General features: G+C 70.1%; 43 protein-coding genes, 3 tRNA genes and 2 pseudogenes (2 of these 48 running past the window's edge). 26 read left to right on the top strand and 22 right to left on the bottom strand.

Annotation, left to right across the window (positions count from 1 at the left end; all coding sequences use genetic code 11):
- Positions 1–15, bottom strand: partial view of a class F sortase gene (locus tag JAO84_RS11020; protein WP_370412647.1) — the 5' end (the start) only. Its footprint begins 606 nt before the window's first position; only the first 15 of its 621 coding nucleotides appear in the window; the start codon lies at positions 13–15; its stop codon lies off the left edge, out of view.
- 113 nt (positions 16–128) lie between these two features.
- Positions 129–683 (bottom strand): hypothetical protein, encoded by a 555-nt coding sequence (locus JAO84_RS11015; RefSeq protein ID WP_370412645.1) that lies wholly within the window; start codon positions 681–683, stop codon positions 129–131.
- A gap of 290 nt (positions 684–973) precedes the next feature.
- On the opposite strand from JAO84_RS11015, the pseudogene cutA reads away from it, so the two are divergent.
- A pseudogene (gene cutA / locus JAO84_RS11010) lies at positions 974–1,285 on the top strand (divalent-cation tolerance protein CutA); the annotation flags it as partial.
- A gap of 51 nt (positions 1,286–1,336) precedes the next feature.
- Positions 1,337–1,699 carry a gamma-glutamylcyclotransferase family protein gene (locus JAO84_RS11005; protein WP_370416722.1) on the top strand — a complete coding sequence of 121 codons (363 nt, stop codon included), beginning with the start codon at positions 1,337–1,339 and terminating at the stop codon, positions 1,697–1,699.
- Between the two features lie 23 nt (positions 1,700–1,722).
- Here JAO84_RS11005 and JAO84_RS11000 read toward each other — a convergent pair whose 3' ends face one another.
- From JAO84_RS11000 to JAO84_RS10990, 3 genes are all read right to left on the bottom strand, one after another.
- Positions 1,723–3,819: a molybdopterin oxidoreductase family protein gene (locus tag JAO84_RS11000; RefSeq protein ID WP_370412643.1), complete on the bottom strand. Its 2,097-nt coding sequence runs from the start codon at positions 3,817–3,819 to the stop codon at positions 1,723–1,725.
- 110 nt (positions 3,820–3,929) lie between these two features.
- Positions 3,930–4,622, bottom strand: a complete 693-nt coding sequence (locus JAO84_RS10995) for a vancomycin high temperature exclusion protein (protein ID WP_370412641.1) — start codon at positions 4,620–4,622, stop codon at positions 3,930–3,932.
- A gap of 31 nt (positions 4,623–4,653) precedes the next feature.
- Positions 4,654–5,379: an aquaporin gene (locus JAO84_RS10990; protein WP_370412639.1), complete on the bottom strand. Its 726-nt coding sequence runs from the start codon at positions 5,377–5,379 to the stop codon at positions 4,654–4,656.
- Positions 5,380–5,457: 78 nt separating this feature from the next.
- Between JAO84_RS10990 and JAO84_RS10985 the strand changes: the two genes are divergently transcribed.
- Both JAO84_RS10985 and JAO84_RS10980 read left to right on the top strand, forming a co-directional pair.
- Positions 5,458–6,159, top strand: coding sequence for a hypothetical protein (locus tag JAO84_RS10985; protein WP_370416721.1), 702 nt, complete (start codon positions 5,458–5,460; stop codon positions 6,157–6,159).
- Positions 6,160–6,286: 127 nt separating this feature from the next.
- Positions 6,287–7,072, top strand: a complete 786-nt coding sequence (locus JAO84_RS10980; RefSeq protein ID WP_370416720.1) for a sirohydrochlorin chelatase — start codon at positions 6,287–6,289, stop codon at positions 7,070–7,072.
- A gap of 31 nt (positions 7,073–7,103) precedes the next feature.
- Here the strand turns inward: JAO84_RS10980 and JAO84_RS10975 are convergent, their stop codons facing one another.
- Complete coding sequence (locus JAO84_RS10975) at positions 7,104–10,472, bottom strand: FlgD immunoglobulin-like domain containing protein (protein ID WP_370412637.1); 3,369 nt, start codon at positions 10,470–10,472, stop codon at positions 7,104–7,106.
- Positions 10,473–10,789: 317 nt separating this feature from the next.
- On the opposite strand from JAO84_RS10975, the gene JAO84_RS10970 reads away from it, so the two are divergent.
- The 4 genes from JAO84_RS10970 (at position 10,790) to JAO84_RS10955 (ending at position 16,687) form a co-directional block, all read left to right on the top strand.
- Positions 10,790–12,151: a deoxyguanosinetriphosphate triphosphohydrolase gene (locus JAO84_RS10970; protein ID WP_370412635.1), complete on the top strand. Its 1,362-nt coding sequence runs from the start codon at positions 10,790–10,792 to the stop codon at positions 12,149–12,151.
- Between the two features lie 142 nt (positions 12,152–12,293).
- Positions 12,294–13,556 carry an FAD-dependent oxidoreductase gene (locus JAO84_RS10965; RefSeq protein WP_265862189.1) on the top strand — a complete coding sequence of 421 codons (1,263 nt, stop codon included), beginning with the start codon at positions 12,294–12,296 and terminating at the stop codon, positions 13,554–13,556.
- 36 nt (positions 13,557–13,592) lie between these two features.
- Positions 13,593–15,491 carry a DNA primase gene (dnaG, locus tag JAO84_RS10960; protein WP_370412633.1) on the top strand — a complete coding sequence of 633 codons (1,899 nt, stop codon included), beginning with the start codon at positions 13,593–13,595 and terminating at the stop codon, positions 15,489–15,491.
- Positions 15,492–15,577: 86 nt separating this feature from the next.
- A complete protein-coding gene (locus JAO84_RS10955) occupies positions 15,578–16,687 on the top strand; it encodes an RNA polymerase sigma factor (protein WP_370416719.1) in 1,110 nt (369 codons plus the stop codon).
- A gap of 14 nt (positions 16,688–16,701) precedes the next feature.
- Here the strand turns inward: JAO84_RS10955 and JAO84_RS10950 are convergent, their stop codons facing one another.
- The 4 genes from JAO84_RS10950 to JAO84_RS10935 form a co-directional block, all read right to left on the bottom strand.
- Positions 16,702–18,633 (bottom strand): ABC transporter ATP-binding protein, encoded by a 1,932-nt coding sequence (locus JAO84_RS10950; protein WP_370412631.1) that lies wholly within the window; start codon positions 18,631–18,633, stop codon positions 16,702–16,704.
- The gene (locus JAO84_RS10945) at positions 18,633–20,366 is read right to left on the bottom strand and encodes an ABC transporter ATP-binding protein (RefSeq protein WP_370412629.1); all 1,734 of its coding nucleotides are present in this window, start codon (positions 20,364–20,366) and stop codon (positions 18,633–18,635) included. Before JAO84_RS10945 ends, JAO84_RS10950 begins: the two co-directional genes overlap by 1 nt.
- 110 nt (positions 20,367–20,476) lie before the next feature.
- Positions 20,477–21,916, bottom strand: coding sequence for an FGGY family carbohydrate kinase (locus JAO84_RS10940; protein ID WP_370412627.1), 1,440 nt, complete (start codon positions 21,914–21,916; stop codon positions 20,477–20,479).
- 98 nt (positions 21,917–22,014) lie between these two features.
- Entirely contained in the window at positions 22,015–22,323 is a 309-nt protein-coding gene (locus JAO84_RS10935) for a YtxH domain-containing protein (protein ID WP_370412625.1), read from the bottom strand.
- Positions 22,324–22,458: 135 nt separating this feature from the next.
- Here JAO84_RS10935 and JAO84_RS10930 point away from each other — a divergent pair.
- The 4 genes from JAO84_RS10930 (at position 22,459) to JAO84_RS10915 (ending at position 24,163) form a co-directional block, all read left to right on the top strand.
- Positions 22,459–22,531 (top strand) — tRNA-Asn (locus tag JAO84_RS10930).
- Positions 22,532–22,536: 5 nt separating this feature from the next.
- Positions 22,537–22,612 (top strand) — tRNA-Asn (locus JAO84_RS10925).
- 162 nt (positions 22,613–22,774) lie between these two features.
- Positions 22,775–22,851, top strand: a tRNA-Ile gene (locus JAO84_RS10920).
- Between the two features lie 730 nt (positions 22,852–23,581).
- Entirely contained in the window at positions 23,582–24,163 is a 582-nt protein-coding gene (locus JAO84_RS10915) for a L,D-transpeptidase (protein WP_370412623.1), read from the top strand.
- Between the two features lie 178 nt (positions 24,164–24,341).
- On the opposite strand, the gene JAO84_RS10910 is transcribed toward JAO84_RS10915, so the two are convergent.
- The gene (locus tag JAO84_RS10910; protein WP_370412621.1) at positions 24,342–24,794 is read right to left on the bottom strand and encodes a hypothetical protein; all 453 of its coding nucleotides are present in this window, start codon (positions 24,792–24,794) and stop codon (positions 24,342–24,344) included.
- A 318-nt stretch (positions 24,795–25,112) separates the two neighbouring features.
- Here JAO84_RS10910 and JAO84_RS10905 point away from each other — a divergent pair, with 318 nt between their 5' ends.
- From JAO84_RS10905 to JAO84_RS10885, 5 genes and pseudogenes are all read left to right on the top strand, one after another.
- A complete protein-coding gene (locus JAO84_RS10905; protein WP_370412619.1) occupies positions 25,113–33,812 on the top strand; it encodes a DNRLRE domain-containing protein in 8,700 nt (2,899 codons plus the stop codon).
- Between the two features lie 85 nt (positions 33,813–33,897).
- Positions 33,898–34,428: a hypothetical protein gene (locus tag JAO84_RS10900; RefSeq protein ID WP_370412617.1), complete on the top strand. Its 531-nt coding sequence runs from the start codon at positions 33,898–33,900 to the stop codon at positions 34,426–34,428.
- A gap of 637 nt (positions 34,429–35,065) precedes the next feature.
- The gene (locus tag JAO84_RS10895; RefSeq protein ID WP_370412615.1) at positions 35,066–35,527 is read left to right on the top strand and encodes a hypothetical protein; all 462 of its coding nucleotides are present in this window, start codon (positions 35,066–35,068) and stop codon (positions 35,525–35,527) included.
- A gap of 46 nt (positions 35,528–35,573) precedes the next feature.
- Positions 35,574–36,119, top strand: a complete 546-nt coding sequence (locus JAO84_RS10890) for an RNA polymerase sigma factor (protein ID WP_370412613.1) — start codon at positions 35,574–35,576, stop codon at positions 36,117–36,119.
- A gap of 896 nt (positions 36,120–37,015) precedes the next feature.
- Positions 37,016–37,198: pseudogene (locus JAO84_RS10885) on the top strand (IS5/IS1182 family transposase); the annotation flags it as partial.
- 45 nt (positions 37,199–37,243) lie between these two features.
- On the opposite strand, the gene JAO84_RS10880 reads toward JAO84_RS10885, so the two are convergent.
- Positions 37,244–37,678 carry a hypothetical protein gene (locus JAO84_RS10880; RefSeq protein WP_370412611.1) on the bottom strand — a complete coding sequence of 145 codons (435 nt, stop codon included), beginning with the start codon at positions 37,676–37,678 and terminating at the stop codon, positions 37,244–37,246.
- Positions 37,679–37,980: 302 nt separating this feature from the next.
- Here JAO84_RS10880 and JAO84_RS10875 point away from each other — a divergent pair, with 302 nt between their 5' ends.
- Positions 37,981–38,415 carry a hypothetical protein gene (locus JAO84_RS10875; RefSeq protein WP_370416718.1) on the top strand — a complete coding sequence of 145 codons (435 nt, stop codon included), beginning with the start codon at positions 37,981–37,983 and terminating at the stop codon, positions 38,413–38,415.
- An 18-nt stretch (positions 38,416–38,433) separates the two neighbouring features.
- Here the strand turns inward: JAO84_RS10875 and JAO84_RS10870 are convergent, their stop codons facing one another.
- The 6 genes from JAO84_RS10870 to JAO84_RS10845 all read right to left on the bottom strand — a co-directional run bounded on the left by JAO84_RS10870 (position 38,434) and on the right by JAO84_RS10845 (position 46,544).
- The gene (locus tag JAO84_RS10870; RefSeq protein WP_370412609.1) at positions 38,434–38,919 is read right to left on the bottom strand and encodes a DUF1877 family protein; all 486 of its coding nucleotides are present in this window, start codon (positions 38,917–38,919) and stop codon (positions 38,434–38,436) included.
- Positions 38,920–40,531: 1,612 nt separating this feature from the next.
- A complete protein-coding gene (locus JAO84_RS10865; protein ID WP_370416717.1) occupies positions 40,532–40,930 on the bottom strand; it encodes a type II CAAX prenyl endopeptidase Rce1 family protein in 399 nt (132 codons plus the stop codon).
- Positions 40,931–40,948: 18 nt separating this feature from the next.
- Positions 40,949–41,494, bottom strand: a complete 546-nt coding sequence (locus JAO84_RS10860) for a TerD family protein (RefSeq protein ID WP_370412607.1) — start codon at positions 41,492–41,494, stop codon at positions 40,949–40,951.
- A 123-nt stretch (positions 41,495–41,617) separates the two neighbouring features.
- Positions 41,618–42,730, bottom strand: coding sequence for a right-handed parallel beta-helix repeat-containing protein (locus JAO84_RS10855; RefSeq protein WP_370412606.1), 1,113 nt, complete (start codon positions 42,728–42,730; stop codon positions 41,618–41,620).
- A 97-nt stretch (positions 42,731–42,827) separates the two neighbouring features.
- Positions 42,828–45,437 carry a GH32 C-terminal domain-containing protein gene (locus tag JAO84_RS10850; RefSeq protein ID WP_370412604.1) on the bottom strand — a complete coding sequence of 870 codons (2,610 nt, stop codon included), beginning with the start codon at positions 45,435–45,437 and terminating at the stop codon, positions 42,828–42,830.
- A 135-nt stretch (positions 45,438–45,572) separates the two neighbouring features.
- Positions 45,573–46,544, bottom strand: coding sequence for a carbohydrate kinase (locus JAO84_RS10845; RefSeq protein WP_370412602.1), 972 nt, complete (start codon positions 46,542–46,544; stop codon positions 45,573–45,575).
- A gap of 180 nt (positions 46,545–46,724) precedes the next feature.
- Between JAO84_RS10845 and JAO84_RS10840 the strand changes: the two genes are divergently transcribed.
- From JAO84_RS10840 to JAO84_RS10825, 4 genes are all read left to right on the top strand, one after another.
- Positions 46,725–47,735: a sugar ABC transporter substrate-binding protein gene (locus JAO84_RS10840; RefSeq protein WP_370412600.1), complete on the top strand. Its 1,011-nt coding sequence runs from the start codon at positions 46,725–46,727 to the stop codon at positions 47,733–47,735.
- Between the two features lie 113 nt (positions 47,736–47,848).
- Entirely contained in the window at positions 47,849–48,844 is a 996-nt protein-coding gene (locus tag JAO84_RS10835) for an ABC transporter permease (protein WP_370412598.1), read from the top strand.
- Positions 48,841–49,674: an ATP-binding cassette domain-containing protein gene (locus JAO84_RS10830; RefSeq protein ID WP_370412596.1), complete on the top strand. Its 834-nt coding sequence runs from the start codon at positions 48,841–48,843 to the stop codon at positions 49,672–49,674. Before JAO84_RS10835 ends, JAO84_RS10830 begins: the two co-directional genes overlap by 4 nt.
- A gap of 108 nt (positions 49,675–49,782) precedes the next feature.
- Complete coding sequence (locus JAO84_RS10825) at positions 49,783–50,826, top strand: LacI family DNA-binding transcriptional regulator (protein ID WP_370412594.1); 1,044 nt, start codon at positions 49,783–49,785, stop codon at positions 50,824–50,826.
- 49 nt (positions 50,827–50,875) lie between these two features.
- Here the strand turns inward: JAO84_RS10825 and JAO84_RS10820 are convergent, their stop codons facing one another.
- The 4 genes from JAO84_RS10820 to JAO84_RS10805 form a co-directional block, all read right to left on the bottom strand.
- The gene (locus JAO84_RS10820; protein WP_370412592.1) at positions 50,876–51,484 is read right to left on the bottom strand and encodes an HAD family hydrolase; all 609 of its coding nucleotides are present in this window, start codon (positions 51,482–51,484) and stop codon (positions 50,876–50,878) included.
- A gap of 59 nt (positions 51,485–51,543) precedes the next feature.
- Positions 51,544–51,912 (bottom strand): hypothetical protein, encoded by a 369-nt coding sequence (locus JAO84_RS10815; protein WP_370412590.1) that lies wholly within the window; start codon positions 51,910–51,912, stop codon positions 51,544–51,546.
- An 89-nt stretch (positions 51,913–52,001) separates the two neighbouring features.
- Positions 52,002–54,059: a phosphocholine-specific phospholipase C gene (locus JAO84_RS10810; RefSeq protein WP_370412588.1), complete on the bottom strand. Its 2,058-nt coding sequence runs from the start codon at positions 54,057–54,059 to the stop codon at positions 52,002–52,004.
- 283 nt (positions 54,060–54,342) lie between these two features.
- A complete protein-coding gene (locus JAO84_RS10805) occupies positions 54,343–54,759 on the bottom strand; it encodes an organic hydroperoxide resistance protein (RefSeq protein ID WP_370412586.1) in 417 nt (138 codons plus the stop codon).
- Positions 54,760–54,910: 151 nt separating this feature from the next.
- Between JAO84_RS10805 and JAO84_RS10800 the strand changes: the two genes are divergently transcribed.
- The 4 genes from JAO84_RS10800 to JAO84_RS10785 all read left to right on the top strand — a co-directional run.
- Complete coding sequence (locus tag JAO84_RS10800) at positions 54,911–55,384, top strand: MarR family winged helix-turn-helix transcriptional regulator (RefSeq protein WP_370412584.1); 474 nt, start codon at positions 54,911–54,913, stop codon at positions 55,382–55,384.
- 66 nt (positions 55,385–55,450) lie between these two features.
- The gene (locus tag JAO84_RS10795; RefSeq protein ID WP_370412582.1) at positions 55,451–55,951 is read left to right on the top strand and encodes an N-acetyltransferase family protein; all 501 of its coding nucleotides are present in this window, start codon (positions 55,451–55,453) and stop codon (positions 55,949–55,951) included.
- Positions 55,912–57,213: an MFS transporter gene (locus tag JAO84_RS10790; RefSeq protein WP_370416716.1), complete on the top strand. Its 1,302-nt coding sequence runs from the start codon at positions 55,912–55,914 to the stop codon at positions 57,211–57,213. Before JAO84_RS10795 ends, JAO84_RS10790 begins: the two co-directional genes overlap by 40 nt.
- 177 nt (positions 57,214–57,390) lie before the next feature.
- Positions 57,391–57,671 carry the start of a S8 family serine peptidase gene (locus tag JAO84_RS10785; protein ID WP_370412580.1) on the top strand. The gene runs 3,424 nt beyond the window's last position, so only the first 281 of its 3,705 coding nucleotides appear in the window; the start codon lies at positions 57,391–57,393; its stop codon lies beyond the right edge, outside the window.

Raw genomic sequence — 57,671 nt, 5'->3', positions numbered from 1 at the left:
GCTGCGGTTGCTCACCTGGGCTTCTTCCTTTGTACGGGTCTTCCGGTGTACGGGTCTTCCGGATGGTCCTGCCCCCGCCGGGCCGTCAGCGGGCGCGCGGCGGGGGCAGGACGGAGGCGGTACGGCGTTCAGCCGTCCTGCGCGCCGCTCGCCCGGCGGCGCAGGAGCCAGGTACCGCCCACGGCAGCCGCGGCCAGCACCGCCACGCCCGCCGTGACCTGGGCGGTGTCGGGGCCCACGCTGCCGCCGACACCGGTCTGCACATGGCCGCTCGGGGTCTTGTGCTTGACGAAGAGGTCGCCGCGCGCGGTCTTGCCGTTGTCGCAGGCGACGCTGATCGGATAGGTCCCCGACTTGGCGTGGTGCGGCACGGTGAACTGGCCCACCACGACCTCCTTGTGCGTGCTCGGGTTGAGCTGGAACTCGCCCGCGCCGAGCGAGTTCGCGTCGCCCACCCCGTGGCCGTGGGAGCCGCAGGCGAGGGTGTTCACGGTGACGGTGGTGCCGGGGTCGGCGGAGGAGGGGAAGATCTCCAGGGACTGCGAGTTCTGGTGCCCTGAGTTCTCGCGACCGGAGTTCTCGTGACCGTCGTTGTTCGCGTACGCCACGGGCGCGGCGAGCGCGCCGAGCGCGAGGACCGTGAGCGCGGTACCGGTGAGCAGGGGGACAGGGGTGCGGCGCATGGTGGCCTCCGTGGCGCGCGGACGTTCGTACGGAAAGGGGCTTCCGTAGGACCGACATAAATGCGTGGACGCGCCAGCCGCCTGCTGATGGAGGATCAGAATGCGTCCGTTCAGGTGCGGCGTGTCGCTGGAGATCCCGCGTTTGCGCAGGTGAGAGCGGGTTTCACGGCGTCAGCTGACGGTCCGTGCCGAACGGGTGATCACCGCCGCCCCCGGCGGGCCCGAGCCTGTGCCGCCCGGCTGTACCCGGCCCGGCTGCACACGGGCCGGTTCGCCCGTACGGTGAAGGCGTGATCGTCACCGTCGTCACCAGCACCGACGCCCGCGCCAAGGCCACGGCCCTGGCGCGCGGGGCCGTCGAGGCCCGGGTCGCCGCCTGCGCGCAGGTCTCCGGGCCGGTCTCCTCCGTGTACCACTGGCACGGCTCGATCGAGACCGCGGAGGAGTGGCAGGTGGTGTTCAAGACCACCGAGGCGCGCTACCCGGCCCTGGAGGCGCACCTCCTCGCCGCCCACGACTACGAGACCCCGGAGATCGTCGCGACCCGGGTGAACCGGGTGAGCGAGGAGTACGCCCGCTGGGTCGAGCGGGAGACGACGGCGCTCGCCGCCGTCGAGGCCCCGGCGCGGCCGGACGCCGAGCGGCCGTTCTTCGTGTACGGGACGCTGCGCCCGGGCGGGTACAACCACGACCGGTTCCTCGCCGGCCGGATCGGCACCGAGGCGGAGGCCGTGCTGCACGGGGCGGTCCTGCACGACGGGCCCGGCTATCCGTATGCCGTCCCGGCGGAGCGGGGCCGGGTCGTCGGCAGCCTGCTCACGCCCTCGTCCGGCGACTACCTCGATCTGTTCGGCCTGCTCGACCGCCTTGAGCTGCCCGTCGGGTACGAGCGGGTGGCGATGGACGTCGTACGGGTACGGGACGGGGCGCGGGTGTCCGCCTGGGTGTTCCTGGCGGCGCCGGACGCGCCCCTCGGCCCGGTCATCGAGAGCGGCGACTGGTTCGACCGCCCGTAGCCGTAGCCAACAGCGATCGGTCTTCAGGAGGCGGCGCGCTCCAGGCGGACCGCGCACACCTTGAACTCGGGCATCTTCGACACCGGGTCGAGCGCCGGGTTGGTGAGCGTGTTCGCGCGGCCCTCGCCCGGCCAGTGGAAGGGCATGAAGACGGTGTCCGGGCGGATCGCGGCGGTGATCCGGGCCGGCGCGACCGCCCGCCCGCGCCGCGACACCACGGCCACGGCCTCGCCCTCCGCGACCCCGAGCCGCTCGGCGAGCCGCGGGTGCAGCTCCACGAACGGGCCAGGCGCGGCGGCGTTCAGCTCGTCGACCCGCCGGGTCTGCGCGCCGGACTGGTACTGGGCGACGACCCGGCCGGTGGTCAGCACCACCGGGTAGTCGGCGTCCGTCTCCTCGGCCGCCGCCCGGTGCACGACCGGCACGAAACGGGCCCGGCCGTCGGGCGTGGCGAAGCGGTCCAGGAAGAGCCGCTGGGTGCCGGCGTGGCCTTCGTCGGGGCAGGGCCAGAACACGCCCTGCTCCTCCTCGATCCGGCGGTAGCTGATGCCGGAGTAGTCCGCCGGGCCGCCCGCCGAGGCGCGCCGCAGCTCGCCGAAGACCTCCTCCGGGTCGGCCGGGAAGCCCTTCTCCCAGCCGAGCAGGGCGGCGAGCCCGTGCAGCACCTCCAGGTCGCTGCGGACCCCGGGCGGCGGGGTGAGGGCCCGGCGGCGCAGCAGCACCCTGCCCTCCAGGTTGGTGGTGGTGCCGGTCTCCTCGGCCCACTGGGTGACGGGCAGGACGACGTCGGCGAGGGCCGCGGTCTCGGAGAGGACGACGTCGGCGACGGCCAGGAAGTCCAGGGACTTCAGACGCTCCTCGATGTGGGCGGCGCGCGGGGCGGAGACGACGGGGTTGGAGCCCATGAGGAGGAGGGCCTTCACGTCCCGGCCGAGCGCGTCGAGGAGTTCGTACGCGCTGCGGCCCGGCCCCGGCAGGGACTCCGGCGGGACCCCCCACACCCCGGCGACGTGCTCCCGGGCGGCCGGGTCGTCGAGCTTGCGGTAGCCGGGCAGCTGGTCGGCCTTCTGGCCGTGCTCGCGGCCGCCCTGGCCGTTGCCCTGGCCGGTGAGGCAGCCGTAGCCGGACAGCGGGCGGCCGGCCTTGCCGGTGGCCAGGCACAGATTGATCCAGGCGCCGACGGTGTCGGTGCCCTTGGACTGCTGCTCGGGGCCGCGTGCGGTGAGCACCATGCCGGTCCCGGCCTCGCTGAACATCCGTACCGCCTCGCGGAGTTCGGGCACCGGCACACCGGTGATCCGCTCCACCTGCTCGGGCCAGTGGGACATCGCCCCGGCCCGCGCCTCCGCCCAGCCCTCCGTACGCGCGGCCACGAACTCCTCGTCGACCCGCCCCTCGGCGACGACCAGGTGCAGCATGCCGAGGGCGAGCGCCAGGTCGGTGCCGGGGCGCGGCGCGAGGTGCAGATCGGCCTGTTCGGCGGTCCGGGTGCGGCGCGGGTCGACGACGATCAGCTTGCCGCCGTTGGCCTTGAGCTCGGTGAGGTAGCGCAGCGCGGGCGGCATGGTCTCGGCGAGGTTGGAGCCGACGAGGATCACGCAGCCGGTCTTCGGGATGTCCTCAAGGGGGAAGGGCAGGCCCCGGTCGAGCCCGAAGGCCCGCTGGTGGGCGGCGGCCGCGGACGACATGCAGAAGCGGCCGTTGTAGTCGATCTGCGAGGTGCCGAGGACGAGCCGGGCGAACTTGCCGAGCGCGTACGCCTTCTCGTTGGTGAGGCCGCCGCCGCCGAAGACCCCCACGGCATCGGCGCCGTGGCCGGCGCGGGTACGGCTCAGCCCCTCGGCGACGGCGGACAGGGCCTCCTCCCAGGTCGCGGGCTCCAGCGCCCCCGTGTCAGGGCAGCGGACCAGGGGCTCGGTGAGCCGGACCCGGGAGGAGAGCACGGCGGGCGCGGTGCGGCCCTTGCCGCACAGCGCGCCCCGGTTCACGGGGAAGTCCGGCCGGTCGACCACCTCGGCCGGCAGCGCGCCCGCGGCGGTGGGCCGCAGGTTCATGCCGCACTGCAGCGCGCAGTAGGGGCAGTGCGTGGGAACCGTGGGAACGGTGGTGACCTCGGACATGGTCCGAGGATGCGACGGGAGTGTTACGGGCGTGCTCGCCCCGCATTACGGGCGAGGTGCCGTGAGCTCCTGTCCGTAACGCGTACGGGGTGAGGCGGAGAGGCCCCGGATCAGCCGTTCGTACGCGGCGGCGCCGCCAGCGCCTTCGTCACGCCGTCCTCCCGCTCGCCGAGGAAGCGCGGGTCGGGGCGCAGCGCCGCGTCGAGCGCGGCCTTGCCGGCGGCGGCGAGCTCGCGGGTGGTGCCGTAGTACCAGGTGGCGTCCTTCGGTTCGCCGACCCCGACCCCGTACGACTCCACGCCCGCCGCCCCGCACAGCGCGACCGCCCGCTTGATGTGGAAGTCCTGGGTGACCAGGACCGCCCGGTCGACGCCGAAGATCTTCTTGGCGCGGACGCAGGAGTCCCAGGTGTCGAAGCCCGCGTAGTCGCTGACGACCTTGTCGTCCGGCACCCCGCGCTTGGCCAGGTACGTGCGCATGGCGCTGGGCTCGTCGTACTCGGTGCGGCTGTTGTCGCCGGTGACGAGGAGGACCTTGACCTTGCCGTCGCGGTAGAGCTCGGCGGCGGTGTCGAGCCGGTGCGCGAGGTACGGGGTGGGCCGGCCCTTCCACAGTCCGGCGCCGAACACCACGGCCACGTCCTGCGCGGGCACGTCCGCCGTCGTGCGCAGCCGGTCCTCGGTCGTGACCCGCATCCAGGTGGCGGGCGCGAGGGCGAGCACCGCCCCGAGCATGAGGGCCTGGACGGCGCGGCGGCGCCCCCGGGTGGTGCGGGGGAGGCGGGGCAGACGTACGCCGCGCATCGGGTGGACCTCCGTGGTCGGGAAGAAGTGGTCACTCCGTCCGACGCGATTCGGCGGGTTTCGGTTCGCTCGCGACCCGGTCCGATCCGTACAGCAGTACGGAGACGCCCATGCCGAGCAGCATCCCGAGGAGCTGGGCGGCGGCGAAGGCGGGCACGGAGCCGGGGGCGATGCCGGTGAAGGAGTCGGAGAAGGCCCGGCCGACGGTGGCCGCCGGGTTGGCGAAGGAGCCGGAGGAGGTGAACCAGATGGCCGCGCCGATGTAGCCGGCGACGGCGACCGGGGCGAGCGAGGGGCGGCCGATGCGGCGCAGGCCCTGGACGACGAGGACGAGGCCGCCGGTCGCGACGGCCTCGCCGAGGAGGAGGTGGAGCTCGGCGCGCTGGGCGGTGGCGAGGCCGGCACCGGGGGCGCGGCCGAACATCGCCTCGGCGAGCAGCGCGCCCGCGACGGCACCGCCGAGCTGCGCGGCGATGTAGGCGAGGGCCTCGCGGCCGCCGTTCCTGGCGCGGCCGGTCCACCACTCGGAGAGGGTGACGACCGGGTTGAAGTGGGCGCCGGAGAGCGGGCCGATGAGCGCGATGAGCAGGCCGAGGCCGATGGCGGAGGCGGCGGCGTTGGCGATCAGCCGGACCCCGATGTCCTGGCTGAGGGAGTCGGCGCGGAGGCCGGAGCCGACGATGACGGCGACGAGCGCGGCGGTGCCGGTGAACTCGGCGAGGGCGCGTCGGGGGAGCGACGCCGGGGACATTCTCATAGCGGAAAAGATATTCCGTGATTCGGAACGAAAAAAGAGGGGAGGAGAGGGGCGCGGAGTCCGTACGATCCGCCGGTGATGATCACCGAAGCCGAGCTCCTCGCCCACGCCGTCCGCAACAACGCCGACTGGTGCGCCGCCATGTGCCGCGCCCACGGCCTGACCGGCACCTTCGGCCCCCGGGCCTGGACCAGCCCGCGCCGCGCCCCGCTCTACTACCCGGACGCCGTGACCCTGACCGAGGACGCGACCGCCGCGGACCTGCTGCCCGGCATCGACCGCACGGCCCCCGGCGCCTCCGTCAAGGACAGCCACGCCCGGCTCGACCTCACCGCCGAGGGCTTCCGCCTCCTCTTCGAGGCCCAGTGGATCCACCGCCCGGCCCCCGTGTCCCCGCTGCCGGCCGAGGGCTGGCGCCCGGTCCGTACGGCCGACGACCTCGCCGCCTGGGCCCTCGCCTGGAGCGGCGGCGACGCCGACGAGGCCGCCCTCTTCCGGCCCGCACTCCTCGCCGACCCGACGACCACGATCGTCGCGGGTCACGCCGCCGACGGCCGGATCCTCGGCGGCGCCGTCCTCACCGAGTCCGCCGGCGTCACCGGGATCTCCAACCTCTTCACGACGGACGGCGTCCCCGCCTCGTACGCCTGGACGGGCGCCCTCGCCCACGCCGCCCCCGGCCTCCCGGTCGTCGGCTACGAATCGGGCGAGGACCTGGACGCGGCGCTCGCTGCGGGCTTCGGGACGCTCGGGCCGCTGCGGGTGTGGCTGGCGCGGTGAGCGGGGCGCCAACGAGCCGTGACCCGCGCGAAACGGCCAGGCAACGTGCCCCGTGAAACATCGGTCCATGACGACGTACGAGCCGGACGCCGACACCAGCACGGCCTTCGACAGCACCGCCGCCGGGATGCTCGGCCGCATCCTCGCGCGGCGGGGCGCCGCCGACGCCTACGCCCCCACCCTGATAGCCGTCGGCCACGGCAGCCGTGACCCCCGGGCCGCGGCGACGCTCGGCGCGCTGCTCGACCGGGTGCGCGAGCTGCGGCCCGGGCTCGACGTGCGCCTCGCGCACATCGAGCTGAACGCGCCGCTGCTCACGGATGTTCTGGCAGACCTGACCGGTGACGCCGTCCTCGTCCCGCTGCTCTTCGCCCCCGGCTACCACGTCAAGCACGACCTGCCCGCCGCGCTCGCCGCCGCCCCCGCCCTCCGCGCCCGGATCGCCGCGCCCCTCGGCCCGCACCCCCTTCTCGTCGAGGCCCTCGCCGACCGCCTCGCCGAGGCCGGCTGGGCCCCCGAGGACGGAGCCTCGCCCGCCACCGGAGTGGTCCTCGCCTCCGCCGGCTCGCGCGACCCCGACTCCGCCGCCGACATCCGCCGGATCGCCGCGCTGCTCGGCGAGCGCCTCGGCGGCGTCCCCGTCCTCCCCGCCTACACCTCCGCCGCCGCCCCCACCGTCCCCGAGGCCGTCCGCGCCCTCGCCGCCCGCGGCCGCCACCGCGTCGCCGTGGCTTCCTGCTTCACCGCCCCCGGCCGCTTCGCCGCCCGCGCCGCCGCCCAGGCTCCCTGGCTCGCCGCGGCCCCGCTCGGCCCCCACCCGGCCCTGGCCCGCCTGGTCCTGCACCGTTACGACGAGGCGCTGTCCGGTACGCGTACGCGCCGGCGGGCGGCGGCACTTGCCGTCGCCCGCTGACGCGTGCGGCCGAGGGAGCCGATGGACCGGATCAGCCGGTGTAGTAGCCGGCGATGTCGGCGATGAGGTCGATGCTGCCCGCGTGGTTGTAGAACGTGATCTGACCGTCCTTCACCGGGACGACGACCAGGTTGGGCACCGTCCGGCCGGCGGTGAAGTTGACGCTGGACACCGACGGGCGCGCCGTCCCGTACGGGTACACCGAGACATAGCCGGTGGCCGTCGGGCCGGTGACCGTCACGTTCAGGACCACGGCCGTCACATCGGCCGGGACGATGCCCCGGCCGCCGACCCACAGGGTCCGCGTCTGCCCGGCACCGATCCTGGCGGGCGGCACGTCGTAGTAGTAGCGGGTGTCGAGGACCCGCAGCGGCTGCATGGCGGTGAACACGCCGTGCGCGTCCTGCGTGAAGTACCCGGCGACATCCGCGATCAGGTCGACCGTGCCCGCGGCGTTGTAGAACGTCACCTTGCCGTCCACCACCGGCACGACGACATGGTTGGCCACGGTCTGGCCCGCCGTGAAGTTCAGGTTCGAGACCGGGGCGCCCGGCGCACCGTACGGCTGGACCGACACATGGCTCGCCTTGGTGGGGTTGGTCGCCGTCACGTTCAGGACCACGGCCTTGGCCGAGGTCTCCGGTACGGCCAGCGTGACCGTGCCGCGCGCGCCGACCTTGGCCTTCGGCGCGCCGAGGCCGGTGCGCGTGTCCATCAGGCGGCGGGGTGTGACCGGCTGGTAGCCGGCGCCGGCCCGGTCCTCCTGGTAGAAGCCGGACACGTCGGCGAGCAGGTCGGTCGAGCCGCTGTTGTTGTAGAAGGTGACCTTGCCGTCGAAGACCGGGACGACGACGGAGTTGGGGACGGTCTGACCGGCGGTGAAGTTGAGATTCGACGCCGAGGTCCGGTGGGTGCCGGAGGGGTAGACCGAGACGAAGCCCGCTGCGGTCGGGCTGACCGCGGTGACGTTGAGGACGACCGCGCTGACCCCGGTCGCCGGGACTCCGCCGGCGCCCGCGACCTTCAGCGTGACGGTCTTGCCGGGGCCGACCTTCGCCTTCGGCGCGCCGAGGCCGGTGCGGGTGTCCATGAGGCGGGCCGGGGTGAGCGGGCGGAAGGTGCCCGGCAGGGTGGTGAGCCCGATGTCCCAGGCGTCGAGGGTGCCGGTGACGCGCTGCGCCGTGCCGGCACCGTCCGCGGGCTGCAGGGTCAGGACGTAGGTGTAGCGGCCGGCCGCGACACCGCGCCCGTGATCGTCCCTGCCGTCCCAGGCGAACGTCACCCCGGCGGCGGTGCCCCGGGTGCCGCGATAGGTGCGTACGGTGCTGCCGGCCGCGTTCTTGATCTCCGCCGTCCAGGCACCCACGGTGCGCGACATCCGCACACGGGCGGCCATGGGCCCGGAGACGAACGGGTCGTTCCCCTCGACCAGGGAGAACGGCTGGGCGGCCACCGGGACGCGCTTGACGTGGATGTTCTTCCCGGCGTCGAGATAGGCGACATGGGCGCCGAACTTGTCGACGGTCCACCCCGTGCCCCGGTCCGAGGCGGACGAGGCGGGCAGGTCGGCGAGTTCCGAGGTCTGCCCGGTGGCGGCGTTCGTCGTCATCAGCTTGCCGCCCTCGTGCCGGACGACGAACCCGTCGCCGAGCAGGGCCTCGCCGACCGGGACCGGAACGCTCTTCTTCAGCGTCTGGTCGTAGACACCGGCCTTGCCAGCCCCGCAGGCCCAGTACAGCCAGCGGCCCACGGCCCGCAGGTCGGTCGGCCGGCAGCCGGACATGAGGTCGACGGACGGGGAGGTCGTCCCCGTCTTCAGGTCGTAGGCGTTGACCAGTCCCGAGGCCGGGGCGGTCCCGGCGGGCTTCCACGCCTTGCTGCCCCACACGGCGGCGGGGGAGTTCTGCAGGGTCAGCAGGACGGACGACTTGTTTCCGTCGTAGTTCTCGACGTCACCGACGTAGGTGGTGTCGCCGGCCTTCACCACGACATACCGTCCCGCCGCGTCCACGACGGTCTCGCCGGCCGGAAGGCCGAAGCCCTTGTACGTGGTCGGCTCGGTCGGCGCGGCCACGGTCGTGCCCCACAGGGCCACCGAGTCGCCGTCGCCGAGCGAGGCGAGGCCGCTGACCGGGTGGACGGCGAAGGCGAATCGTTTGGTGGGCGTACCGGCCGTGGGAGTGCCGGTCATGGTCGTGTCGACGTCGAACAGCTCGTTCCAGTCGCGCCGGGGGCTGAGGTAGCTCACCCGGCCGCCGCCCAGGGCGAGCCGCTGGATGTCACGCGGCATGGCGGGAACGTCCCGGACCCGGGTCACCTGGGGCACCCCGTCGGCGCCGGTGACGATCCGGCGGACGGCCCAGTCGAGGGCCCCGGTGCCGCCGGCGACCAGGACGCTGCCGTCGGGAGCGGTGGCGAAGCCGCCCTCCTCGGCGTACTTCAGGAGTTCCGTGGCCGTGCCGCCGCCGACAGGGATCGCGCGCAGCGCCCGGCCGGCCAGCGTGCCATTGGTGGGCAACTGGAGTTTGCGCTGGTAGACGACGTTGTCGCCGCTCACCGCGAACGAGACGCCGGAGCTCTCGCCGTCGACGGGGGCCGGGAGCACGGTCTCCACCGGCTGGGCCGTCGGGTTGCCGCGGGGCACGGACAGCAGCGGCTTGCCGGCGCCGGGGTAGCCCACGACGTGGCGGTCACCGAGAGCGAGGGCGATGGGGGTGCCCATGGCGGCCGGGAGCGCCGTGATGGTGGCCGTGGCGTAGTCGAGCAGGAACGGGGTGACCGGTCCGGTGGCCGTCGTGCGGGTCCGCAGGACCGCGCCCCGCAGGTCCTGCTTCCAGGCGCCGAGCCCGCCGTACAGCTCGGGCAGATTTTCGACGGGCCGGGCGCGCGTGGTGCCGTCCTCGGCCGCCTGGTAGAGCGTGAGCGAGGTCAGCCGGCCGGTGTCGTCCATGCCGAAGGCGAGGGTCGTGTCGGCGTTGTACGCGCCGGACCACCGAAGGCCGGCCGGGAGCGTGACGGTCTTCCGCGCCTCGGAGCCGAGTTCCTGGATGGTGACCGTGCGCGGCTGGTCGAGCGGTTCGCTGCTGATCGTCGCCCAGTGGCCGGAGTGCCCTGCGGCGGCCGAGGCGGTGACGGGCGTGTGGGTGCCGGTGCCGTAGTCCGTCCAGACCGTTCCGGTGCCTTCGAGGACATGGGCGTAGCCGGTGGTGCCGGCCTGCTTCAGATAGTCGCTGCGCGGCAGTTCGCGGCCGGGGTTCGGGATCACCACCTCGTCGGTGGCGGTGGTGCCGGACGGACCGGCCGGGGCGGCGGCCGCGGGTGCCGTGACCGCGGTGGCGAGGCCGGCGGCGATGCCGAGGGCGGTGGTCACGGCCAGCGCGGTGCGGGCGTGTCTGTACAAGGAAGTCCCCTCCGAGAGCCTGATCAGGCTGGGGACGGGTGGCCTTCGTTCGCGCGTGCTCCGCGCGGCCCCCTCCGGCGCTTCCCGTCCGAAGGCGTGATCGTAACAGCGGTCCGCCCGTCCCGGGTGCGATTTCGAACCCGTTCAGACGGCAGGTGGGCCGGTCTCTCCGCCCGGCGCTCGCGGCCTCGTCGCGTCGGCGGGCGTCGGCGAACGCGGCCCGTGCTCCTACGAGTTCCGGCCCTGATCCGCGGCCCGCGGCAAGCCGGGGCCGCGTCCTTGCCCCACTTGTCCGTCCCGCCCGTTACCTTCGGGGCATGGAAGGCATCACCGAACCCACGGACCCCGCCACCCCCGACGTCCCCGCCACCCCCGGCTACGACGCCGCCGCTCTCGAACGCTGGGCCCCCGAGCCCGACAAACGCCCCGGGCGCACCGCCTTCCAGCGTGACCGGGCCCGGGTGCTGCATTCCGCCGCGCTGCGGCGGCTCGCGGGCAAGACGCAGGTGGTCACCCCCGGGACGCGCAGCCACGCGTGGGACGCGAGCCCCCGCACCCGGCTCACCCACTCCCTCGAATGCGCCCAGGTCGGGCGCGAGCTCGGGGCGGCGCTCGGCTGCGACCCCGACCTCGTCGAGGCCGCGTGCCTCGCGCACGACATGGGGCACCCGCCGTTCGGGCACAACGGCGAGCAGGCGCTGAACGACGTGGCGAAGGACTGCGGCGGCTTCGAGGGGAACGCGCAGTCGCTCAGGCTGCTCACCCGGATCGAGCCCAAGCGCTTCGTCACCGACCCCGTCACCGGCGAGCCCGTCAGCGTCGGGCTCAACCTCACCCGGGCCGCGCTCGACGCCGCCACCAAGTACCCGTGGGCGCGCGGCGGGCACCCCACCGACCCCGGTTCGCCGAAGTTCGGGGTGTACGAGGACGACCTGCCGGTCTTCGCCTGGATCAGGGAGGGCGCGCCCGGGCACCGCAAGTGCTTCGAGGCGCAGGTCATGGACTGGTCCGACGACGTGGCGTACTCGGTGCACGATGTCGAGGACGGGCTGCACGCCGGGCACATCGACCCCAACCTGCTGCTCGCCGAGCCCGAGCGGGCCGACATCTGGGCCGTCGCCCGCGGGCGCTACGTACCGGAGGACACCGATCCGCAGGAGCTCGCCGACGCCCTCGACCGGCTGCTCGACCAGGAGTGGTGGCCGCACGGGTACGACGGCTCGGCGGTCGCCCAGGCCCGCCTCAAGGACGCCACCAGCCAGCTCATCGGGCGCTTCTGCCTCGCCGCCGAGGGCGCGACCCGGGAGGCATGGGGGTACCACCCAGGCCGTTCAGGCTCTGGGGGAGGATCGGGCCGGCTGACCCGGTACGCGGCCGAGCTGGTCGTCCCCCGCGAGACCCGCAACGAGTGCGCCGTCCTCAAGGCCGTCGCCGACCGGTACGTGATGCAGCGCGCCGAGCAGGAGGCGCTCCGGGCCGACCAGCGCATCGTGCTCGCCGAGCTCGCCGAGGACCTCGCCGCCCGCGCGCCCGAAGGGCTCGAACCCCAGTTCCGGGCGCTGTTCGTCGGCGCGCCCGACGACCGTGCCCGCAAGCGGGTGATCGTCGACCAGATCGCCTCCCTCACCGACGCCTCCGCCCGCACCCTGCACGCCCGCCTGCGCCCCCCGAGGGCCTGAGGGGCCGTGCGCGGGGGCCGTTCGCCCCCTTTCGTCTTCCCGGCCGTTGCGGGACCCTCGCATGCATGCCCCGAGGCGGTACGGCCCCGGCCCCGCCCGGGGGCGTAGCGTAGGGAACCGGTCGAAACGAGGAGGAATCAACGTGGTCGACGCAGATCAGACCTTTGTCATCGTCGGCGGGGGCCTGGCCGGGGCCAAGGCGGCGGAGACGCTGCGCGACGAGGGGTTCAACGGCCGGGTGATCCTCATCGGCGACGAACGCGAGCACCCCTACGAACGCCCCCCGCTCTCCAAGGGCTATCTGAACGGCAAGGAGGAGCGGGACTCCGTCTTCGTCCACGAGCCCGCCTGGTACGCCCAGGCCGACGTCGAGCTGCACCTCGGCCAGACCGTCACCGCCGTCGACCGCGAAGCGCACACCGTCCGCCTCGGCGACGGCACCGTCATCCGCTACGACAAGCTGCTCCTCGCCACCGGCGCCGAGCCGCGCCGCCTCGACCTCCCCGGCACCGACCTGGCCGGCGTCCACCATCTGCGCCGGCTCGCCCACTCCGAGCGGCTCCGCGACGAGCTCCGGAAGCTCGGCCGGGAGAACGGCCAGCTGGTCATCGCCGGCGCCGGCTGGATCGGCCTGGAGGTCGCCTCCGCGGCCCGTGGGTACGGCGTCGAGGTCACGATCGTCGAGGCCGACCCCACCCCGCTGCACCGGGTCCTCGGCCCCGAGCTCGGCCAGCTCTTCGCCGACCTGCACACCGACCACGGCGTCCGCTTCCACTTCGGCGCCCGGCTCGCCGAGATCACCGGACAGGACGGCATGGTCCTCGCGGTCCGCACCGACGACGGCGACGAGCACCCCGCCCACGCCGTCCTCGTCGCCATCGGCGCCGCCCCGCGCACCGCCCTCGCCGAGAACGCCGGGCTCGCCCTCGTCGACCGCGCCGACGGCGGCGGCGTCGCCGTCGACGAGTCGCTGCGCACCTCCGACCCCGACATCTTCGCGGCCGGCGACGTGGCCGCCTTCCACCACCCCTCGCTGCACCACCGGATCCGCGTCGAGCACTGGGCCAACGCCCTCAACGGCGGCCCGGCCGCCGCCCGCGCGATGCTCGGGCAGCACGTGTCGTACGACCGCGTGCCGTACTTCTTCTCCGACCAGTACGACCTGGGCATGGAGTACTCCGGCTGGGCGCCGCCCGGCTCGTACGACCAGGTCGTGGTCCGCGGCGACACCGGCAAGCGCGAGTTCATCTCCTTCTGGCTCAAGGAGGGCCGGGTGATCGCGGGCATGAACGTGAATGTGTGGGACGTCACAGAGCCCGTCCAGAAGCTCATCCGGTCCCGGGCCCAGGTGGATCCGGAGCGCCTCGCGGACGCCTCGGTCGACCTGGAGAGCCTGGTTCCGTGACCCTGGAACGGTGGCCCGGCCCCGTAGAATTCATCCGTGGCAGGCAGGATCAACGATGACGACGTGAAGGCGGTACGGGACGCGGTCCCGATCGACGCCGTCGTGTCCGAGTACCTCCAGCTCCGCAACGCGGGCGGCGGCAACCTCAAGGGCCTCTGCCCCTTCCACGACGAGAAGTCGCCCTCCTTCCAGGTCAGCCCCAGCAAGGGCCTGTTCCACTGCTTCGGCTGCCAGGAGGGCGGCGACACGATCGCCTTCGTGATGAAGATCGACCACCTCTCCTTCTCGGAGACGGTCGAGCGGCTCGCCGCCAAGGCGGGCATCACCCTGCGCTACGAGGAGGGCGGCTACAACCCCGGCCACCAGCGCGGCGAACGCACCCGCCTGGTCGACGCCCACAAGATCGCCGCCCAGTACTACGCGGAGCAACTCGGCTCCGCCGAGGCCGAGATCGGCCGGAAGTTCCTCGCCGAGCGCGGCTTCGACCAGGCCGCCGCCGAGCACTTCGGCGTCGGCTACTCCCCGGCCGGCTGGGACCACCTCACCCGCTTCCTGCGCGGCAAGGGCTTCACCGACCGCGAGCTGATCCTCTCCGGCCTCTCCCAGGACGGCCGCCGCGGCCCCATCGACCGCTTCCGCGGCCGCCTGATGTGGCCGATCAAGGACGTCGGCGGCGACGTCGTCGGCTTCGGCGCGCGCCGGCTCCGCGAGGACGACAACGGGCCCAAGTACCTCAACACGCCCGAGACGCCGATCTACAAGAAGTCCCAGGTGCTCTACGGCATCGACCTGGCCAAGAAGGACATCGCCAAGGTCAGCCGGGCCGTCGTGGTCGAGGGCTACACCGACGTCATGGCCTGCCACCTGGCCGGCGTCCCCACCGCCATCGCCACGTGCGGCACCGCCTTCGGCGGCGACCACATCAAGATCCTGCGCCGCCTCCTCATGGACAACGGCTCGGCCCGCGTCATCTTCACCTTCGACGGCGACGCCGCCGGCCAGAAGGCCGCCCTGCGCGCCTTCGAGGACGACCAGAAGTTCGCGGCCGAGACCTACATCGCCATCGCCCCCGACGGCATGGACCCCTGCGAACTGCGGCTCGCCAAGGGCGACGAGGCCGTCGCCGACCTCGTCGAGCCGCGCGTCCCGCTCTTCGAGTTCGCGCTCCGCCAGATCGTCCGGCGTTACGACCTGGAGATCCCGTCCGGCCGGGCCGCCGCGCTCGACGAGGCCGCCCCGATCGTCGCCCGCATCAAGAACGTGGCCTCGCAGCACGAGGTCGCCGTCCAGCTCGCCGGCATGCTCGGCATCCTGGACACCCAGTTCGTGGTCCGCCGGGTCGCCCAGATCGCCCGCTGGCAGCGCGGTGGCGGCGGCAAGGAGCCCGACCGCCGCGGCGACCGGCGCCGGCCGTACGACACCGCCGGCATCCAGGCCCCCACCGCCCCGGCCGGCCCCGCGCTCAACCTGCGCAGCCCCGCCCACCGCACCGAGCGCGAGCTGCTCAAGCTCGCCCTGCAGCGCCCGGAGCTGGTCTCCCCGGCCTTCGACGCGTACGGGGTGGACGAGTTCACCGCCCCGCCCTACGCGGCCGTCCGCCAGTGCGTCATGGACGCGGGCGGTGCCACCGACGCGCCCGCCGACTATCTCGACGCGGTCCGCGAGGCAGCCCCGGACGACACCGTGCGCGCGCTCGTCACCGAGCTCGCCGTCGAGGTGATCTTCGCGAAGATCGTCGACGAGGCGTACGCGGGCGACCAGCTGGTGACCGTACGGCTCCGGGCCGTCGACCGGCGCATCCGCGACGTCCAGGGCACCCTGGCCCGGCTCGGCCCGCACGGCGACCCCGCCCAGGTGGCCGCCGTACAGAACGAGCTGTGGGTGCTCACCCAGTACGGGCAGTCGCTGCGCAACCACGGCGCGGCCGCGCTCTAACGTTCGGTCACCCGGCGAACTCAAAAAGTCACCGCACGCCCCTCGTGGCGGTGTTGTGTCGTGCGACACACTGAGCGGACGGTGTCATCCCGTCCTGGAGGTCGCCCCCCGTGCAGACCCAGCCCCAGACCCTCGCCGTGACCGAACCGCCCCCGGGCGAGCTCTCTCCACTCGAACCGTCGCCGCGCGAACCCTCTCCGGTCGAGCTCGTGGCCGTCGAGGCCGCGGAGCCGGAATCCGAGGCCGTGCCCGCCCAGCGCCGCCGCGTCGACCTCGGCGGCAACGGACCCTCCTCCGACCTCTTCCGGCAGTACCTGCGCGAGATAGGCCGGGTGCCGCTGCTCACCGCCGAGGAGGAGGTCGAGCTCGCCCGCCGGGTCGAGGCCGGACTCTTCGCCGAGGAGAAACTCGCCAACACCCCCGATCTCGACTCCCAGTTGGCGCTCGACCTGGACCGGCTCGTGGTCCTCGGCCGGATCGCCAAACGCCGGCTCATCGAGGCCAACCTGCGGCTCGTCGTCTCCGTCGCCAAACGGTACGTGGGGCGCGGCCTCACCATGCTCGACCTGGTGCAGGAGGGCAATCTCGGCCTCATCAGGGCCGTGGAGAAGTTCGACTACGCGCGCGGCTACAAGTTCTCGACGTACGCGACCTGGTGGATCCGCCAGGCGATGTCCCGGGCCCTCGCCGACCAGGCCCGGACCATCCGCGTCCCCGTGCACGTCGTCGAACTCATCAACCGGGTCGTCCGCGTCCAGCGCCGGATGCTCCAGGAACGCGGCTACGAACCCACCGCCGAAGAGGTCGCCGCCCAGCTCGACCTGGCCCCCGAACGGGTCGGCGAAGTGCTGCGGCTCGCCCAGGAGCCGGTCTCGCTGCACGCCCCCGTCGGCGAGGAGGAGGACGTCGCGCTCGGCGACCTCATCGAGGACGGCGACGCCGCGTCCCCCGTCGAGTCCGCCGCCTTCCTGCTGCTGCGCCAGCACCTGGAGGCCGTGCTCTCCACCCTCGGCGAGCGCGAGCGCAAGGTCGTCCAGCTCCGCTACGGCCTCGACGACGGCAGGCCCCGCACCCTGGAGGAGATCGGCCGGATCTTCGGCGTGACGCGCGAACGCATCCGCCAGATCGAGTCGAAGACCCTCAACAAGCTGCGGGACCATGCCTACGCCGACCAGCTGCGCGGCTACCTGGACTGAACCCCGGTGGACGCTCAGTCCACCTCGGCGACCGCCTGGGCGAACTGCGCCGCGTACAGCCGCGCGTACGCACCTTCCGAGGCGAGCAGCTCCTCGTGCGTGCCCTGCTCGACGATCGAGCCGTTCTCCATCACCAGGATCACGTCCGCGTCCCGGATGGTGGAGAGCCGGTGCGCGATCACGAACGAGGTGCGCCCGTGGGCGAGCCGCGCCATCGCCTTCTGGATCAGCACCTCGGTACGGGTGTCGACCGAGCTGGTCGCCTCGTCGAGGACCAGGATCACCGGGTCGGACAGGAACGCCCGCGCGATGGTGATCAGCTGCTTCTCGCCCGCGCTCACGCCCGCGCCGTCGTCGTCGATGACGGTGTCGTAGCCCTCGGGCAGGGTGCGGATGAAGCGGTCCGCGTGGGCCGCCTTCGCCGCCTCCTCGATCTCCGCCCGGCTCACCTCGCGCGTCGCGCCGTACGCGATGTTCTCCGCGATGGTGCCGCCGAACAGCCAGGTGTCCTGGAGCACCATGCCGATCCCGGTGCGCAGGTCCTCCCGCGACATCTTGCCGATGTCGGTGCCGTCCAGCGTGATCCGGCCGCCGGTCACCTCGTAGAACCGCATGAGCAGGTTCACCAGCGTCGTCTTGCCGGCGCCGGTCGGGCCGACGATCGCGACCGTCTGCCCCGGCTCCACCGAGAGCGACAGGTCCTCGATGAGCGGCTTGTCCTCCTCGTAACGGAAGGACACGCGCTCCAGGGCCACCTTGCCCTTGAGGTCCGCCGGCTGCTCGCTGTGCGGCGCGTCCGGCTCCTGCTCCTCCGCGTCGAGCAGCTCGAAGATCCGCTCGGCGGAGGCCACGCCCGACTGCACCAGGTTCGCCATCGACGCGACCTGCGTCAGCGGCATCGAGAACTGCCGGGAGTACTGGATGAAGGCCTGCACGTCACCGATGGACAGGCTGCCGCTGGCCACCCGCAGTCCGCCGACGACGGCCACGAGCACATAGTTCAGGTTCGACACGAACAGCATCACCGGCTGCATGACGCCGCTGTTGAACTGCGCCTTGAACCCGGCCTCGTACAAAGCCTCGTTCTGCTCGCGGAAGTCCCGCGCGGACTCGTCCTGCCGCCCGAAGACCTTCACCAGGGTGTGCCCGGTGTACATCTCCTCGATGTGGGCGTTGAGCTTGCCCGTGGACTTCCACTGCTGCACGAAGTGCGGCTGCGAGCGCTTGCCGATCTTCGTCGCCACGACCACCGACAGCGGCACCGTGATCAGTGCCACCAGGGCGAGCAGCGGCGAGATCCAGAACATCATCGCGAGCACGCCGACGATGGTCAGCAGGGAGTTGATCAGCTGGCCCATCGACTGCTGCAGGGTCTGCGAGATGTTGTCGATGTCGTTGGTCGCCCGCGAGAGCACCTCGCCGCGCTTGGCCTTGTCGAAGTACGACAGCGGCAGCCGCGCAAGCTTCGCCTGGACGTCCTCGCGCATCCGGTAGATCGTCCGGTTGATCACCCTGATCGACATCCGGGTCGACACCAGCATCAGCAGGCCCGCGAGCACGTACACGCCGAGCGCGATGCCGAGCACCTCGCCGACCGCCGTGAAGTCGATGCCCTGACCCGGGGTGAAGTCGACCCCGGACAGCATGTCCGCCATGCCGCCGTCGCCCTTGGCGCGCAGCCCCGCGAGGGCCTGCTCCTTGGTGGCGCCCTCGGGCATCTGCCGCCCGACCACGCCCGCGAAGACCAGGTCGGTCGCCTTGCCGAGGATCTTCGGCCCGACCACCGAGGCCGCCACCGACAGCACACCGGCGATCAGCATCAGCCACAGCGTGCCGCGCTCCGGCGCCAGCTGCCGCAGCAGCCGCTTGCCCGAACCCTTGAAGTCCATCGACCTCGAGTCCGGGCCGCCGGCGCCGGCCATCATTCGTCCGCCAGGACCGGCCATCAGGCTGCCTCCGCCTCGGTCAGCTGGGAGAGCACGATCTCCCGGTACGTCTCGTTCTCCGCCATCAGCTCGTGGTGCCGGCCCGTGCCGACCACCCGGCCCTCGTCGAGGACCACGATCCGGTCGGCGTCCCGGATCGTCGACACCCGCTGGGCGACGATGACCACGGTCGACTCGGCCGTCTCCGCGGCGAGCGCGGAGCGCAGCAGCGCGTCCGTCTCGTAGTCGAGGGCGGAGAAGGAGTCGTCGAAGAGATAGATCTCCGGCTGCTGCACCAGGGTGCGGGCGATCGCGAGCCGCTGCCGCTGCCCGCCGGAGACATTGGTGCCGCCCTGCGCGATGGGCGCGTTGAGCCCGCCCTCCAGCTTGGCCACGAAGTCCTTGGCCTGGGCCACCTCCAGGGCGTGCCACAGCTCCTCGTCGGTCGCGTCGGGCTTGCCGTACCGCAGATTGGTCGCCACCGTCCCGGAGAACAGATACGGCTTCTGCGGCACCAGGCCGACCGTCCGCGCCATCAGGCCCGGTTCGAGCTCGCGCACGTCCACGCCGTCGACCAGGACCTCGCCGCCGGTCACGTCGAAGAGCCGCGGCACCAGGCCGAGCAGCGTCGACTTGCCGGAGCCGGTCGAGCCGATGATCGCGGTGGTCTCGCCGGGGCGGGCGACCAGCTCGACGTCCCGCAGCACCGACTCCTCGGCGCCCGGGTAGCGGAAGTCCGCGTTCCTGACCTCCAGATGCCCGTGCCGGGCCAGGGCGGTGACCGGCTCGGCCGGCGGCACCACGCTGGACTCGGTCGCCAGGACCTCCTCGATGCGCTCGGCGCACACCTCGGCCCGCGGCACCATCATGAACATGAAGGTGGCCATCATCACGGCCATCACGATCTGCATCAGATACGCGAGGAAGGCGGTCAGCGCGCCGATCTCCATCGCGCCGCTGTCGATGCGGTGCGCTCCGAACCAGACGACGGCGATCGACGACACGTTCACGACCGTCATCACGGTCGGGAACATCAGTGCCATCAGCCGTCCGGTGGACATCGACACGTCGGTCAGTTCGACGTTCGAGCCCTTGAACCGCTCACGCTCGTAGCCGTCGCGGACGAAGGCGCGGATCACCCGGTTGCCGGTGATCTGCTCGCGCAGCACCCGGTTCACGGTGTCGAGCCGCTCCTGCATGGTGCGGAACAGCGGGCGCATCTTCCGCACGATCAGCGAGACCGCGATGCCGAGCACCGGCACGACGGCGATCAGGACGGCCGACAGCGGCACGTCCAGGCCGAGCGCCATGATGATGCCGCCGACACACATGATCGGCGCGGAGACCATCAGGGTGAACGCCATCAGGACCAGCATCTGGACCTGCTGCACGTCATTGGTGGTGCGGGTGATCAGCGACGGCGCGCCGAAGTGTCCGACCTCCCGGGCCGAGAAGGACTGCACACGGCCGAAGACCGCGGCCCGGACGTCCCGCCCGAGCGCGGCCGCGGTCCGCGCACCGAAGTACACGGCCCCGATGTTGCAGACGACCTGCACGAGGGACACGCCGATCATCAGCGCGCCGAACCGCAGGATGTAGCCGGTGTCCCCGTTCACGACACCGTTGTCGATGATGTCGGCGTTCAGGGTCGGCAGGTAGAGAGTGGCGCTGGTCTGCAGCAGCTGCAGCAGCACGAGCAGGGCGATGGGTTTTCTGTACGGGCCGAGGAAGGTTCGGAGGAGTCTTATGAGCACGGGTTCTACTATCGCCCGCGCTCCCGAGACGTTACGACTCGTTTTAGGGTGCCCCGCTGAGCCCTGGTGAAGTCTTTACGAAGCGTCCCCGCGTGCGGGTGTCCTCCCGCTCACGCGCTGAAGGCGCCCGGGTGCAGCTGGTCGCGGGTGGCGATGTACTGCTGGCGCACGGCCTGCCCGACCGCGAGCTCTTCGCCCGCCTCGAAGACCTGCGCGGCGGCGCCCTGCCAGGCCGGCGGGACCGCGGGGGAGAGGGTGCCCTGGGACACCCCGAGCGCCCAGGCCGCCTGCCGGGCGGCGCCGAGCGCCGCGTACTCGGCCGGCTGGGGTACGACGACCTGCGCGCCGAACAGCGCGGGCGCCATGGCCTGCACGGCGGGCAGCCCGGCGGCGGCCCCGAGCAGGAACACCCGGCGCACCTCGACGCCGCGCCGGCGCAGCACGTCCATCGCGTCGGCGAGCGAGCACAGCATGCCCTCGAAGGAGGCCCGGGCCAGGTGTTCGGGCTTCATGGACTCGCGGCGCAGCCCGCTGAGGGTGCCGGCGGTGTGCGGCAGGTTCGGGGTGCGCTCGCCCTCCAGATAGGGCAGCAGCACGAGCCCGGAGGCGCCGGGGGTGGACTTCAGGGCGAGCGCGGACAGCTCGTCGAGCGACTCGGCGCCCAGCATCTCGGCGGTGCCGCGGAGCACCCGTACGGCATTGGAGGTGTGCACCACGGGCAGGTGCATGCCGGCGGCGTCGGCGTACGCGGTGATCGTGCCGTCCGGGTCGGCCGGGGCCTCGTGGTGGACGGCCATCACGGAGCCGGAGGCGCCGAGGGAGACGACCGCGTCCCCGGTGCCGAGGCCGAGACCGAGGGCGGCCGCCATCGTCTCGCCCGTACCGGCGGAGATCAGCAGCCCTTCGGGGGTGGTGCCGGCGGCCTCGGCGGGCCCGAGCACCTCGGGCAGCGCGGCGTGGTGCCCGAGCGCCAGCTCGACGAGGTCGGGGCGGTAGGACCCGGTGCGGGCGGACCAGTAGCCGGTGGCGGAGGCGGCGCCGCGGTCGGTGGTGCGGCGCGCGGGCCGGCCGAGCAGCTGCCAGACCAGCCAGTCGTGCGGCTGGAGGACGGAGGCGATCCGCTGGGCGTGCTCGGGCTCGGTGCGGGCGAGCCAGCGCAGCTTGGCGACGGGCATCCCGGACTGCGGCACGGCGCCGACGGCCCCGGTCCACGCCTGCCGCCCGCCGAACGACTCGACGAGGTCGGCCGCGGCGACCTGGGCCCGCTTGTCGTTCCCGACGAGCGCGGGCCGCACCAGGGCGCCCTGCGCGTCGAGCGGCACGATCCCGTGCCCCTGCGCGGCGACCCCGATGGCCTGCACGCCTTCGAGCAGCCCGCCGGTCGCGGCGTCCCCGAGGGAGAGCAGCCAGGCCTGCGGGTCGACGTCGGTGGCCTTGGGTTCCAGGGGGTGCGGGGCATGGCCCTGCCGCAGCACGGCACCGGTGTCGGTGTCACAGACGACGATGCGCGTGGAGTCCGTTGAGCTGTCAAGGCCGGCGACTATCCCCATGGCACATGATTCTGCCGTACGCCGGGTCTTTCCGGTGTACGCCGGGTGATTCCGGCTTCAGCCGCCCGGTTCACGTGTCCGGGTTCGGCTGCCCGGGTTCAGGTGTTGCTGGTTCCCCAGTCGTCGTCCTCGAACTGGGCGGACTGCCGGCTGTAGTGCCCGTTGTGCTCGCGCCGCGACCGGATCTTCTCCGGGATCCGCTGCGCCTGGTCGCCGACCACGTGCAGCGCCCGCCCGGCGGCCTGCCGCCCGCCCTGGGCGGCGGACTCGGCCGCGTTGCGCACCGCGGGGTTCCCGGCGACCTGCTTCGCGGACGACTTCATCCGCTCGTACACCTCACGCCCGGCCCGCGTCCCGATCACGAAACCGAGGCCCAGTCCGGCGACGAAGACCAGCTTGTACCGCACGCTGCGATCCTTCCCTGGACGCCCTGGGGATACCGATTGGCGGAGCACCCCCCTGCTTGCGCTAATCTATGTCTCGCAGCGAGCGCCCGCTCCCCGGCAAGGCCGGAGGTGGGGCCGTTCGTCGCAACGCAGCAATCCCCTGTAGCTCAATTGGCAGAGCAGCCGGCTGTTAACCGGCAGGTTACTGGTTCGAGTCCAGTCGGGGGAGCGCGATCCCCTGTAGCTCAATTGGCAGAGCATTCGGCTGTTAACCGGAGGGTTACTGGTTCGAGTCCAGTCGGGGGAGCCATCGGAAGAGGACCCTTCGGGGTCCTTTTTCGTTTCCCCTGGAACCGCCGACGGGACGGGTGAGTCCTGTTGGTTGAGCATGGCCGACCATCCGGAGCAGGAGATCGTATGAGCGGCTATGCTGCGGCAGACGGCGCGCACACTTGTACGCGCCGTGGTGTTCGGGGCGGTAGCTCAGCCGGTTAGAGCAGCGGACTCATAATCCGTCGGCCGTGGGTTCGAGTCCCACCCGCCCCACCAAGAAAAACGTTCTGACCTGCGGAAACACCCCTGGAGGGGCGTTTCCGCGTGCAGCGGTCGCCTCACATTGGTGCAGCGAAACGGGTGCCTTCGGCCTGTTTCGCAGGGGCCGCACCCTCTTGGCCTGCGGTTTTGGGTGGAGCGTGGGATGTGGTGCCGTGTCGATGATCCCACGGCGATCCCACGGCTCCTGCGTGTGACACGCCGCACACCCGTACCGAATTCCGAGCCCTCGTCGACGCCCCTCTGTCGGCGGTCGTGTCCGTAATGTCCTGCGCGTGGTTTTGGTGGCCGCGGAGCCTGTATAACCGGCCGCCTTGATGCGCGGCGGTGCGTGCCGCGCTGTTCCGACGAACCGAGGAATCACTTCGTGCTGCGTTCTTCCTGTAGGTACGCGTCCGTGCTGGCTGTCATCGGGGCGGTGACTCTCGTGTCGGCCTGCGGCGGCCAGAAGGGGCCCGCCGGCTCCGCGGCCTCTGTCGCGCCTGGCACTGACCTGGGTGATGGCGAGGCCAAGGGCAGCTCCGCGTCGGCGAGCCCGTCTGCCTCTGCGTCTGCCTCCGCCTCCCCTTCCGTTTCGGTGTCCGCGTCGAAGTCCCCTTCCGCCTCCGCCAAGCCGTCCAGAAGCGTGACCCCGAAGGCGAGCCCCGCAGGCGGCATAGCCGGCAGCGGGACGGTTGACGGGTCCGGACAGCAGACGTCCCAGCCCGCCGCCGCACCGGACTTTCCCGTGCCCGTGAACATCGGCAACGCCACGCAGGTCATCACGGTCAAGGCCCGCGGTTCGTACGCCACCGTCACCGCGTGGCAGAAGGGCTCCTCCGGCTGGAAGGCGCAGTTCTCCACGAGCGCTGGACGTGTGGGCTCCAACGGTGTCGTGGACGGTGCAACCCGCAGGCAGAGCACGTACACCACGCCTTCGGGGACGTACACGATCACCGAGGGCTTCGGCGTCGAGTCCAGCGGGACAGCCATGCCGTACACCAAGGTCGACGACCGCCACTGGTGGGTGGAGGACCCGGAGTCGAAGTTCTACAACCAGATGCACACGGCCGAGGGCGCGGACTTCCCGCTCACCGAGTCCGGCGACCGCGGCAGCGAGCACCTGATCAACTACCCGACGCAGTACGCCAAGGCGCTCGTCATCAACTTCAACCGGTGGCCCGCCATACCCGGCCGCGGTGCCGGGATCTTCCTGCACGTCAACGGCAACGGTGCGACCGCTGGCTGTGTTTCCGTGCCGCGGGCGACGATGGACCGGTTCATGGGCTGGGTCAGGCCGTCGGCGAACCCGCGGATCGCGATCGGCTGAGCCATCTCGTACTGCATGGCACGGTACGGGTCGCTCGCTCGGAGGGAGTCCACTCGCAACAGCCGACATCGTGCCTCGTGACGCCAGACGGCCGGGACCCCGTGGAAGGGTCCCGGCCGTTGGTGTTCTGATTGGCGGCCTGGCCCTTGACCCGCACGCCGGGGTCGGATGCGGACCGTTACCCGTTGTCATCGGGCAGCGCGCCGGTGCATGTGGCACGCCCGAACTCGCCCATGGCGGTGGCGCGCTGGACATGCTTTCCGCGGATGGCCAGTGTGCAGGACGCCTGGCCGCCCTTCCCGTCGAGGACGACGGCGACGGTCGGAGCCTTGCCGAGGGGTACCTGGACCGATTTCGTCCACGGAAGGGTGACCGCCTTCTCGACCGTGGCTGTGCCTGCCTCGTTCCGGGCGAGGTACCAGACTTCGACGGTCCCTGTTCCCGTGACCTCGTACGTCACCTCGGCCGTCGGCACGGCGCGCGGCTTCGGCTGCTCGTCGGTGTTGAGGATGCCGTAGCCGAGCAGTCCGAGGCAGGCGAGCAGGGCCATGCCGGCGATCAGCACTCCTCGCCGGTCCGGGGAGCCCCCTGCGCTCTCGGGTTCCATCTCCTCCCGCACCGTGTTTTCCACGAGTTCATTAGAAGACATGAGAGATACCGGCTTTCGGTCGGCTGGCAGATGAATCGGGTGGTTATACACCATGCCATCGGCCGAGCGCGAGCGAGCGGAAGAATCGGACGAACAATACCTCATCGACTCGACAATTGTCCTTTATGTCTTGGGGGTTGACCGGGCGTCACGGAGATGGTTAAAAAGCCCGCTGCAATGCCTGTGACCTCGTGGTTCATGCCCCCATGCGATCACTCGGCATTGCGCCAAGCTGGCCGGAAACCTCCGCGCCGGCTCGTTCGGCGTGCCCTTTTCGCGTGCCGCGATGCGGGTGCGTCGATGCCGAAAGGTATTGAGGTGAAAGTTCCGTACAGGAGATATCTCTCCTGTCTTGTCGTTTCGGCGGTAGCGGGCACGCTATTGCCGCAGGTCGCCTACGCGGCTCCGCAATCACCGGCGAACAACGACGACGGCAAGGGCGTCTTCGACACGATCGCGGGCTGGTTCTCGGACGACGGCGAGGGGCTGAGCAAGCCCCCGGCCGGCGGGAACCTGGAGATACCCAGCCGGGAGAAGCTGCCGAAGGGTGAGAAGCTCCCGAAGGCGAAGCGGGTCAAGGAGCTGACCGACCGGCGCACGTCGCAGGCGCGCTTCTGGCAGTTGTCGGACGGCCGGATCGAGGCCGAGCTGACGGCTGTGCCGACGGCGTACAGGTCCGGGAAGTCCTGGAAGCCGGTCGAGACGACGGTGCGCGCCACCGAGGACAAGGGCTTCGACTTCGCCAACACCGCGAACACCGGTAAGAGCTGGTTCGGCTCGGATGCCGGCAGGTTCGTGCGCTTCGAGGCGGAGACCGGTGGTGCGGTCACGTTCGGCCTGTCCGGTGCCGGCGTGCTCAGGCCGGAGGCGAAGGGCGACCGGGTCGTCTACAAGGACGCCGTTGCCGGCGCGGACCTGTCGTACCGGGTGGGGAACGGTCAGGTGAAGGAGGACATCGTCCTGGCCGAACGCCCGGCTGGTCCGGTGTCGTTCACCTTCACTCTGGACACCGAGGGAGGCCTGACGCCGCAGACCCGCAAGGACGGCTCGATCGCCTTCTTCGGTGAGGCTCCCGGTACTCCGGTCATGGTGATTCCGGCTCCGTACATGACGGATGCCACGAAGGATCCGCAGTCGGTCACCGGCGGTACGTACAGCACCAAGGTCACCCAGAAGCTGACCCGGGACACCGATGGCAAGGGCTGGAAGCTGACCGTCACGCCGGATGCCAAGTGGCTGGCGGCGAAGGAACGCCAGTACCCGGTGGTCATCGACCCGACGATCACGATCACGCCGATCGCCTCGACCTCCGAGGACACGATGGTCCTCTCGGACCAGCCCGGGGTGAACTTCAACAACACCTGGAAGCTGTCGGTCGGCAAGACCGACACCGGCATTGCCCGCTCCCTGGTCAAGTTCCCGCTGGACGAGATCCCGGCCGGGGTGAAGGTCGACGCGGCCCGGCTGAGCCTGTATTACGACCAGTCGCATACCACCAATGCCAACGCGGTCGCCCTCGAAGCGCACCGGGCCACCGGGGCGTGGAGCGAGGCGGGCACGACGCCCGCGACCTGGTCCAACACCAGTGCGCTGGTCGGCGAACTGTCCGGCACCACCGTGCAGCTGGACGACGGCGACGCCGGTACGGCGGCGGTCGGCGAGTGGCCGCGCGGCACGACGAACGGTGGCGCCGCGACCAACGACGACTACGCCTACAACAAGAACGCGCTCACGGGCGAGTCGTACACCTGGCAGCCCAGGGTCCCGGAGACAGACACGTACCGGGTGGACGTGCACTACCCGGCCGCGGCGGACGCGGCCACGGCCGCCCCGTACACCGTCACCTACAACGGCGGCACCAAGAACTACACGGTCAACCAGACCGGCACCGGTGGCGTCTGGAAGACCCTGGACGCGGCGGAGCTGAGCTTCGCCAAGGGCAACGCCGGCAAGGTCGTCCTCGGTGACACGGGCTCGTCCACGACTCGTACGGTGGCCGACTCGGTGCGGCTGGTGAACCCGGCCGAGATCACCAAGGCCGCCTGGGACTACAACAAGTGGCACGACTTCCCGGTCGCCGACACGGTCCAGAAGTGGGTCTCCGGCACGGCGGCCAACTACGGCTTCGTGCTCAAGGCCAAGGACGAGTCGGGCACCGCGCCGACCGGCGGCCCGCGCTACGAGGCGGCCGACGGCAACACCTACGGTGACGAGACGTCCACCTACCCGCGTCTGACGGTGACCTACGGGGCCGTCGGCACGTCGCTCAACTCGCCGACCGTGGTCCACTCCACCGGCCCGGAGCTCTCGTGGCCGGCATACGCCAACGGCAGCGGTGACAGCGGCCTGGACATCGTGGAGTACCAGCTGCACCGCTCCACGCAGCAGGTCTTCACCCCGTCGGCCGCGACGCTGATCGCGCCGATCGCCTCGACGGCGACGGCGTACACGGACACCACGGCGGTGCCGACCCCGGACTCCAGCTCCAGCGAGATCGGGAAGTCGTACTACTACCAGCTCGCGGTCAAGACCAAGAACGGGCAGCTGCTCGGGTCGCCGACCCGCATCGTGGGCATCCCCAAGGCCGGCCGGACGATGAAGATCATCCAGGCGGGCCAGGTCGACACCACGCTCTCCTCGCAGCAGCCGACCGTCAACCACGACGGTCTGGTCTCCGGCAAGGCGCAGACCTGGCTGAGCGTCGGCAACAACTCCGGCACGTACGGCAAGACCCGCGCGGTCCTGAAGTTCCCCACCACATCCATCCCCACCACCGCCACGGTGCTGGAGAACAAGATGTACATGTGGGGCGCGGAGACCACCAGCACCACCAGCGGCGCGATCTACGAACTCCACTCCCTGACCCGGGACTTCACCGAGACCCAGGCCACGTGGAACAACGCCAACTCCACGACCCCGTGGACCACCGCGGGCGGCGACTTCTCCGCCACCGTCTCCGACACGGTCCCGCAGATCACCGACGAGGTTGGCCGCCACTGGTGGGATGCCACCGGGCTCATGCAGTCCTGGGTGCGCACCCCCGCCAACAACAAGGGCGTCCTGGTCAAGCTGAAGGACGAGACCACCACCGGCCCGCAGGAACGCACCCTGTTCCTGTCGTCCGAGGCCTCGGACCCGCAGCTGCGCCCGTACATGCAGGTCATCTACGTCGACGCGACGACCGAGGACACGTACTACGCGCCGACAACTCCGGCCCGTATGACGCCGAACTCGCAGTACACGGTCGAGTTCACGGTCACCAACACCACGTCCACGGCGTGGGCTGCCGGCGAGCGGGTGCTTTCGTACACCTGGAAGCTCCCCGACGGTACGGACGTAACGACGGGCGGCAACCAGCTGTCCACCGCGATCCCGGCCCTCCTGCCGGGCAAGTCGGCCACCATCCAGGCGCAGGTCAAGACCCCCATCAACTCCGATGAGGGCAACAAGCGCCTGGACTACGTGCTCGGCTGGGACATCAAGAAGGTCGCCGACGGCACCTGGCTGTCCGCCGGCACCGGTGCCATCCCGGCGCTCAAGCAGAACGTCACGGTCGAGGACCCGACCTCCAACACCCTCGGCCTGGAGAAGTTCTACTCGTACGCGGGCAAGAACACCGGCGCCGGCTCGACAGTCATGAACAACCTTGCGTCGGGCAACAGCGTCTGGTCGTACAACGCGTTCACCAACCCTGGCCGGGGCCTGACCACGTTCGCCCGGTTCGCGTACAACTCGCTCGACACCTCCGACACGGTGCTGGGCCATGGCTGGTCGGGACAGGCGGCAGGTCCGACCCGACTGGGCGCGCCGCTGGAGTTCCACCCGAAGCCGAACCCGACGGAGATCCGGCTCCCGGACGGTGACGGCACCACGCACGTCTTCCGCTGGGACGCCACCAACAGCGTCTGGAAGGCACCGGCCGGTGTCCACTACAAGCTGACGATGAAGGCGGGCCTGGACTGCCAGCCCACCAAGGACCCGATCCCTGACGCCTGGACGCTCACGCGCCCCGACGGCACGCGGTTCCTGTTCGGCTGCGACGGCTACATGACGTCTGCCGTTGACAAGAACGGCAACACGCAGACGTACACGTACGAGGAGCGGAAGTCCAACAACAAGCCGACCAAGTTCCTCACCTACATCACCGACCCGGCCGACCGCCGGAGCCTCACGGTCGAGTACTACAAGAAGGGTGACGCCACTTACGAGTACATCAACGACTCGGGCGTCAAGGTCAGCGGCACCAATCTGACCAACTCCAAGATCTACGACCACGTGAAGTCCATGACGGACATCTCCGGCCGCAAGATCGCCTTCTACTACACGGACAAGGGCCTGCTGGGCCAGATCACCGACGGTGTCGGCTCCAGCCAGCCCAAGGACTTCAAGTTCACCTACGACGCCACGCAGGGGAACAAGAACGTCAAGCTGGTCAAGGCGACCGACCCGCGCGGCAACGCCACGCAGCTCGCGTATTACGCCCCGCAGATCGGCGACGACCCGAAGTACCACTGGTGGATCAAGACGATCACCGACCGACTGAACGGCACCACGAACTACGCCTACGCGGTCAACGCCGGCAACAGCGGGTTCACCGACACGAAGGTCACCGACGCGGAGAATCACGCGACCGACTACGTGATGGACGACTTCGGCCGCCCGGTGCAGACCACGAACGCCAAGTCTCAGACGAGCAAGATGAGCTGGGACGCGGACAACAACGTCACGTACATGGAGGAGGCCAACGGGGCGAAGGCCGCGTACTGCTACGACCAGAAGACCGGTTACCCCCTCTGGCAGCGTGACGCCGAGAACAACAAGGCCGGCGTGCCGCCGTCCTCCGACTGTGTTCCAGGCACCTACCCCGCCAACGCAGCGAAGTACGAGTACCAGACCCGTCTGGACGGCTACTCCGCCGACCTGTTCAAGAAGACGTCCCCCGAGGGCCGTACCTGGCAGTTCGGGTACGACACCTTCGGCAACCTGAAAACGGTCACGGACCCGAAGGGCGTTGCGACCACATCCATTCCGGACGACTACACCACGAAGTATGACTACGACGCGTACGGCGAGCTGACTAAGGCGACCGACGCCAACGGCAACCCGACCACCAACAGCGGATTCGGTCCGACTGGATACCCGGACACCATCACCGACGCCCTGGGCAAGGCGACGACATTCGTCTACGACGAACGCGGTCAAGTCACTGAGGCCACCGACGCGTTGGGGAAGAAGACCACGCAGACGTACGACACGTTCGGCCGTCCGCTGGTCAACACCGTGCCCAAGGATCAGGACGCGGGCGTGCTGATCACGACGCCTGCACCGGTGTACGACGCCAACGACAACGTCACCACGTCCACCGCCCCCAACGGCGCGGTCTCGACCGCGGTATATGACGCGGCGGACCAGATCAGTGAGGCAACCGCTCCGAGGGACACCCCCACAGGACCGGAGCGCAAGTCCTCCTACACCTACGACAAGGCCGGCCACCTCAGGACGACCACCGAGCCGAAGGGCACCGCGACCACCGCGGACCTGAACGATTACCTCACCACTAACTACTACGACGAGATCTACCAGCTCACGTCGGCCGTCAACGCTGCTGGCGACAAGGTCTCATACGAGTACGACAACGTCGGCAACATCACCACGGTCGTCGATCCGAAGAAGAACGCGACCGCCGACACCACCGACTACACGTCTAAGACCGCCTATGACCTCAACCACCGGGTCACTACGGTCACCGACGCCGCAGGCAAGACCACCAGCCGGTCCTACGACAAGGACTCCCTGGTCGTCTCCTCCACGGACGCCGAGAACAACACCACCGAGGTCACCTACGACGAGCGGGGCAAGCAGACCCAGGTCAAGGTCCCGTACACGGGCACCAGCCCCGGCATCACGTACCGGACCACGAAGTACGAGTACGACCAGGTCGGCAACACCACCAAGGTGATCAGCCCGCGTGGTGTGGACACGGCAGCCGCGGACGACTTCACCGCCCGCACCGAGTACGACGCAATGAACCGTCCGGTCAAGCAGTTCCAGCCTTACGACCCGGCGGACACGCGCTACAGCAACCCGAATGTCTACACCCAGACGGTCTACGACGAGGTGGGCCGGGTCTCCAAGACCTCCCTGCCGCCGTCGGAGGGCCAGACGGTCCGCAACGACACCACCTACAGCTACTTCGACAACGGTTGGGCGAAGTCGTCCACCGACCCGTGGGACATCCTCACCACGTACGACTACGACGAGCTCGGCAAGCAGACGGCCCGGACCCTGACGTCGGCGGGCGGCTCCTCGAACCGCACCATGAGCTGGTCGTACTTCCCGGACGGGAAGCTGAAGTCCAAGTCGGACGACGGTGTTCCGGTCGGCAGCGCGGTTGTGCTGGCCGACAACTCCGACACCCAGAACACCTCTGCCACGGGCACCTGGGCCAAGGGCAGCTTGACCGGGCAGCAGGGCTACGACCACCAGGTCCACGTCGCCGGCGCGGGCACGGACGCCTTCACCTGGACCCTGAACATTCCCAAGGACGGCACCTACACCGCCTACGTCAAGTACCCCCAGGTCACCGGGGCCGCCACGACCGCGAAGTACACGGTCACGCACTCCACCGGCACCACCGACGTCACCAAGGACCAGAACTCGGGCGCTGGCACCTGGGTCAGCCTTGGCTCGTTCACCTTCACTCAGGGCAACACGGCCAAGCTCCAGCTGTTCCAGAACAGCGCTGGCGTGGTCGTCGCCGACGGAGTCAAGCTCGTCCGAGACAATACGGGTGATACCGACAACGAGAAGAAGACCTTCACCTACGCCTACGACGTCAACGGCAACCTGACCTCGATCGACGACACCTCCTCCGGTGCCAAGACCGACGCCTACACGATCGCCTACACAGGACTGAACCAGGTCCAGAAGGTGACCGAGGCGCTCGCCGGCCAGGAGAAAAAGTCCACCTCCTACACGTACGACGCCAATGGCCAGCCCGAGACGGTCACCCACCCCGACCAGTACTCGAAGTACACGTATGACCTGCGCGGACTGGTCAAGACACTCTCCGTCGGCAAGACGGCGACCGACGCCAACCCGAAGGTCTCCAGCTACACGTACACCGACCGCAGTCTGAAGCTGCAGGAGACCAAGGCCAACGGCAACACGGTCGACTACACGTACTACCTCAACGCAGCTCTCAAGACCCAGACTGAGAAGAAGCCCAACGGCACCCTGGTCTCCTCACATTCCTACGCCTATGACGCCAACGGCAACAAGACGCAGGACGTGGCGAAGAAGATGAACGCCGACAACCACGCGGCGTACCTCGACTCCACCACCGACTACACGTACGACCCGGTCAACCGGCTGGCCAAGTCGGTCAAGACCGGCAACGGCGCGGACACCGAGACGTACGTCCACGACGACAATGCCAACGTCATCAGCCAGACGGTCAAGGGCACGTCCACCACGTACTCCTATGACCGCAACCGGCTGCTGAGCTCGACGACGTCCGGTGTCTCTGCGAGTTACAACTACGACCCCTTCGGGCGTCAGGAGTCTGTCACCAGCGGCGGTCAGGTCATCGAGCGAAGCGTGTACGACGGCTTCGACCACGTCATCGAGAGCAGCAAGCTCGACGGCGGGTCCATGAAGACCACCACGTACACATTCGACCCGCTCGACCGCACCGCCACCAAGACCGCCGACGGCAAGACCACCGACTTCACCTACCTCGGCCTGTCCAACGAGGTTCTGAACGAGGAAGTCGCCGGCGTCCTGACCGCGTCGTACCAGTACAGCCCCTGGGGCGAACGCCTCTCCCAGGTCAAGCACAACACCGACGGAACGACCGAGGACGGCTACTACGGCTACAACAGCCACACCGATGTCGAAACTCTGACCACCAAGGACGGGGACACCAAGGCCACCTACGGCTACACCGCCTACGGCTCGGACGACAAGACCGAGTTCACCGGCATCGACAAGCCCGACTCGGCCGACCCCACCAAGGAGGCGTACAACCCCTACCGCTTCAACGCCAAGCGCTGGGATGCCCAGTCCGGCACCTACGACATGGGCTTCCGCGACTACAACCCGGGCCTGAACCGCTTCACCAGCCGGGACATGTACAACGGCGCCCTCGCCGACATGGGTCTGGGAGCAGACCCGTACACGGGCAACCGCTACGCCTTCACCGGCGGTAACCCCACCAGCAGGGTCGAGCTTGATGGCCACGACTGGTGGGACACCGTTAAGAGCGCTTTCAGGAGCAGCAGTTCTACCGTCACGAAGGTACGCGGAGGCGGTTGGCTGACTGCCATCGAGATCTTCGTGAACGTGCTCGGATTCAACGCGGACAACGAGCCGAAGAAGACAACGTATGACGAGCGCAAGCCGCACTACAACGTTGGATTGTTCGCCGAACCGCAAGGAATCCACGAGTACAGCCGCTACGACTCGTATCCGAACGCAGTGACGAAGTACGGATGCAAGGATAGCGGGAACACGGCGGCCTTCTACATGCCACTCGACAGTAAAGGCCGGGCGCAAGGAGTCATGGCGTGCCTCAATCAGGCGAATATCGATAATTTCGATAAGGAGACCGGAGAAATCGGGGAGGGTGGTCCTGGACTTGTGGGCAGTGACACTGTCTGGCCCACACAGAATCCGCTCTTCATCCCCAAGGGGATGCGTCAAGGGGAAAGCCTGTACGGGCAGGGCCTCCATCGCGGACACCTCCTCCCCAATCGATTCGGCGGCACCGGAAGGGATATTCGAAATCTCGTTCCGCTGTACCCGGCAACGAACCTTTCGAGAATGAAGCGGGTGGAAAATCAAATCGCCAGCCACCTCGAGAAGGGGGAGACGGTGTACTATAGCGCGAAGGCGCACTACCCGGACGGAAATACGTACATTCCGGACAGCTTGACGATTACGTGGTACAGCGCCGATACGGGCGCTGGGGGCACCTTCCCCATAGCAAACACTCCTTAGTGGTGTGGCTGGGCGGGGCGGAGTAGCTTTCCAACTCCGCCCCGCCCGGCTCCTCCTCTGTACATGTCATTCAGTGAGGTTCGGTATGTGGATCGATCGACTGGTGGAAATCACCCATTGGGAGTCCCGTCAAGCGGATATGTCCTGGGGTGAGACCGAGGATCGCCTTGAATTGGCCCTTCCTGAGGATTACAAGCGCCTCGCAGCGACCTTCGGCAAGGGGCTCTTCTCGGATTTCCTTCAGATTCTATCCGTCGCACCTGGAGGGGCCTTTGATCTCTCCACTACCTGGCAGAGTCTTAGCGCCGATGCCCCGACCGAGGGGGAGGACCCGCTGTACGCACCGTACCGGATCTACCAGCCTGGTCAGATTGGGCTCATCCCGTGGGGATTCAGTCAGACCGAAGGCGAGTACTACTGGCTGGCCAATGGTAAAGCGGGGGAGGAATGGCCCATCGTGACGCGAGGGCGAGGCTACCGGGAGTGGCGTCAGGTCGACATGTCCACACCCGAGTTCATCTACCGCGTGGTGGCTGATCCGCAGTTCGAGCCCTTCTCAATCGCCGACCTGGTACCGGAGCCCTTCTTCGCGCCTGCTCCAGAGAGCACCTTCTGAGCTTGATGTCAGTTCGTCGGGGCCGTCGTGTGCTCGCTCCGGATGTGGGCGATGAAGAGACGGCTCCTCTGGCCTGTGGCGGGCCTAGCCATCCTCACCGCAATGGCCGGCTGCGGAACGCAGCAAACCCGGGGCCCATCGGCCGGGCCGGTGAAGTCATCCGCACCCGCCACGGGCGCATCGAAGGCCTCAGGGGGCAGCGCGGCCGGCCGTCCATTGCGAAGGCCGCCCGGGAGCTCCAGTCCCCTGGACAAGCTGCGTAGGGCCGGGGTCACGGCGGGCGGGGGACGCATCGTGCTGGCCGGCTTCGAGGAGACTCTCGTCCTGGACGCGCGCGCACCTACCGGATGACGTCCTACAGGCGCTCCTTCGGGTTCGTAGTTCCGCATCAGGGGCGGCAGATCCGATACGAGCAGGAGCTCCAGGCTGACACGCGACCCTTCACCGGTCGGATCGAGGTCCCCGACGCCGCCCGTCAGCTCACCTCATCGGGATGTGGTGGTGATCACATCGCGGACCCGTGATGGTCCGGTGCCCGGTTCCGCTGGGTTCTTGGGAGGACGTGGAGAACCCGCGGTCCTCCTATGGGGCCAGGGGGACCGGGGGGGCACCGGTCCATACACGAGGGGTGGGACCGATGGACCGAGCCAACCGCGTACTGCGGGCCGCCGACATGAGTAGGTATGCCGCTGCGTTCGCATCTCGCGCGATCATGGAGGCACGGCTTCCTCTGGACTTCTCCGCAGGCAGCCTGCGGATTGTCGACCGCGTGGTGGATGGTTTGCGGCGGGGGGTCGATGACCCGGTCGCTGCTGCCAGGACCCTCCAGGATCTGGGTGCGTACTTCGGTGAAGTTCTGGTCCGGCGAGCGCGCGCTCGCTGGGTCGACTTCGACGACACGGCGTCCGAACTGTTCCGGCAGCCGGTCGGCGTCCGCACGCCCGACGGGCGGGCGTGGAACCCGCTCGGCAAGGTGGTCAACCGTTTCGAGCTTGGCTCCGGCGAGTCCGCTTACGAGCTGTTCCTGGTGGTCCCGCGTCGTCCGAAGCGCCTGCCGCTGTCGGGGATGGCCGACGGCCGGCGACAGGCAGCCGCGTAGGGTGATGCGCTGGACAGCGTGACGCGGGAAGACCAGGGGAAGATCATTGAGGGCGGACGACGCCACTCTGCAGCATGCGGTGGAGCGTGCGCAGGACGGTGACGACGAGGCGTTCGCCTATGTGTACAGGATCGTGCAGCCTGGGCTTCTGGGATATCTGCGAGGGCTCGTCGGCGAGTCAGCCGAGGACGTGGCCTCCGACGCGTGGCTGGAGATAGCCCGAGACCTGGCTCGGTTCCGCGGAGACGGTGCGGGGTTTCGCGGCTGGACCGCGACCATCGCACGCCACCGCGCGCTGGACCATCTCCGGCGTTTGCGTTCCCGACCGCGTACGGCCCCGTTCGAACAGGAAATCCTCGACCTGCCCTCGCCTCGGGAGACGGCGGGCGAGGCTCTGGAGGCGATATCCACCGCCAAGGCCTTGGCCCTGGTCGCCGGGCTCCCCCGGGACCAGGCTGAGGCGGTGCTGCTGCGGGTGGTCGTCGGGCTGGACGGGCCTGCGGCCGCGCGGGTGCTGGGCAAGAGGGTCGGAGCGGTACGCTCCGCCGCGCACCGCGGACTGAAGCGGCTCGCGAAGGAAATGCTGGGATGAATGATGAAGGCGGCATGCGCGAACACGACGATGTCGAGGCGGCACTAGCCGCTGCCCTGCGTCCCAGGGGCGTGGACGATGCCTCGGCTCATGCGGCGGTCGCCGCGTTCCGCGCTGCCCGCGACAAGGGCCTGCACGCGTCTCGGCGCACCCGACGCCGCGACGACTGGCGTCCCGCACCGGAACGGGCCATGGGACGCTCGCTGAAGACAGCACTCGCAGCCCTGGCTGCGAGCTTGACCCTCGGCGGCGTCGCATTCGCCGCAGTTGTGTCGCACGACCCCTTCGATGAGACCGAGGCCCGCGAGCCCGAACCCCGCCGCAGCAGTTCTGCTCCGCTGCCAGAACCTGAGGTCTCGTCGTTCGAGTTCCCGGGCTCAAGCCCACCTTCTCCTCACGAAGTCCCGACGACACGGGGCATTCCCCACGGCCCGACTCACCCGCCCCAGTCGAGTGAGCCCCTCTGCCGCAGGTACGAGAAGTCCCTGGACAAGGGCAAAGCCATGGACGCCGAAGCATGGGAGCGTCTGGTCGCTGCGGCTCACGGCAAGGATGTCGCAACCTACTGCGACTCCGTCCTGACGTCCGCAGCCACCGACTCGCCGTCGGCCTCCGGCAACGGGCACCCCACTCCCCAAAACCCCTTCGATACCCACTCAAGGTCTGAGGAGGGCGATCCGGCCCATCACCGCCCTGCGACTGCTGGGGGATCCAACGGCTAGGACTCGTCCGGCTGATCCTGTGACTGCTCTGCGGTGTGTCGTTGTTGTGGACATGGGGCGGGGTGATCTGACGGATGCCGAGTGGGAACCAGCTGAGGCCGTTCCTGCCGGTCAGCAACAGACGCTGTGGCAGGTGGCGGGATCACCGGCAGGTGAATTTCGGAATTCTCCACGGGGAAATGTGGCGGACGGTCATCTGGCTTCGACGAAGAGCGGTATAAGAAGCGAAACACCGTTGAACTGGCGATCAACCTGCTCAAGTACGCCAGAGCGGTAGCCACCCGCTACGACAAGCGCGGGTACGTCTTCCTCGGGATCGCGGCCGCCGCAGCCCTCGTCATCTGGCTCCGCACATGATCGACCAAAGAAGTGCTGGTGGCATCTCTGGCCGTGTGGCCCTGATCAGTCTCCGGTAAAGCCCCAAAAGCACAGTTCCGCCGGGCGGCCCTCGCCTCCGTAAACGATCGTGCAGCAGCCGGAGCCGCGATCGAACGGTGGGAACCAACCGTCTCCAGCCCGCTTCAGGGCCTGCTCGACGACCTCCCGCCCGGGTTGCGCCGTCCCGAACAGTTCAACGACTTCCGCCGCTTCGACCACCCTCACGTCACCAGGTTCCTCCATGTGTTCCTCGCAACGGACCACGCGCTCGACGTCCAGAACGGAGTGCGCCGGCTCCTCGTCCAGCCAACCGCTCGCCATCAGCGATGCCAGCGTCTCGATGCCTTCTTCCCGGTAGTACTCGTCCTCCCGGGCGAAGACCGTCTCGCGAAGATCATTCAATGCATCCTGCTCACTGCGTTGGAAAGGCGTGAAGTACGACCATCTGCTCGCTCCCATGTCGCGAACCCTACCGATGGCCTGAGACGGCAGCCCCTGACGCGTTACCTCAGCGTGATCGCGCGGACAGGTCCGGACGTGTATCGAAGGTGGATCTTGGACTGTGAACGATCTCAGTTCATAGGGCGGGGAGATCTCACGGACGAGCAGTGGGCGGTGCTGGAGCCGTTGTTGCCGAAGGGTGCCAGGGCAAGTCGGCCGCCGTCGGCGTGTTTACCGAGCCTCGTGATCACGGACTGGGCTGCTCGCGCGGCGGGTTCACCACCAACCTGCATCTCGCCGTCGAGCAGGGGCAGAAGCCCATGTCGATCGTGGTGACCGCCGGGCAGCCCGGGGACTCGCCGCGTTCGAACCAGTGCTGGAAGGTCCGCGTGCCTCGCATCGGGCCGGGTCGACCACGCGTCCGCCCTGATCGCGTGCGGGCAGACAAGGCGTACGCCTCCCGCAAGAACCGCGCCTACCTCCGCCGGCGCGGGATCCGCTGCGCCATCCCCGACAAGGCCGACCAGGGGCATAGCGCAGGAAGTGAGGCTCTCACGGTGGCCGGCCACCGCGATTCCCCCCCCGGTCGACTACCGCGAGCGTCATGCGGTCGAGTGCGGGATCAACCGCCTCAAGAGACACCGCGCCGTCGCCACCGGTACGAGAAGCTCGCGGTCCGCTACGGGCCACAGCCACTCATTGATGGCCGCTACGAGGTGACTGCGCTGGTCGCGGCTATCAACGAATGGCTGTGATCAGCACGTGGACACGACTCAAGCCCACACCGCTTTGACCACCGCGTGGCCTGCCGAAGCCGCCTGCCCGTAGAACTCTTGGAGCGCCCTGTGATGTTCGAGGTGTTCATGCTTGGTCCAGCCGAGTGCACCGAACCTTGCCTCGACGACGTTCCACAGTTCGTCGAAAGAGACAGTCGTAAGGAAACGCGCGGCCCGTGACACCCCAGACGGCTCCAGAAGCATCAGCGGGGGATCAGAGGGATCGGCATCAGCGCTGTGGGGTACCGGGCGGCCGCCGTAGATCGGCAAATTCCAGGGCTCGTCGGCGTCTGTATACAGGGCATCGGCGGCGGCATAGAGGTCGTTGACAGCGTCCCAGCCCTTGTTGATCGAGTGCGCGATGCCCGCTGCGTACTCGGCGTCGTCGTTTTCCCAAGCCTCAGCCATGAACGCAGCGAGCCAGGTGTGGTCATCCCGGATCTCGGACTCAGCCACGGCACGAAAGTGCAGGTAGATGCTCACTACGACAAATCCCTCAGCTCAACGACCCACCTGGCAGGCCGAACGGACAGAACCTACTTGAGGGCACTGACAGCACGGGTCGTCGATATCGACTCGTGGCATCAGGCAGGACTTTCGGCCTGCCTCGTGGCTGGTTACGCAGCCTTGGCCGGGCAACCAACGGTGTCAGTGATCGCGGCTATCGTTCCCGGTCATGGGGTTCTCGGGGTCTTTCATCGTGGCGCGAGCCAGTCGGCCGCTGACGGAGTTGGCGGCTATGCGGGCGTCGGACTGTGTGCCCTTGTGGTCGGCGCGTGATGGCGAGTGGCAGATCCTGCAAGCCTGCCCTATCGCGGATCCGGATCCTTCGATCAACGGCGAGACGCGAGCTTCTGTACTGGTCTGTCATGTTATTGACAGCGACTTCGCGACAGTTCAGGCAGCGAGTCCCGATGGTCTGTCATGGCAATGTGCCTTGTCGCCGGAGATGGCACGGGATTGCGGTCTGCCCGGTGAGTGGATCGGTGATTCGGGGGAATTAGGTGAGCGAGCTGCAGCTTGGGCTCGAGGGGCTGGCCTTCAACCGGACCCGGTGGCGCTTGGGTCTGCCCTGGTGCTGAGTGTGATCCGCTGGCGGAGGATTTGTTCTTCGCGCTCGTTCACGCCTTGGGGTTCCGGTTCCGCGACGGGGCCGCCCTGGAATGGCCGGCGGTGTGATTGGGGGCCTGTTCGCAAGCTGCGTCCTGCCGACTCGCGAGCCGCCGTGCTCAGCCGGGGGTTACAGCGGATCAGCCGGACCGCGAAGGACATCACCAGGCTGATGCAGATCGGCGAGGACCACGTCCGTGATGGTGGTGGACCCAAAGGCGGCGGAGGTCGTCGACCACACCCAGCCCACCGGAACCGGCTACATCGCGGCGCACACGCACAAGTACGGCACCGGAAAGCTCCCCATCGATCTGACCGACGGGCGCACCTTCACCCTTGACCTGGACGAGCTGCCCCGACCCGAACCGGAGACTGCGCTCGCTGACGAGCCCGGCGCTGGTGGTCGGGGTCGGGGTTCTCAGCGGCAGATGCATTACGTAGCGTCACCACCCGCCAAGTACACCTGGCGCTTGTATGGACGGCCTACAGCAGGCCCGCCAAACGATGGCGGGCCGCAGGCCGGCGAAGTCGACCTGAGGTCGGCGGACGCCGCGGAGCGTGGCGACAGCGGTGCAGCGAACGCTGCACGGCCCCCGATCGAGCGGGATCGAGCGGGGACGCAGCCGGATGGAATCGGATGGATATGTCCGACCCTTTGGCATCGTCGCAGGTGAGACGCGTCACTGAAATGGGTTCGAGTCCCACCCGCCCCACAGTAGCAGAAACGTCGTGACCAGCGGAAACGCTGGTTTCACGTTAACGCCGACAAGGTGTGCGCCACGCCGGCGCCACACTGACGCGCCGCACGATCACTCGTATGGCCTCGATCGGGACCGACCCCCGGAAGTCCGGAGGCCCGGTCTACGGGATGCCGCGGGTGATCTCGCAGCGGATGGCGATGTCGGTGCCGGCTTCGCCGTCGCAGTTGTTCTGGACCGGCCACGTCGGCGGGCTACTCAGGGCCGCCGCCCGGAGGGCGTACGTGTCAGCCGAGTGCCCCGGCTCCCTCGGGCCGCTCGTCAGGGTCCGGGTCCGTACGGACGGCTTCGCGCGGTACGGACGTGACTTCAGGGCCGTATCGGCGCAGCAGCCACAGGCCGTAGGCGGCATGGAAGACGTACACGCTCGCCTGCCACCAGTCCGGGGTCGTACCGGGTGAGTGGATCTGGAAGAAGTCGTCGAGGCCGTGCACGACGCCCATCGGCCAGACCGAGCCGATCGCGTAGCGCAGAGCGGCACAGGTGAAGCCGAAGAGGCCGGCGGACAGCATCTGCCACAGCGTGTCGTCGAGCGGGGCGCCGAGGAACAGGTGGTTCTGGACGTGCCCCGCGCCGAACAGGACGGCGACGCCGGCAGCCGCACGGACCGGACCGACCGGATGCAGGGCCTGCTGTCCCCTCCCCTACTCATCGCCCATCTGGTCGTGGGCCCTGCCCATCTCGGCGATGAAGGCCGCCGGGTCGCTGTCGTGGCCACGGATCAGCGCGTGCATCCGCCACCGCCCGGAGGCGTCCCGGACGAACTCCGCGATCGTCGCGGCATGCGCTCCGGCGACGCGCGTGAAGTCGTCCTTCAGCAGCTCCGTGTACTTCTCGACGACCAGCACGCCGGCATTGCGTATGTCGCCGAATGTGCGCGGACCGTCGTCCTGGTGGATGGCCACACCGACGACGACCCGGCCGTAGGCGGAGGCCAGCCGGTCGAACTCCAGGACCATCACCTCGACGAATCCGAAGCCCTGCCCGGTCGTGCTGTGCCGGGGCATGGTGATGGTGCCGTCCGGCGAACGACTGTCGTAGTGGACGACGTAGACGGGCCAGCCGTACCGGTCGGAGTCGGCGTAGGTCGCGGCGATGATGTCGAGGTGGCGTGGCCGCTCTCCCCACGGGCTGGGATCCCACTTGAGTCTTACCTCGATCCGCCCGAGGCCCTCGCCGACACCGCTCACCGGACATCCCCTCCCCCACCCGCCGGCGCGGAGCCGCACTCCCCGCCACGGGCAAGTATGGCCGGTGAACAGCGATTTGACGCCCCTCGTCGGCCTTGTCGGCCCCCAGCCGGTCGGTGCCGGTCAGTCCGTGCAGCCGGGCACGGTGCTCGGAGCGCAGTTGGTGGGCAGGTTTTCCGTGACTACGGTGGAGTTCAGCGTTACTTGGCCCCCGGAGTTGAGGATGCCGCCAGGGGCATTGAGGGCGGCGTTGTTCGTCACCCGAGTGTTGCTGAGCGTGACCGATCCTCCTCGGTTCGCGATGCCGCCGCCCTGTCTGCTGTCGAGGGCCCCTTGGGTGACCCGGTTGGCGAAGATCTCGCCCCCGGTCATCTGCAGCGTGCCGTAGTTGTTGATGCCGCCGCCGATGGCCGCCGACGAGTTGCTGCGGATGACGGTGTCGGTCAGCGTCACGTTCGCGTCGGGCGCGATCATGATGCCGCCGCCGTCGGCTCCGGCGGAGTTGTCGAGCACTCTGCTGTCGCTCACCGTCAGCCTCCCGTCCACTTCGATCCCCCCGCCCTGGCCGCCGAGGGAGGTGTTGCCGCTGACCGTGCTGTTGCGGAAGATCGTGACGCTCTGGGGGTAGTCGAGGTATCCGGCGCCGTCGCCCAGGCTGACGTTGTACATGAGGTCGCTGTTCGAGACGGTGACCGTGCTGCTCTCGGATGCGATGCCACCGCCGCCTTCGTCGGCGTAGTTATGGATGATCTTGCTCCGGTCGACCGAGAGCTTTCCGCCGCCGTGCACCCAGACGCCGCCCCCGAAGGCCGTCGGGGCGCGGCCGTTCCGTACGGTGAGACCGCCGAGCCGCAGGTCACCGTTGGGCCCGCTGACCTCGAAGATCCGGAACTCCGGCGTGCCGGTCTGGGTGCTCCGCCTGATGGTGCTCCCGTTGCCGATGAGGGAGATCTGGCTGGTGATCACCGGCAGGCCGTTGGCGTCGTTGTGCGGTGTCGTCAGCGTGTACTGGCAGCCGAGGGCGAGGACGAGCAGGCTCGGGCCAGGGGTCGCGTTCGCCCGGGCGATGGCATTCTTCAGTGCGGTCTGCCCGCAGGGCACGAACTCCTGGGCCGTGGCGCTCGTCGGTACGCTCACGACCGCCGCAACCGCCATGGCCGCCGTGACGATCCCCGTGAAGGCAGTGCGTCCGGCGTATGCGGTCTGTCTTGTCTGTCTCAGCACAACCGTCCCCATCTGATCAGTACGACTACTGAACGCAACGTAATCGTGACGCAGAGTGGGCGCACATTGATCATGATCGGCTGTACGGCGGCCGGCGGGGCGGTCGATGTCAGTCGCGGTACGACCGCAGCTGCCAGACCTTGGCGCCGTCCAGGCGGGCGGAGCCGCCTTCGGCGAAGAGGCGGACGCCGTCGCTGTCGGGGCTGGGGAAGATCTGGTCCGTGATCACGGCCTCGCCGTCGCCGCCGAACACCTCGACGGAGGACCAGTCGACGAGGACGCGGAGCCGAACCTTGCCGTTCCGGGCGGTCAGTGGTGCGCGCTGGACGCCGGGGAAGTCGTCGTGGAAGTCGACCGCACCCGATCGGGTCCGGTCGACGTACAGCTCCTGGGTCGCGGTGTCGTAGCCGATGACGGTCTCCTGGCCCGCGCCCGTGCGCACGGTGAACCCGAAGAGTTCGGCGTCGCCGAGGGTGAAGGTGGCCCGGATGTCGAGCGCCTTGCCGTCGGCGCGGCCGCCTGCCAGCGGTACGGAGCCTTCCGGGATCTGCACGTCGCGCACCCCGACCGAGGTGCCGGCGTGCAGCGACTCGACCGTGGACACGGGCTGCTGGGTGAGCCGGAGCCGGCCGTTCACGGTGCGCAGGGCCATCTCGCGGGGGATGCTCTGCGCGCTGCGCCAGGGGGAGGTCGGGATGTCGTTGCCGTACTGCCAGTTGTTCATCCAGCCGATCATGCGGCGCCTGCCGTCCGGGGCGTCCTCCCAGGAGACGGCCGCGTAGTAGTCCTTGCCGTGGTCGAGCCAGGAGGCCCGGCGGACGCTCGGGACCGCCGGCCGGTCGGCGGCGACGAAGTGGTCGGCCAGGACGTGGCCCCAGCCGCCCCGGTTCATGTCGACGATCTGGACGATGGCCTGCTTGCCCTGGTGGGCGCGCAGGTCGAAGGAGGCCCAGTCCAGGCTGCCGCCGTTCCCGCCGGTCTCGCTCTGGACGACCTCGCCGTCGACGAGGAGATTGACCGCCGTCTCGGTCGAGCGTGGCCGTGCCGGGGTGTCGGACAGCATGACCTGGTCGAGCAGGATGTGGCCCCAGCCGCCGGTGTTCCGGTCGACGACCTCGATGTGCGCGGTCCGGCCGGCGAGGTCGCCGACGTCCCAGGAGGCCCAGTTGAGCTCCTCGGAGTCGGCGCCCGTGGCGCTGCGTACGGTCCTGCCGTCGACGACGAGCCGGACGGCGGTGGGCGCTTCGGATCCGGAGGGGTGGTGGCCGCCGCCGACGAGGAAGTTGATGTGCTTTGCGGTGAGGGTGAACTCGGGTGAGGTGAGGGTGCCCGTGGTCCCGTCGCCGTCGAGGAAGCTGTTCACCAGGCCGCCGCCGTCGTGCCCGGTGACCGGGTTCTGCCCGGGGAGGGTGCCGTGTGCGGGGCCGTTGCCGAAGGCGGTGCCCGTGGTGGTCCAGGAGCCGTAGCCGTCCTGTTCGAAGTCGGCGAGGACCTCTCCCGCGGGTGCGGGGGAGTCGCCGATCACCGAGCCGGGGATGTGCGGGTGACGGCCGCCTGCCACCTTGAAGTTGAGGTACGGGCTGTCGACGGTGAAGGGCGGTGAGGTGAGGGTGCCGGTCTCGGCGTCCCCGCCGTGGAAGCTGTCGACGAGCCCCTTGCCCTCGAATCCGCTCGTGCCCGAGGTCCCGGGCGCGGGCGCGGGGACCGGTCCGTCGCCGAAGGCGGTGCCGGTCGTCCGCCAGCTGCCGTAGTCGGCCCCCTCGAAGTCCTGCACCGTCACTCCGGGCGGAGGCGTGTACGAGCCGTCGTCGTCGGGCGTGAAGCGCCTGCCGTCGAAGTCGCCCACGAAGTACTGGGCGGCCGAACCACCGGCGATGCCACCGGGGTTGATGTTGACGACGAGCACCCACTTGACGCGCCGGGGGTCGCCGTCGACGGGCAGCGGGAACAGGTCCGGGCACTCCCAGACGCCGCCCACCGCGTTCTGCGGGCCGAAGTCGCTCAGATGCGTCCAGCTCTTGAGGTCCCTGGAGGAGTAGAACCGGACCTTGTGCTCGGCGGACAGCGACACCGTCATCAGCCAGCTCCTGGTGGGCGCGTACCACTGGACCTTGGGGTCGCGGAACTCCGTGGACCCGATGTCGAGCACGGGGTTCCCGGCGTACTTGGTCCAGGTGCGGCCGCGGTCGGTGCTGTACGCCAGGGACTGGGCCTGCTTGCCACCGTCCTTGAAGTGGCTCGTGTACACGGCCACCATCGCGGGGTTCTCCTGGGTCCCGAACCCCGTCGTGTTGTCGTGGTCGACGACGGCGCTGCCGGAGAAGACCATCTCCTTCTCGTCGTGCGGGAGGGCGAGGGGGAGCTCCTGCCAGTGCACGAGGTCCTTGCTGACGGCGTGGCCCCAGGACATGTCGCCCCAGGTGTTCCCGTTCGGGTTGTACTGGTAGAAGAGGTGGTACTCGCCCTGGAACCAGACCAGTCCGTTGGGGTCGTTCATCCAGTTCTTCGCGGGGCTGAAGTGGAACTGGGGGCGGTACGTCTCCGTGTACGGGCTGCTCACCTCCGCCGCCGCCTGCGGGGCGACGGAGGTGACGGAGGCGACGGTGAGCGCGCAGGTCGCGGCCGCGGCGGCGACGAGGCGGAGCGGGACACGGCGGCGGGCGGGGCTCGGCTCATGGTTTCTCCTGCACTGGGTGCGGCCCGGGAAAACGGGTGTCATCGATGACATGTGACAGCGATGACACCCGCTGCGGAGAGATGATGTGGGGGTTCCGGGCGGCCCGTCAATGGCCCGGGCCGAGTTCGTCCCGCCGCCGGTCCGGTCGCCGGTCCCGCCGCAGGTCCGTTCGCCGGTTCAGACGGCAGCACGTCCCTCCGCGGACGCCGGCAGCCTCAACTGCCCGGCCCACGGCGGGTTCGGCCCGGCGACACCGCAGGTCAGCGCCGCCACCTGGGAGGCGAAGGCGCAGGCGTCGAAGACGTCGTCGACCCGCAGGTCCGTCAGGCGACCGCCGAGCAGCCCCTTGGCTCCGAGGTGGTGCAGGAGCCCCGCGGTGAAGGAGTCGCCCGCGCCGACGGTGTCGACGACGTCGGTCGGCGGCGCCGGTACGACGACCCGCTCGCCGTTCAGCGAGGCGACCGCGCCGCGCTCCCCGCGGGTGATCACGACCAGCGGGACGCCCGCCGCGTGCCAGGTGTCGCAGGCTCGCTCGATCGTGTGGTCGGGCAGGAGCAGTTCCAGGTCCTCCTCGCTGAGCCGGAGGATGTCCGCGAGCGCGCACCAGCGCGGCAGACGTTCGCGGTAGACCTCCATGTCGACGAGCAGCGGCCGGACGTTGGGGTCGACGGAGACGGTGGCCGTGGCGGCGGCGCGGCCGAGGAACTCCTCCACGACCGTTCCGCCGGGCTCGCGCACCAGGGCCAGGGAGCCGGAGTGCAGGCAGGCCGTGGAGGCGAGGTCCGTCGCGGCGAGTTCGTCCGCCGTCCACTGCCAGTCCGCGGTGCCCTGGGCGTGGAAGGAGTACGAGGCCTGGCCCCGTCCGTCGAGCTCGGCGACGGCCAGCGTGCTGGGCTCGGGTGCGCGGACGGCGGCCGAGAGGTCGACGCCCGAGGCCTCCAGGTGGGCGCGGAACAGGCGGCCGAAGACGTCGTCGGACAGGCGCCCCAGGAAGCGGGCGGGCGTGCCCAGGCGGGCGAGCGCCACCGCCGTGTTGGCCGGGCCGCCGCCCGGCAGGACCCGCAGGGCGAGCTCGCCCGGCGCGGGCGCGGGAGCGGTGAAGGCGTCCGCGACGCATTCGCCGAGGACGGTGACCAGAGGCAGGCGCATGACTCGTTCTCTCCAGACGGGCGGGGGAGGCGGCGCGGACGGCGTTGCGGATTTGTGACGGCGCCAAGGCATTGACGTTTCCGGGTGACGGAGTTCATCATCCTCCGCAAGCAGTGTCAACGATGACATCTGTCAACGCTGACATCACCTCCCTCCGCCTCGTCCAGCAGGAGATCAGCCATGCTTCGCAGAAACCGCACCCTCCGCGCCGCCACCGGATCGACCGTTCTCGTCGCCGTCTCGGCGCTGACCCTGACGGCCTGTGGCGCCGGTGCGCAGGGCGGATCCGGCGGTGGGACCAAGGTCGGGCTGATCACCAAGACCGACACGAACCCGTTCTTCGTGAAGATGAAGGAGGGCGCCGAGCAGGCCGCGAAGGCCAACGGCGTCGAACTCGTCAGCGCGGCCGGGAAGTTCGACGGCGACAACGCGGGCCAGGTCACCGCGATCGAGAACATGGTCAACTCGGGTGTGAAGGGCATCCTCATCACGCCCAACGACTCCAAGGCGATCGTCCCCGCCCTGGAGAAGGCGCGCTCCAAGGGCGTTCTGGTCATCGCGCTCGACAGCCCGACCGAGCCGCAGGACGCCACCGACGCCCTCTTCGCGACCGACAACGTCAAGGCGGGAGAGCTCATCGGCGGGTACGCCAAGGCGGCGATGGCCGGCAAACAGGCGAAGATCGCCACGCTGGACCTCGCGCCGGGCGTGGCGGTGGGCGTGCAGCGCCACCAGGGCTTCCTCAAGGGCTTCGGCGTCGCGGAGGGCGACCCGTCGGTCGTGTGCATGCAGGACACCGGCGGCGACCAGGCCAAGGGCCAGACGGCGATGGAGAACTGCCTCCAGAAGTCCCCGGACATCAACGTCGTGTACACGATCAACGAGCCGGCCGCGCTGGGCGCCTACACCGCGCTCAAGGCGAAGGGCCTGGAGAAGAAGGTGCTCGTCGTCTCCGTCGACGGCGGCTGCACCGGCACGAAGGCCGTCAAGGAAGGCAAGATCGCGGCGACCTCGCAGCAGTACCCCCTCCAGATGGCCTCCCAGGGCGTCAAGGCGGTCGCCGACTTCGCCAAGAACGGCAAGAAGGTCTCCGGCTACACCGACACCGGCGTCACGCTCATCACCGATGCGGCCAAGCCGGGCGTCGACGCCCAGGGCACCGCGTACGGCCTGGAGAAGTGCTGGGGCTGAGCCCCGGCGCGTACCCCTGACGGCGCGTACCCCTGACCAACCCCGATCCGCCGCCCCGCCCCGCGCAGCCCCGCCCCGCGCCGCCCATCGACCGACCACCGGCAAGGACCACCATGACTGCCACCACCCTGCCCTACGACCAGCTGAAAGGACCGACCACGGTCCGCCGGCTGCTCGCCACACCGACCACGGGCCCACTCGTCGCCCTGCTGCTCGCCTGCGTCTTCTTCTCCCTGACGACCGAGCAGTTCCTCTCCGGCGGCAACTTCTCGCTGATCGTCCAGCAGGTGATGGTCGTGGGCACGCTGGCCATCGGTCAGACCCTGATCATCCTCACCGCCGGCATCGACCTCTCCTGCGGCGCGGTCATGGCGTTCGGCAGCATCGTCATCGCCAAGGCGGCCGCCCAGGGCGGCCTGCCGCCACTCGCCGCGATCGCGCTCGGCCTGGCCGTCAGCGCGGCCTTCGGGCTGGTCAACGGCCTGCTTGTGCGGCTGATCCCGCTCCCGCCGTTCATCGTCACCCTCGGCATGCTGAACGTGGCGTTCGCCCTGACCCACATCTACTCGGCCGAACAGACGGTCACCGACCTCCCGGCACCGCTGACCGCCCTCGGCGAGACCTTCCCGCTCGGCAACACCGACATCACCTACGGCTCGCTGGTGACGATCGCCCTGTTCCTGCTCTTCGCGTACGCGCTGAGCGGCACGTCCTGGGGCCGGCACGTGTACGCGCTCGGCAACAGCCCCGAGGCCGCCCGCCTCAACGGCATCCGCACCTCCCGGCTGACGATCGGCCTCTACACCCTGGCCGGAGCCGTCTACGGAATCGCCGCGCTGCTCCTGATCTCCCGCACCGGCGTCGGCGATCCCCAGGCCGGCCAGACCGACAACCTGGACAGCATCACCGCCGTCGTCCTCGGCGGCACCAGCCTCTTCGGCGGGCGCGGCTCCGTCCTCGGCACCTTCATCGGCGTCCTCATTGTGGGTGTGTTCCGCAACGGCCTTCAGCTGATGGGCGTCGCCTCCATCTACCAGACCCTGATCACCGGCGTGCTCGTGATCCTCGCCGTGACCGTCGACCAGATCTCCCGGAGGAAGGCACGATGACCACGTCCGATGTCACGCCCGTGCTCCAGGCCCGCGGCCTGGTCAAGCGGTACGGCCATGTCACCGCCATCGACGGCGCCGACTTCGACCTGCTGCCCGGCGAGGTCCTCGCGGTCATCGGCGACAACGGCGCCGGCAAGACCAGCCTGATCAAGGCCCTCACCGGCGCGCTCACCCCCGACGAGGGCGAGATCCGGCTGAACGGCGAGCCCATCAGGTTCACCGGGCCGCAGAGCGCCCGGCAGCACGGCATCGAGACCGTCTACCAGGACCTCGCCGTCGCCGCCTCCATGGACATCGCCTCCAACATGTTCCTCGGGCGCGAGCTGCGCCGGCCGGGCTTCCTCGGCAGCGCGCTGCGCATGCTCGACAAGAAGCGGATGCGCCAGGAGGCGGCGGCCCACATGGCCGACCTCAAGATCGGGCTGCGGTCGCTGACCCAGCCCGTGGAGACGCTCTCCGGCGGGCAGCGCCAGGCCGTGGCGGTCGCGCGGTCCGTCGCCTGGGCATCGAGCGTCGTCGTGATGGACGAGCCCACCGCAGCCCTCGGCGTCAAGGAGTCCGGGCAGGTCCTCGACCTGATCCGCCGGGTCCGCGACAAGGGCATGCCCGTGGTCCTGATCAGCCACAACATGCCGCATGTCTTCGAGATCGCCGACCGCATCCACATCCACCGGCTCGGCCGCCGCGAGGCGCTGATCAAGCCGTCCGACCATTCCATGGCGGAGGTCGTCGCCATCATGACGGGGGCGCTCAGGGTGCGCGACGATGGAGGTACCGTCGTCGCGGACGCGGATGCCGCCCAGGCGGCGGGCGTGTCCGCCCACTGAGTCGCCGCCGGCGGACGCCACGCAGACGACAGGGTCGCCGCACAGTCAGGACAGCGGGCCCGGCCCGGGCAGGGGCCGGGCCCGACGAACGCACAGGAACGGTGGTACATGGCCGCGAACCGCCGCCCCACGCTGGCCGACGTCGCCAGGGAAGTGGGCGTCAGCGCGAAGACGGTGTCCCGGGTGCTCAACGAGGACGGGCCGAGCTCCCCGGAGACCCGGGAGCGCGTGCTCGCCGCCGTCGCGAAGCTCGGCTTCCAGCCGAACCTCATGGCCCGCAACATCCGCGTCGGCGGCCCCGACACCACCGTCGGCCTGGTCGTGCCCGACCTCGGCAACCCCTTCTTCGGCACCGTCGCCGGCGCCATCGAGGACGCCGTACGCGGCCGGGGGCTCACCCTGCTCATGGGTTCCTCGGCCGAAGACCCGGACCGGGAGCGGGCGTTGATCCAGACCTTCCTCGCCCGTCGGGTCAGCATGCTGATGGTCGTCCCCGCGTTCGGAGCCGATCACAGCCACCTCAAGGCGCCGCGCACGGCCGGACTGCCGGTGGTGTTCCTCGACCGGCCGGGGGTCGGTCTTGCCGCGGACTGCGTGGTCAGCTCCAACCAGGCCGGCGTCCACGAGGGCGTCGCCCACCTCGTGGCCCGCGGCCACCGCCGCATCGGCTTCATCGGAGACCTGCCCACCAGGCTCTACACCCGGCGCGAGCGCCTCGCCGGCTACCGCTCGGCGCTCGCCGAGGCCGGTCTGCCCTACGACCGGACGCTGGTGACCGGCGCCCACAGCCAGGACGGGGCCGCCGCCGAGACCACCGCACTGCTGAACCTGCCGAACCCGCCCACCGCCCTGTTCGCGGCGAACAACATGATGGCCCTCGGGGTCATCGCTCGACTTACCCGCGCGGGACGCAAGGACATCGCCCTGGTCAGCTTCGACGACCTCCCGCTCGCCGACGTCCTCGAACCGGCCCTGACCGTCGTGGCCCAGGACCCGGCGGCGATCGGCGCGGCGGCGGCCAGGACCGCCCTCGCCCGCCTGGACGGTGACCGCACCCGCGCCCGGACCGTCATGGTCCCCACCCGTCTGGTGGTCCGCGGCTCCAGCGAACCGCTGGCGCACCCCGCCGGTCAGGCACCGGCCGGGAGCTGAGCTCCCGCCCGGATCACGGCCGGGATCACGGCCCGGATCACGGCTCGGATCACTCCTCGGCCGCCAGGAGCTCCGCCAGGTCGGTGGACAGTTCCGCGGCGCCGGTGAAGTGGAGCGCGGTGATGCCGACGGCCTGGGCGCCCGCCACGTTCGCGGGCTTGTCGTCGATGAAGACGGCCGCTTCCGGCGCGACGCCCACGAGGTCGAGCGCCCGGGTGTAGGCCGCCGGGTCGGGCTTGGTGGCGCCCAGCATGCACGAGAAGAGCAGCGGCTCGAACCGGGCGGCGATCTGGGGGAGCACCTCGGGAAGCGCTTCGAGCAGCAGCGCGTCGTTGTTGGTGAGCAGCGCCGTGCGCAGCGGCCGCAGCCCGTCCACCAGGGCGAGGACCCGGTCGTCGGGCTCGAAGGCGGTGCACCACAGCTCGTGGAGCGCCGCGGGGCCACCCGTGTAGCCGAGCTCCCGCTCCAGCGTGGCGTGGATCTCCGCGGCCGAGGCGAGGCCGCGATCCCAGCGCCCGACGACCCCGGACTCGTACAGCACCTGCCGCACCTCGCCGGCCCCGAGCCCGCACTCCTCCCCCAGCGCGGCCAGCCGCCGCTCCGGATGGAAGCGGCAGACCACGTCCCCCAGGTCGAAGAAGATCACCTCTGGTCGCATGGGCCGACCCTAGCCGGACGAGAGCCCGAGAGCCCGCTGCCTCGACCGGAACGTGGTCCTCAGCGGGTCGGCGTGTCGAGCAGCGCCGCGAAGGCGATCATCGTGACCACGACCGTCAGCGGCGCCGCCACCGCGAAGCCGACGCGACGGGCGGCGTGCCGGGCGCGGCGGGGGAGGGACCAGGCGGTGATCAGCAGGACCAGAGCGACGAGCAGGCCCGTCATGGCGACGGGGAACGCCACTTCGAAGCTCGCGTCGAAGCGATCGGCCTCCGCCCCGTTGCAGGAGTCGCAGGCCATCGGGGAGAGGCCCGCGTAGAGGAGGGCGAAGAAGCCCAGGGGGAGCGTGACCACCGTCGAGGCGAGCGGGGCGATCCAGCCCCCGGTCACCCGTGCGTCGGGATCGTACGCGGCATCGTTCATCTGCATGGGGCAAGCCAAGCCGACCGGCCGCCGGGGCGGATGAGCACCCGTACTCATCCGCCCCGCCGTCAGGTGCCTAGTAGCACGTCAGATGCCTAGTACGTCAGGATCCCCGGGTCCGTCACGCCCGCCGCGCCCGTCTCCACGTGGCCCGCGAGGCGGCGCACGTAGTCCGTGGTCGAGGCGGACGTGATCGTCACGTCGTACCAGCGGGCGGAGGAGGTGAGGGGGACGGAGTGGGTGACCGTCGCGGACTTCGGGACGGACAAGGTGACCGGGGTGCCGGCGTAGGCGTTGGTCACCGTGACCGTCGTCGACGGGCCCGCGTTGGTGAAGGTCAGGTCCAGGGCGCCGGTCGTCGCGTTGTGGCGGGCCGTCACCTCCGGGACGGCGGTCTTGCCGGGGGAGCGGAAGCGGCGGAGGAAGCCGTTCGGGCCGTGGACCGTGAGGTCGGTGGTGCCCTTGCTGTACTTGGTGTTCCAGGTGTCGGAGAGGGACTTGCCCGCCTCCGTCGTGTACGTCCACGGCGCGTCCGTACGGTTCGCCGAGGTCACGTAGAACTGCGCGCCGGCCGAGGCGCCGCCGCTGAAGGCGAGGGTGTAGGTGCCCGCCGTCGTGTCGGCGGCGCCGTCCACGTACGGCGCGTACCTCAGCGGGCGGGTGGGCTTGCTGCCCGGCTCCTGGCGGGGCATCGTGCCGACCGCCGGGGCGGTGGCCGGGAAGTCCGGGTGACGGTTCCGGTCCGGCGGGTAGTAGCCGGCGGTCGAGGGCAGCGCGGCCGGCTGGGTCTGCGTCTGCGTGAAGTCGAAAGCCGAGGTCAGGTCGCCGCAGACGGCCCGGCGCCAGGGCGAGATGTTGGGCTCGCGCACCCCGAAGCGGGTCTCCATGAAGCGGATGACCGAGGTGTGGTCGAAGGTCTCGGAGCAGGTGTAGCCGCCGGTGGACCAGGGAGAGACGACGATCATCGGGACGCGCGGGCCGAGGCCGTAGGGGCCGGCCGCGTAGCCGGTCTTGCCGGGGAACCAGTCCAGGGTGGTGGCGACCGTGGACTTGCCCCAGGAGGCGTCGGCCGGGACGAACGGCGGGACGACGTGGTCGAAGAAGCCGTCGTTCTCGTCGTACGTGATGAACAGGGCCGTCTTCGCCCACACGTCCGGGTTCGAGGTGAGCGCGTCCAGGACCTGCGCGATGTACCAGGCGCCGTAGTTCGCCGGCCAGTTGGCGTGCTCGGAGAAGGCCTCGGGCGCGGCGATCCAGGAGATCTGCGGCAGCCGGCCGGCCTGGACGTCGGCGCGCAGGAGGTCGAAGTAGCCCTCGCCCGCCTTGGCGTCGGTGCCGGTGCGGGCCTTGTCGTACAGCGGGTTGCCGGGCTGGGCGTTGCGGTAGTTGTTGAAGTACAGCAGCGAGTTGTCGCCGTAGTTGCCGCGGAAGGCGTCGTTGATCCAGCCCCACGAACCGGCCGCGTTCAGGCCGTCGCCGATGTCCTGGTAGATCTTCCAGGAGACCCCCGCCGCCTCCAGACGCTCGGGGTAGGTCGTCCAGCCGTAGCCCGCCTCGGCGTTGTTGAGGACGGGGCCGCCGCCCGTGCCGTCGTTGCCGACGTACCCGGTCCACATGTAGTAGCGGTTCGGGTCGGTCGCGCCGATGAACGAGCAGTGGTACGCGTCGCAGACGGTGAACGCGTCGGCGAGCGCGTAGTGGAAGGGGATGTCCGCACGGGTGAGGTGCGCCATCGTGGCCTTGGTCTTGGCCGGGATCCAGTTGTCGTACTTGCCCTTGTTCCAGGCGCTCTGGCCGCCCTGCCAGTCGTGGTTCAGGCCCTGGAGGTACTCCATGCCCAGCTTGTCGCTGCTCGGCCGGAAGGGCAGCGTGACGTTGCCGGAGTTGTCCGCCTGGTTCCAGACCGTCTTTCCGCTGGGCAGCGTCACCGGGCGCGGGTCGCCGAAGCCGCGGACGCCCTTCAGTGCGCCGAAGTAGTGGTCGAACGAACGATTCTCCTGCATCAGGACCACGATGTGCTCGATGTCCTGGACGGTGCCGGTGGTGCCCTGCGCGGGTATGGACGCGGCGCGGGCGATGCTGTCGGACAGCAGGGTGAAGGCGGCGGTGCCGCCCGCCAGTTGCAGGAACCGGCGGCGATCGAGGTCGGCCATGGGGGAGACGTCCTCCGGGGTGCGAGCGGACAGGGGCTCGGTGCGGAGCCGGCCGGGAGCCGGTCGCGAGCGCCCCAAGAAGAGCGCCCGCGAACCACCGCCCGGCGGCCGTCCCATGACTGCCCGTCGTACGTTCGGCGAATCCCCCGTGCCCGAACGTGAAAACTCACAAACGAACGCCCCCGGGGTCAATGGCACCCCGGGGGAGGACGATTGTCAACAGAAGTCCACTGAGAGCCCGTTGAGGGTCCGTGGGGGACCTCGGTGGGCGGCTTGCGGCTTCTTACTCGACGACGAGGTCGACCTTGATGTTGCCGCGGGTCGCCTTCGAGTACGGGCAGAACCCGTGGGTCTTCTCCAGGAGCGCGCGGCCCGCCTCGCCCTGCAGGTGGTCCGGGAACTCGGCGCGCATCACGACCGCCAGGCCGAAGCCGCCGTCCGCCGCGTCCTTGCCGATCGAGACCTCGGCGGTCACGGACGCCTCGGAGATGTCGATCTTCTCCTGGCGGGCCACCACGCCCATGGCGCTCGCGAAGCAGGCCGCGTAGCCGGCGGCGAAGAGCTGCTCCGGGTTGGTGCCCTGGCCGTTGCCGCCGAGCGCGACCGGGTGGGCGAGCGGGAGGTCGAGCAGGCCGTCGGAGCTGACGGCGCGGCCCTCGCGGCCGTTGGCGGTGGCGACTGCGGTGTAGATCGCGTCCATGAGTGGTCTTCCGTTCCTGTCCGAGGAGGTCGGTCTGTCCGAGGAAGTCGGGCGGTGGATCGTGCTGCTGCCCTGCATTCATTTGTAGCGCGCCATTCAGTTGTGCACAACTCAATGGCGTGTGATCCAGCTCTCCCGTACCCTTGAGGGCATGGACGAGGACTTCCTCCGGCTGGACAGCCAGATCTGCTTCTCCCTGCACGCCGCCTCCCGCGCGTTCAACGGGGTCTACCGCGGCGCGCTCAAGGAGCTCGGCCTCACCTACCCCCAGTACCTGGTGATGCTGGTGCTCTGGGAGCACGGCGAGCTGCCGGTCAAGGGGATCGGCGAGCGGCTCCGGCTCGACTCCGGCACGCTCTCGCCGCTGCTCAAGCGCCTGGAGGCGGCCGGCTACGTCGAGCGGCGGCGCAGTGCCGAGGACGAGCGGTCCGTGACCGTGCGGCCCACCCCCGAGGGGGCCGCCCTGCGCGAGAAGGCCCTCGGCGTACCGCGCGGGATCGCCGCCGCCACCGGGCTCGACCTCGCCGAGATCGTGGAGCTGCGCGACCGGCTGAACGCCCTCGCCACCCGCCTCGACGCCGTCGACCCGGACGACGTGGCGCGGTGCGTGGCGGTCGCCGAGTAGGGCGATGTCTGTGTCCGACATCCAAATGTAAGGATCCGAGGGCGATGTCAGTCCTAGACTGCGTCCATGCCCTTGCCCTCGTCCTCGCCCACACCCCCGCGTGACATCACCCTGCGCCGCGCCACCGCCGCCGACGCCAAGCGGCTCACCCGGCTCGTCCGCCGCTCCGGCGCCTACAGTGGCGCGTACGCGTCCATGGTCGACGGCTACCAGGTCGGCGCCGCGTACATCGAGCACCACCCCGTCCACGTCGCCGTCGACGCGGACGGCCTGGTCCTCGGCTTCTACGCCCTCCTCCTCGACGAGGCCGAGCTCGACCTCGCCTTCGTCGCCGACGACGCCCAGGGCCTCGGCATCGGCCGCCAGCTCATCGCCCACATGCTCGCCGAGGGCCGGGCCGCCGGACTCGATTCCATACGGGTCGTCTCCCACCCGCCCGCCGAGGAGTTCTACCTGCGCACCGGCGCCCGCCGCACCGGCACCGTCCCGCCCGCCGGGCAGATCCACTGGGCCCGCCCCGAGCTGCACTGGGACCTCACCGACGAGCGCCCGGCCGACGCCGCGTGAGCGCCACCCAGACGGCCGAGCCCGAGGAACGCAGGCTCTTCGCCGACCTGACCCCGCTCCGTACCTCCGCCGACTACCGCCGGATCTGGTTCGGCAACTCGGTCACCTGGGTCGGCCAGGGCATGACGACCCTCGCCATCTCCCTTCAGGTCTACGACATCACCCGGTCGACCTTCGCGGTCGGCCTGGTCGGCCTCTTCACCCTCGTCCCGCTGGTCGTCTTCGGGCTGTACGGCGGAGCCATCGCCGACACCGTCGACCGCCGCAAGCTCGGCCTCGCCAGCTCCACCGGACTCGCCGCGCTGTCCGTCGCCCTCTGCGTCGCCGCCTTCGCCGGCTTCCACCGGGTCTGGTTCCTGTACGGGATCGTCGCCCTCCAGGCCGTCTGCGCCGCGCTCAACGCGCCCGCCCGCAGCTCGATGATCCCCCGCCTGCTGCCGGCCGAGCAGCTGCGCGCCGCCAACGCGCTCAACGCCATGACCACCACCTTCGGCACCCTCGTCGGGCCCAGCCTCGGCGGCGTCGTGGTCGGCCTGGCCGGCTACCAGGCCGCGTACCTCATCGACGCCGTCGCCTTCTCCGCCTCCCTCTACGCGATGTGGCGGCTGCCCTCGATGCTGCCCGAGCGCGCCGAGGGTTCCAGTACCAAGCGGGCCTCCGTCCTCGACGGACTGCGCTTCCTCGCCACCCGCCCCAACCTGCGCATGACCTTCTTCTCGGACTTCTGCGCGATGATCCTCGCCCACCCCCGGGCGCTGTTCCCGGCCATCGCCGTGCTCTGGTACGGCGGGGACGCCAAGACCACCGGACTGCTCGTCGCCGCACCGGCGTTCGGCGCGCTGCTCGGCGGGGTGCTCTCCGGCTGGCAGGGCCGGATCCGGCACCACGGGCAGGCGATCCTGCTCTCGGTGGCGTCCTGGGGCACCGCCATCGCCCTCTTCGGCCTCACCCGGAACCTCTGGCTCGGCCTCCTCCTGCTCGCCGTCGCCGGCTACTCCGACACCGTCTCGATGATCTTCCGGAACACGATGCTCCAGGTCGCCGCCCCGGACGAGATGCGCGGCCGGCTGCAGGGCGTGTTCATCGTGGTCGTCGCGGGCGGGCCCCGGCTCGGCGACTTCCTGGCCGGATCGGTCGCCGACCTCAGCTCCCCGGCGGTCGCCGTCACCGGCGGAGGCCTCGCCTGCGTCCTCGCCATCGGACTGCTCGCGCTGTACGGCAAGGGCTTCCGCCGTTACGACGCCCAGCACCCGGTCCCGTAACGCCCGGTCCGTGATGCCCACGACCTAGCATTCCCGCAACCCCTCGCCCCGAACTGGCGGTTGGCCGCCACGGCACATGTCCGCCAGGTACGCCGGGGGTCAACTCCCGCCCCACGGATCAGACTCCTCGCGACGCCCGGAACCCATCCTTCCCCCGGGTGTCGCGAGGAGTGTGTCGTGATCAGACCTTCCGCAGGAGGAAGGGCCGCCCTGCTCGCCGCGGGGCTCTCCCTGGTGCTGCTGTCCGCCGGACAGACCTCGGCCGCGACGGTCCCCGCCACGTTCGCGCGCGGCGCGGCCGGGGCCGGGGCCGGCGCCGCCGGTCAGGCCGCCGGCTCGGCGGGCACCACCGTCACCCTCGTCACGGGTGACCGGGTCACTCTCACCGACCTGGGCGGCGGCCGGCAGACCGTCACCGTCGACCGGGCCAAGGGCGCCACCGGAGCGGTCCGCACCGA

Source organism: Streptomyces fradiae, from assembly GCF_041270065.1.
In the GTDB taxonomy this organism is placed as follows: domain Bacteria; phylum Actinomycetota; class Actinomycetes; order Streptomycetales; family Streptomycetaceae; genus Streptomyces.
Note: the sequence above shows the minus strand (reverse complement) of the source record. Positions and strands in the feature narration are given on the sequence as shown.

What these genes read in the sequence shown, in the direction of transcription:
- JAO84_RS11015 (WP_370412645.1), bottom strand. Translation starts at nt 683, where the DNA reads ATGCGCCGCACCCCTGTCCCCCTGCTCACCGGTACCGCGCTCACGGTC.
- JAO84_RS11000 (WP_370412643.1), bottom strand. Translation starts at nt 3,819, where the DNA reads ATGTCCGAGGTCACCACCGTTCCCACGGTTCCCACGCACTGCCCCTAC.
- JAO84_RS10995 (WP_370412641.1), bottom strand. Translation starts at nt 4,622, where the DNA reads ATGCGCGGCGTACGTCTGCCCCGCCTCCCCCGCACCACCCGGGGGCGC.
- JAO84_RS10990 (WP_370412639.1), bottom strand. Translation starts at nt 5,379, where the DNA reads ATGAGAATGTCCCCGGCGTCGCTCCCCCGACGCGCCCTCGCCGAGTTC.
- JAO84_RS10985 (WP_370416721.1), top strand. Translation starts at nt 5,458, where the DNA reads ATGATCACCGAAGCCGAGCTCCTCGCCCACGCCGTCCGCAACAACGCC.
- JAO84_RS10980 (WP_370416720.1), top strand. Translation starts at nt 6,287, where the DNA reads ATGCTCGGCCGCATCCTCGCGCGGCGGGGCGCCGCCGACGCCTACGCC.
- JAO84_RS10970 (WP_370412635.1), top strand. Translation starts at nt 10,790, where the DNA reads ATGGAAGGCATCACCGAACCCACGGACCCCGCCACCCCCGACGTCCCC.
- JAO84_RS10950 (WP_370412631.1), bottom strand. Translation starts at nt 18,633, where the DNA reads ATGGCCGGTCCTGGCGGACGAATGATGGCCGGCGCCGGCGGCCCGGAC.
- JAO84_RS10940 (WP_370412627.1), bottom strand. Translation starts at nt 21,916, where the DNA reads ATGGGGATAGTCGCCGGCCTTGACAGCTCAACGGACTCCACGCGCATC.
- JAO84_RS10905 (WP_370412619.1), top strand. Translation starts at nt 25,113, where the DNA reads ATGCCGAAAGGTATTGAGGTGAAAGTTCCGTACAGGAGATATCTCTCC.
- JAO84_RS10900 (WP_370412617.1), top strand. Translation starts at nt 33,898, where the DNA reads ATGTGGATCGATCGACTGGTGGAAATCACCCATTGGGAGTCCCGTCAA.
- JAO84_RS10895 (WP_370412615.1), top strand. Translation starts at nt 35,066, where the DNA reads ATGGACCGAGCCAACCGCGTACTGCGGGCCGCCGACATGAGTAGGTAT.
- JAO84_RS10880 (WP_370412611.1), bottom strand. Translation starts at nt 37,678, where the DNA reads ATGGGAGCGAGCAGATGGTCGTACTTCACGCCTTTCCAACGCAGTGAG.
- JAO84_RS10875 (WP_370416718.1), top strand. Translation starts at nt 37,981, where the DNA reads ATGTCGATCGTGGTGACCGCCGGGCAGCCCGGGGACTCGCCGCGTTCG.
- JAO84_RS10855 (WP_370412606.1), bottom strand. Translation starts at nt 42,730, where the DNA reads ATGGGGACGGTTGTGCTGAGACAGACAAGACAGACCGCATACGCCGGA.
- JAO84_RS10850 (WP_370412604.1), bottom strand. Translation starts at nt 45,437, where the DNA reads ATGACACCCGTTTTCCCGGGCCGCACCCAGTGCAGGAGAAACCATGAG.
- JAO84_RS10845 (WP_370412602.1), bottom strand. Translation starts at nt 46,544, where the DNA reads ATGCGCCTGCCTCTGGTCACCGTCCTCGGCGAATGCGTCGCGGACGCC.
- JAO84_RS10840 (WP_370412600.1), top strand. Translation starts at nt 46,725, where the DNA reads ATGCTTCGCAGAAACCGCACCCTCCGCGCCGCCACCGGATCGACCGTT.
- JAO84_RS10835 (WP_370412598.1), top strand. Translation starts at nt 47,849, where the DNA reads ATGACTGCCACCACCCTGCCCTACGACCAGCTGAAAGGACCGACCACG.
- JAO84_RS10830 (WP_370412596.1), top strand. Translation starts at nt 48,841, where the DNA reads ATGACCACGTCCGATGTCACGCCCGTGCTCCAGGCCCGCGGCCTGGTC.
- JAO84_RS10825 (WP_370412594.1), top strand. Translation starts at nt 49,783, where the DNA reads ATGGCCGCGAACCGCCGCCCCACGCTGGCCGACGTCGCCAGGGAAGTG.
- JAO84_RS10820 (WP_370412592.1), bottom strand. Translation starts at nt 51,484, where the DNA reads ATGCGACCAGAGGTGATCTTCTTCGACCTGGGGGACGTGGTCTGCCGC.
- JAO84_RS10815 (WP_370412590.1), bottom strand. Translation starts at nt 51,912, where the DNA reads ATGCAGATGAACGATGCCGCGTACGATCCCGACGCACGGGTGACCGGG.
- JAO84_RS10810 (WP_370412588.1), bottom strand. Translation starts at nt 54,059, where the DNA reads ATGGCCGACCTCGATCGCCGCCGGTTCCTGCAACTGGCGGGCGGCACC.
- JAO84_RS10805 (WP_370412586.1), bottom strand. Translation starts at nt 54,759, where the DNA reads ATGGACGCGATCTACACCGCAGTCGCCACCGCCAACGGCCGCGAGGGC.
- JAO84_RS10800 (WP_370412584.1), top strand. Translation starts at nt 54,911, where the DNA reads ATGGACGAGGACTTCCTCCGGCTGGACAGCCAGATCTGCTTCTCCCTG.
- JAO84_RS10795 (WP_370412582.1), top strand. Translation starts at nt 55,451, where the DNA reads ATGCCCTTGCCCTCGTCCTCGCCCACACCCCCGCGTGACATCACCCTG.